Genomic DNA, 57,671 nt, shown 5'->3' on the forward strand with positions numbered 1-57,671 from the left:
TCTTTGGAACCAAGGATGTCTTCCAAAAGATGAGCGGGCAGTAAGCGTAAGATGGTTGCGAAGATCATTTCTTCTGTCAGGAGACTTGGGCGTACATTTTCCAGATTGGCGAAAATGTCATCCTCATCCTGATAAAAGGATGGCTTAGGTGCTTTGCCCCCACTAAGATCGATGGCGCGTTCCTTTTCCCAAAGATGAGCAGCATGTACGAGCTTGCGATCTGCGCGAAGGTCATCCTTGATGATTGAAGTGGGACGAGAAAGATCTTTCTTTCCGAGTTCGAAGTGCTGGGGAATCCAGAGCGGATTGGTTTTCTCTCGAAGGGAATCATTGATGGGATTGGGAACGAACAAGAGGGGACTGTTGTGTCGGGAGCTTTGTTCCAGATAGGTCATGAGCGAAGCATCTGTTTGAATCGTTCGGGTTCCCGTAATCTGTGATAGGAAAATAGCGAGCTCTGAAACTACGTCTCGATTACCAAGAGCATATTCCGTGATGAGTGTGCCTAGGGATTGAGAGGGACGAGTAGCATATAGTCGAGACCGATTGATGAACAGGTCATTTTGGTATGGTCGGAAGGCTGTTGGTGAAAAGGAATCGAGAGAGAGAAGACGCGTAAAATCTCGATAGCCCCAGTCGCGATTCTGTAAAAGGGAACCACCTTGGAGCATGGTTCGAAAACCTGTAGAAGCCCGATGGATCGCTAAATCTTGCGTAGCGAGCCTGCTGGCACGGTGAAGGAAGTGCAGCAAGGCGTCATACTGACGGGCTTTGAGGTAAGCCCAGTCCATGTCGCGAAGCACTTTCGTCGGCTTTGTTTTCATCCGGAGGAAGGCTTGCACGAAGTGTCGGGTCATCTGGAAGGAAGTATGTCGCTCGCCAATGGAACGAGACCAATCCGTAAACATGGTATGTCTGTTGTTGCGGTTGGAAAGAGGTAGGCTGTTCTCAATAGATAGGTGTTGAGTGATCGATCTGGTTGCGTATTCTCTTTCCATCTGCACAAACAGAGAAGCCCAAAACTTTCGCTCAGCCAAGCTTCTTTCGGTATTGACGAATAAATCGAACGTGGAGGTACGCTCTCCCGTGAACCACTCGTCTATCTTTTTTCCGGCGAAACGTTCGGTTCGTGTTGCTCCAGGTTGTTCTTTCCTGACGACAGCTTCTGACGATATGGAACGACTTGCCGATGCTGGCGGTAAATCAATATGCAGCTCATCTTTATGCACACGTACGGACATTTGGGCTGGATTGAGCTTTGCCATTCCTGCTGCTTTAATCCGATCTGAGAAATGAACACGACGAATGACTTGTAGCGGTTGCTTAATGATTCGGTCAGCATCCAAGGTCTCGTCTTGGAGCAAGCTCTCTTTCAGCGGCGAGCGATCGGATACTACGACCAGCTCCATGGGATTGGCCATGCTAGTATCATTCCGGATCATATCCTGCAAGGAGTCTTGAAGGTCAGCGGCAAACGATTTCCGATTCGCGAGCAAATAATCTAGCATGACCATACTGGCACTTTGTCCGTAGGGAATATAGACGAAGGAATACTTACGGGAGGGCGAAGTCGTGAAAGTTACTTTTCCGATATAGTTGCGAATAGAAGCGTAGTGATCTGCAAGTCTGAATTGATAGGCTGCTAGAGAAGAAATCCCGGTCAAATGGTTCACCTCCCAAAAAGAAGGGGGAACACCAGAGATGCGTTCTAGTTTTCCCCCTTTTGCTAGCTATACGGTTTTAGAGGGACTTCTTTTAGTAGCGAACTTCCTTCAGGAAAGCGACCCCCATTTTTACGTTAGCGGAGTAGTTCATGAAATTCTGTTCGGTATTATGGTCGAAATAGCGGTACACTTCCTGCTTGTGTTTCTTGGTCGTGTCGCTTGGATCGACATCAATGATCAATTCATCCAAGTGGAGAATGTTGTTTTTCGAAACAGCAATGCATGCATCCAAGCTGCCGCGGTATCCATCATATCCGTGTACGACATAAATCGGGCTCAAATGGTAACGACGTGTCCAAGCAGATGCGTTAAAGCCTTGAGGCTCTAGAAGAAGACCGGTATCGCCGAGCTTGCTATCGGAATATGCTTTGCCCGGCTGTGGAGCTTGGGTAATGAAGGCAGGGTAGTGTTTTTGGAAGCGAATGCCTGATTTTGTCGCCAGCATTTGCAAGGTGTTGTTGCCAAAAGAGGTGTATTGACCATAATCGTGTGGGGCGATTGGAGCAGTAGGCTCAGTAGCGACAGCTCCAGCCGTCAGCATGATGTTTCCAACCACATCATCCATGTTGTACTTGAACGGCTTAAGCGCGCCGACATAGAGGAAGCTCTTGCGATAATCTTCAAAGTGAACAGCCGGATCGCCAACGGCAACCAGAGAAAGGCGGTTGTTCATCACGTTCATGTACAGGTAGACAGGTTTATCAATCGTACGATCTGTCGGTTTGCCATTCACGACGAATTTCTCGTCAGCCCATTCGAAATTAACCGGATGTCCTTCTGTTGCGAAGGTTTTGGCTGTGGCATTGTAGTCTGTCAATACTTGAACCGTCAAAGAGCTGTGTTCCTTCGGGTTGGTGAAGCCTGGATTGACGAATTTAACATAAAACTCTTTGGTCTCAGTGTTAATTTTGGAGATGCCCTTTAGGACAAGCTCGGAGGTTTTGCCAGAACCGGAATCTTTTTTGGTGAGATCTGTCATAACTGTCCAGGTTGATTTTTCTTGTGTCTCTCCGGCAGCTGGGTTAAAGGTATAGTTCGTAAGCTGTTCGATTTCAGATTTAATCGTATCCAGGAGTTCTTTAGAAGTGGTGATTTTTTCAATGTATTTAAAATTGGCCATGTGAAAATCCTCCTTTAATATACTTCTTTTAAGATGGCGATGGTGCAATCGGTAGGGTTAGGGGAGTACTTGAAGAAATTAACAGGGGTATTAATTCGGAAGAACTTGTATACCTCTGTCCAAGTTCCGGCAGCAGGGTTCTTCGGATCTTTTGGTTCCTCTGTATCGACGACGAGCTCGTCCTTGTTGATCAGATTATGGTCCTCGATTGCTACGACACTATCGAGGTAGCCACGATAGCCTTCGAACTGGTGTACCAGATAGATCGGCGATGCATGATATTTCTTCGTCCATTTCGAGCTTTGGAAGCCGTTTGCTTCGAGTACCATTTTGGAGAGCTCAGGAGGGAGCGTGCCCACTCCATCGTATTTGGGGAGCTGGGTAATGAAGGCAGGGTAGTACGCCTGGAAGTAGACGGAGCTTCGGGTTTGCAGCATGGAGAAGGAGTACATACCATTGGAGGTATAGCGTCCCCAGCCCGAATAGTTAGGATTGGTGTCCTGCTTGATGTCGGCAGGAAGGAAGCTTGATTTTTCTTTTGTCAAATCACCCATGCCGACTGTGATGCCAAAATTGCCTTTGTGGTCATAGTCAGCAAAAGGAATCGTTTTTCCGATATAAGCAAAGCTGCTGTAGTAAGCATCCATATCAGGCGAAGGGTCGCCTTCAATTACGATTGCTACACGATCATTACTGACGGATAGGTTGTATTCCACCCAATAGTCTGGGCGACGCTTCTTGTTTGGTACCCAGGAGACGACAGAGTCGGCGCCGTAGAAAAAGTGGGAGGAAGGGCTTTTGATTTCCACTTTGTCATCGTAATCGAGTGCCCATGCTTCCTGAGGTGGAGTGTATTTGTCGGTATCATCAGGATTGTTCCATTTGTTGTATTGAAGTTCGGCTTGTTTTTGATCGAGGACGACCGGGACTTTGCCGGGGATGACGGTGCTATTATCGCAGGCTAGCAGGTAGGTATCGGCAGATTTGCCAACTGGGTTTTTGCCTTTGAAGCCTTTTCCGTAGGACACATCCAAGTAGTTGTATTGATTAATAGGATGTTTTAGCATAACAAAATAGTCGTTAGGGGCTTGGCCGGAAGGAATGTCAGGAACGGCTTTTAGGACGACAGTTCGGTCGTAGTGATGGACGGGGTTGGCAATGTATTTGACCATTCCGAATTTGTAGAAAGGGGGAATGATATTAGTCCAGGTACCGCCAGATGTATAGTAAGCAGTCCACTTTCCTTTTGCCAAAACATCATTCCAGTCAGATGGAACTTGTGTGATCACTTGATATTCGTCCCATTCATTTCCAGCTGTAAAGGTTTGACCATCTAATTCATACTTTCCCTGTTGAAGGGCGAGGCATTTCTTGCCAACTATATTGGTAGGATCAGGATCATCTACATTAATTACTAAGAGCCCAGGAATAGAGAGGGTATTATTTTTTCCTGTATCATCCTTGTAGGTAAACTGCATGACCTGAATTTTTTTACCTGATTTTGTATTGTTGTAATTAATCGTTTCATAGACATATCCGTCTGCATCGACGAGTCGAACACCATCATTAGCAGTCAACTCCCGCAAATCTGGTAACTTATAAACCGGATAAGTCTTCCCGTCCGTATGCTTGTACGTTCCTGGCGTATTCGCAACAGTCGTCTTCGTATACGTGACCCACTTATCTTCATTGACTTCGAACACCTTTTCCCAGCGGTTCTTCGTATCGGGGATTTTGGCATTGACGATTTCATCAGCCAGCTTGTTGATGAGCAAATCGGCTGTAACCTCGCCCTCGATCCAAGCTACTTGTTTACTAGGCATCCATACGCCTCCTTTACAGTTTCTTGCGTAAAAATTTCACATTGTACCAAACTTTCTTTTCCGTACCTGAAATGTTGTGGAAGTCAAAGCGGATCTGCGCATTTGGCTTTAGCGGATAGACGATCCCAAAGCTGTTACCCATCGAGACGGACTCCGGTAGCTCTTTGGTATAAATCGTTTCACAGACCTTCACGCCGTCCAGACTCAGCTCCCAGTAATCGCCGACGCAGTAATTATTGGTGGCAAACGCCACGGATAAAAATTCTGTCGGGTAGGGAAGGGCATAGGTATCGGAAAAGACTTGCTTGGACGCAGTGACATCAATCATGCGTCCGCGAATGAAGGGCTCAGTAAATTTGGAAAAGTGCGGGTAGGGGAGCTCTCGTACCTTGTCGATCACGCCCCCGCCCGAATAAACAACGGAGAAGCCCACTTGTACTCACCTCTCTTTCTCTATACGAAGGACATCGGTGCCAGTTAAGAGGCCCCTCGTATCATAGAGTAGACGGATCAGATAAGATCCTACCGTTTTTCCGTCAGGTGCGTAGCCCGCAGCGGTAACCGAGGTTAATCGCCATAGAGAATAGTACTCCCAGTCTGGATGGAGCTGATCGACCTCAAGCGGGAAGGTGGTCGTGTCTGTAGAGCCAAATGTGAGGGAAATATCCAGCATATAGCCAGACTCGTAGAATAGCTTTGCACCCGTGACCTTTTCCGGATCGAGGGGATGCTCCCGGATTAGACGTACGGAGGGTTCCTCGACGAACGGGTCTGCTGTTACTGTCTTGGTACGGTGGACTTCATCGCGGATCAGATCGAGGATTGGATAAATCAAATAATCATTCGCAATCCCGGCCATTACACAATCGCCCCCTCGTTGTTGCTCCAAAATAAATCGAGGATTTGCATATAGCCGTTCTGCGCATCGAACATCGAGCGGATTCCTTTGATGGTATACGCTTCGCGAGTGGTTGTATTGGAGTCGATAATGTAAATACGATCGAGGACATCCAAGGCAGGGTTACCGGGGATGGAAATTTGCAGCGTACGGCACAAGCGTTTTATATCAAAAAATGTTCGTCGCGCGGCCAGTCGCTTCAATTCGTCTGTCTTCGCAGAAGGAACGTGCCTCACGCCTGTGCGGACTTCGCCTTTTAGCTCCATCAAAATCTCGGTATCTACGAAATGACCAGCCTTATTTTCTTCGTCCAAAATGACTAGATGGCTCCTGCCACGGGAAAAGTCGATCGTCTTATGAATCGTGATCAAATTGTCGTGCTCCGTATAAGTAGCTACAATCGGTCGATTCATATCAATCTCTTCCAAGCGATACGTACCGTAACGGTCACAATAGGAACGGAATTCTGTATCTTTCATGATTTCCGCGATGGCTTCTCCCACTTTGTATTGATACGATTCGAATTTGCGTCCGGGCGGCTCAATAAAAGGATTTTTCCAACCTTTTGGGGTCAAAATGGATTCGGCATCGACTTCTACGAATTCGCCTTCTTTATCGGGTACAGCCTTGAAAACCTTGCCTGTCGCTTGCGTCGCGTGGGTATAGCTTGTCTCTTGTACAATGGCATAGGGGTAGTAAATGTCTTGCGGATTGCTGCGCCAACTATACATTCCTGCATGGGCGATCAAGTCTTGTACGATGGCAGATTTGAGATAGGCGGCTTTAGCGGTTGGTTCGGTTGGGACAGGTGCAGTACCCTCCCACTCGGGGATTTGATCAAACTCCGTGCTGGAACGGAATTTTTGATAGATTTGCCACACACTGTTATACCAATTCGTATCGCTTGCCCATTGGTAAGCCCCCTTATCTCCTCCTTGCCAAAAATATTTGACGTCGTCGACAGATTGGAAGCGCCAGCCTTTGCTCGCCATGGCTTCCCGATAGCGAACGGCTCCGCGATAGAGCTGTCGTTCGATTCCTTGGTATTGCGGATCGCATTTTTCACCGGTATAGCATCCATATCCGAGAATGAAGTCTCCTGGGGGCAGCCCTTTCCCGAGCGTCCCCATTTTTGTCTCATGCTCGGCGATGGCTAGCAGAAATTTATAATCGAGCTCTGGGCCCTGCTGCTTGGCCTGCTTTTTAGCCATCGAGATGATTTTGTCCCGACGAGTCATCGAGGAAAAAACATTGGTATCATGTGCAGCAGAATGTCCGACATCTGAGGGATATTGCTTGTCCTCGGTAATGACCTTGTTCAAAATTTTCTTGTACATATCGCGGCAGTAAATGGTCATGGTCGATTCCTCGCCATTCAAATCGAGCTTGTCGATCAGACCAGTAAACACCCGCATCAAATTCAGACCATAACCCATGTAGATCCGGACAGGAGTATTTTCGGAGAGAACACCAACATGGAATCCATTCACAAAATAAGACCAAGGGGTTTCCTTGTAGGTTTCGGGAAAGTAAAACGGATTATAGTCCGGGCTGTAGTAGCCGCCCGGGTTTGAAATCGTGATCCGTGCCTCACGTGAATCCATTTCAAACTGGTCGTCCATTTCGATGTGGTTAATATTGTCCAGAGTTAGGGTGTCCATATAGACGAACTTTCCGACCTGGAGCGATACTTTTCGCGGCTGATCAGGCATGAAGGTGCTCGTAATTTCCCGTTCCTCAAAAAACTCCTGCTGTATCGTCGGATCGACTTTGTCTTTGTTCCCGTACAGATCGGGGCGCCCTTGCAATTCCTTGATCTGAATGTACTGGAGGGAAAAGCGATTGACTTGTTTTCCATTCCAAAATAGCTCGAAACGGATTTCCATTTCGCCATTGGGAAAGGGGATATCACGAATCTCTACGTTTTCTGTCCCAGAGAATTTGTTGACCTTGATTTGCATTTTTCCATTGAAAAAAACGCGCAGCTCGCCGGCACCTTCACCGAAGTTGGTGGAGAACCCCATGCTGAAAATGCCGGGGTGAACGGAGGTCAGCTTGAGATTCATACCTGTCGTAACGGTAGGGGAGGGGAAGAGAGTCTTGTACATTTTGGGATCAAAAGTAAAGGTGAGGTTGCTATGCTCCGTCGAGCTTCTCTCGATCATGGATAGCTTTTTGGCCAGCTCGTCTACTTTGTAGACAGATTTTGTGTGCCACGTATTATTGGTAAAGCGTTCGTCAAAAAGAGTTGCTCCTGGCGTTCCAACATAGGTGGCATCGGTTGTGACTCCTGCGCCGTTATTGGAGGAGGCAGCGAACAGATGCTTCGAGCCATTCATATAAGGAAAAGGATCAATGACGGCTTGTCCGTTCCAGACTTCAAAGTGCAGATGAGCGCCTCTTCCTTTGGAGCGGGGGGAATTGGGATCGTCATAAGTGCCCATGGTCTTAACTCCAGCAGAGCGGACATCGCCTGTATTGCCACTTTTTCCGATTGTGGTGCCCTGTGTAACATAATCCCCTGCTTTGACGTGGATTTCGCTCATATGGGCGTAGCGGGTCCACATGCCATCTTCATGCTGAATTTCTACAAGAAAACCGTAGCTTCTATATTTATCAGACACACTCACTTTTTTTACCTTGCCAGCCCAGGCAGCTTTGATGGGCGTACCGACCGGACAAGCGATATCAATCCCTTTGTGGTTGCGGTTGTCGCCCATATAGGCTGTAATATCCCGGATGCTTTTGCCCTCGACAGGAAAGACAAAAGAAATCTTGGATAGAGCAGTTCCGCCCTCTTTTGAACTATCTTGAATGATGGTGCGGGTCAATGTTTTCTCTTCCCGCCGATCACTCATAATGAAATCGAGTTCTTCGGTACGGCCCGGCACGAAGATGAGTCGATCTATCTCGACGCGGCACGCGGGCTTCGATAATTCTCCCAGTTTAAGTCTTTCGGAGAGAATTCTGCGCAGCTCATTGGACATCGTTTGCATGAAAGCACCTCCTATTTAAACCGTTCCAGGGACCATTTTCGAAAGCGATTCAAAAAAGAGACGGCCTGTGCCCGGGTGAGCAGCGAGTAAGGCATAAACCATTTTTCTTTCTCTTCCGCGTTGGATGACGATACTTCGTACATATGGTTAACGACAGCGGCTCCATCGGCGAAATTGTTGATCGCAATCCCTTCGACCAGGTAATCACCGTTGCCAAATCGCTCGTCTTCCATAGAAAGGACGGATGGTGCCCACCATGAAGGCTTGCTGCCTGTCATCCCGCCGTTTAGCGCGATTTTTTCCCCGGTGTTGCTGTTGTACATATACTTTTCGCGCCCGACATCTTCAAAGCGGGTGCTCGTCTCTTTGACATAGAAGAAATGAACGTTTTTGCCCGCCTCAAGCGGCATGTTGAACAGTACCGTATGATCATCAAATTCTTGATAGTCGGAACTGTTCACCACTTTTTCATCCACTTTGACGGCAAGCAGCTTTTTACCCGCAGGATAGGTACCGTTCAGACGAAAAACACGTTGCCCCTCGTATGCCGTATGGGATTCATCCAACCGTTGAGTGGGAGGTTGTGAATCCGTAAAGCGTTGGTAAAAAGAACGTCGAAGCCGGTCAATGAGCAGAAAAGCCTCTGCCCGATTGATGTAGGCATTGGGAAAGAAGCGGTCATTTCTCCAAACGCCAGGGCTTTTCACTGAGAAATACCCGCCTCGCATAAACAGAGCGCCGTTTTCGTAGCTGTTGTAGATGAAGCGCACCTGTACGCCGTTTAGATTGTAGGGGAGATAAATCGTTGCACCCGGAGCAGGACTGACCATGTAGACGTCTTGCTTGAGTCCGATATATTTTTTGGCGAGGTCTTGGGCAGGTGTCGATTTCCATTCCTCTTCTGGCACATCCATTCGCTTCAAGGAGCGACCATATGCGTACAAATACTCGTTGAATTGGCGGCTAAACGGATTGTAGAAATACGTGTCTCCGTTATCGAGGCGTTTGTTCGGGTAAGCAAAGGAAGAGGAGTTGGGGGGAATCGGTTTGCCAAAACGGTCCAAGGCAGGCTTGCCGAAGCTGGTAAAAGCGACAACTGAGTTGGCAGATGGTGCGTAATACAGCTCGACGTCCGTTTTGTTCGGGTCTGTTTGATTCGGCCGAATTTCTTTGAAAAGGGTTTGCGTGCCGTCAATATAGACAAAGAGGGGGTTGTCTGCACCCGGTGTCAATTTGGCTGCGAGCGTAAAAACTTTTTGTCCGGTGGAGCCCTTGTACTCCTCATGCAAGTAAGGAGCATTGCTTTCAAAGGAGCCATAAGCAATTCCTTGAATGAACGGTTCTCCGTCAGCCATCAAATAATTGCTGGCCTCCATTACTTCATTAAAAAACCAGTCTTTTTCATTCACATCAGCCCAGCTGATCATTTTCATCACCTCCTATATAGAGTAGACAGAAACCCGGAATAGCCTCAGCTATTCCCGAATCATCCGTTCTACCAGCCGCCTTGTCCGATTCAAAAAAGCAATAAACTCGGCGCGCGTCACGAAATCATTGGGACGGAAGTAAATGACAGGCTTCCCGTCTCGGGTAATGACTGTGATGAGCCCGAGATCGGCCATTTCCTCAATGTTTTTTTGTGCCCAATGCCCTTCAATATCTTGAAACTGAAAGCGTGATTCACGCTCAATTGAGTCTTTTTTGATGAGGATCAGATCGACGGTTACGCTGTAGCGCCGTCCTGCCTCAAGGACTTGGGGGGTAATAGATTCTGCGCTTCCGAGAAAAATGCTTCCCTTTTCATCGTAAAACTTGTGGGTCCAGCCTGCGTAGCTCAAGTAATCGTTATACGATTCCTTGTCTGGAAAAAGCAAGGTCAATGAACATTGGTAGCTGCTAAAACCGGAGTGGTGGATGTGCGAGGGAGCGTTAATGATTTTGATTTCGCGCAAGGAAGGCTGGGGGCTTGGCGGAGAATACGGCTCGATGAGTCGGGCGTTTACTTCCATGAAATCAAAGCCAGTATCAAGGAACAGCTTTTTTTTGTAGCGCTGATTGGCAGTGCCAAAGGCGTATTGTTGGGTCATTTCTGTACCTCCTTACAATCTCGTGTAGCTCGTGGCGATTCCAGAGCGGACTTGTTGGCTTAATTCGGTGGAAAGGCTTGCTTGTGTATTACGAACGGCTTCGCTGACGGTCGAGCCGAGGCGTTGGAGGTCAGCCTCCGTTCCGCTCATATTGGAGATGGTAATGTTCACATTGCTGTCGCCGCCATAGGTAAAGTCGTAGGTGCTATGTGTTCCATTGGCCGTTTGCATGCCCCAGTAGGTCAGTGGCTGCAAGCCGTCGGGCATGTTGAAGGTTCCTTTGGTGGGCTGCTTGGACATGTGCAGAGATACGAGATTGTCGTATTTGGCTTTCTCGAGACCTTTTTTAAAGTCCTCGATGCTTTTCTTATATGTTTCGTTGTTTTGGTACTCAGCCAAAAGACGATCCATGTCAGAATTCCCTGCATCTAACGACTCAATCGTACTGCGTAAATATTTTTCCTCGAGATTCTTCATGAATTCAGAATTGGAACTGTGACCAGCTAAGACTGCTTCCTTTCGGTCAATGTAATACTGATGCTCTTTATTTTCCAGGTCAGAGCTCACTTTGCTCATCGCAGATTTAATTTTGGTGCCGGCGGTATGGTTGATTTTATCGAGGTTAATTTGTTCATAAGAAGCGTCTAAGCCCGTAAGTGTAAATTGTCCTACTTGTTTGGCGTCGCTATTGTCAGGAATATTCTTTATGAGGCCTTCCAGAAAAAACCGAGCTGTTCTGTTATTTGCTCTTTTACCATCTTGGTACCTTGCAAATAAGTCTTGCATTTCTTGGGAATCTTCTGTTTTGCCCTCAGACAAAAGTTTGCTCTTTTCTAATTCGTAATTGGCTGTAAGAATTTTGTCATTATAGTCGAGTTTTTCCAGGTGATAACCAACTACTTCCTTGCCAAGGTCAAGTGATTTGACTTCATCCCACGAAGGAACGGCGGTATCGTTCAGCTTGGAGCCGTCTCCATTAATATCAATAAACCGAGAGTACTTTTCTTTTTCATCGTCTTTTTTATATTCTGCTTTGAGTTTTTCGAGTGCGAGGTCAGCTTCCTTCTCCTTTAATTGGAAGGTATTATTTAACTCATTTGCGAGGTCTTTTCCATCATATTTGTAAGCAGCTTCGTAAGCGGTATAGTAATCGCTAAATGAAGGAGTAGTGCCACCCAGTAAGTTGATCAAACTATCTGAAATACCTGTCATGGCGGTATCTACAAAAAAAAGATGCTTTAAACCAGGAGGCATTTTGTCGATACTCGTGATTTTGTCCACGAGGCCTTTTTGATTTTCCAACACTCTGCTTTGCCGCTGGGTATCGGACATAAACATAGGTTGCACCCAATCTGTGTTTAAGCCATCCAAAAATTCTGCCGCTGTCATGGCAACGCGTGCGAGGGCAAAACCTTTTAACAATGTCCCGGCTTTTTTTAATCCTTTTTTCCATAGTGGTTCGTTTGGATTGGGTGGGGGAGGGGGAGGGGGTGGATTTCTGTCTGCGCTCCCTCTCGGTGGGGTATCCTGCGTGGAGCTTGACTCATCCGTATCGTCCTCCGTATCGTCCGATTCTTTCTTGTCCTCCTTCTTTTTGAGCTTTTCCTGTATCTTCGTCTTGAGATCACCTGAGAACTCCTCAAAAAGGAGAGCAGCAGCAACTGGGGGGAGTTTGCTTGCGGTAGAGGATGAACTGCTGGCGGCGGGAGCTGAGGGAGCAGCCTGAGGACCCGCTGCGGCACTCGGAGGTTTGGGTACAGCCGTGGACAGTGCTTCTGTCAATTCCCTCAAGGCTTCCCGTGTTTTCTGGAGCTGTTTTTCCTGCTGCTTTAAGTCACTGGTCATGTTCTTGATTTGCTCATCAGTAGCAACGGACGTATCAGAGAGAGCACGCAGTCTCTCGTCCAGCGAGGTGACGGCAGGAATCAAGGTGGTAATCGTGTTTTGCAAACCACCGAATGCCCGCTGGGTCAAATGAATTCGGCTGGCGAGCAAATGTGCCTGACGCTCTACATCGCGCATCTTCAGCCAGAGCAGATGCAACTGTTTCAGCAGCTTTTTCTCTTCTGCAATCAGTGCTTTTAACAATCTGTCATTGTGCGGATACAGCTCTTGGACCTTTTTCTGTTCGAGCCTGTTCCGAATCAATCGAGTGCGGGCTGCCTGATAGGAAGACAGATTTTGCAATTGCCAGGACTGGATCTCCAGCGCTTCTTGTGTAAAGGGAGAAGAGGATTGACCAAGCAGTGCGGTAACACGCTCTTTTCTTCGGTGCTCACTTCCTTCATGAAGATTGCGCCGGGCTTTGACGTAGGCGGCTTTTCCTCCGTATTGATCCGCAGTATTTTTCAACAGACGAACAGCGAGCGATAATTGGCTCTGACTTTCCCTCATGCGCTGAAGCAGGTGCAACAAAAGCGCGGGAAAGCTACGGGGCTGATTTTTAAAAATATCGAATGCTTCAAGGGAGGCTGCCTGCCAGATGGTTTGCATCCGGGTTTGGGGAGCAAGAGGGTCATTTGGTAACATGGCTGCCTTCTCCCGAATATTGGCTACCGTTACATGCGGATCATTTGATCGGCGAGAAGACGTATAGTAGGCTCTAGTTACTTCTTCAAGGTTGACGGCATGTGTTAGCGCGATATCCCGCAGGTCTTGTTTGACTCCTGATCGCAAGTATTCGCGCAAGCCATATGCTTCTTCTTCCACTTGTTTTTGATTCGTCGTGCGTCCTGAAACGCGTGCCTGAGCCAAATCCATCATGTTTGTATCCTTGAACAAAAAATTGCGCTCTGCTCTTTTTATCAGGCGGTTCAAAGATTTCGCTGACTCCCAATTTTCGCTATCCATCGAGGCGATAAGCGTATGAAGGCCGTTGCTCATCATGTTTTGCAACACATCTACGGCAGCCTCTTCCCATGCTTTTGGGTAAAGGGTGCTTCTTTTGCCGTAGGACTTTTCCGTTCTTTTAACGGGAGCATTAGGGACAGTAGCAAACCGGAACGGGGAAATGGCTCCTGTACTTACCGACAGCCGGGAAGCAGGAGCAGCCTGGGAAACTGGCTGAGACTCGTACTTACGGGAAAAGCTGAGTGGCTTCGACTCGATGTCGCGTATCATCTGGCGTAATTCATACAGTTGCTGATTCATTGCTTGAAAAAATGGGATAGCTTGCTCGGCTCGAAATGGGGATGCCGACTGCTCTACAGAACTCCGTGCAGCATTCGTTATAGAGCGGAGGGCATCGGTCAAACGTTGAGTTTCCATGAATATCACCTTCCTCAAAAGAAAAATCCCGTTCTGGTCTTAGAATAGACAGAAACGGGTTATAGACCACCTAACACTTTGCCAAGTACGGCAATATCGTCTTCGGAAATTTCCTGATAGTCTTGCGAACTAGATGCATGGGGAGAACTGGCAGCAGAATTCGTACCCTTTCTTCTCAAAAAAGGAAAACCCATGCGTGTCTCTACCTCAAATTGAATGTATTTGTTCACTCTTTTCATTAATTCTGCTACTTGGGGAAGGGTGTACTCCCAAATATCCCATTTCTTCAAACCACAGTCCTTGTGGAGATGAAAAAATAGATCGCCCCAATCAAGTGGCTCACCAGATTCCGTATCGCGAATGGCGGAACTGTCACCCTCGCCACTCTCTACTTTTTTAAGCCGTTTAGACCAATGAGAATGTTAATAAGCTTTTTGGCCGTCTCCAAATCACAATGTTCATCCAAGTACTCACGAGTAACCGTAGGGTAGTTGCGAAAGCCCAGAAGCAGGATATCGAACAAGTCTTCTTCCTTGTTTTCGTACGGGAGAAAATTAAGGATAATCGCGTCGATATGAACGGTTCCTAGCTTTTTCATCAGGATGCGGGCGTCTTTTAAGGTCACAGGCGGAATCCGGTAGGTTTTGCCGTCACGCAGCCTGATTTCACTATCATCTTCAAAGAAAATAGCCTCTACCAGATCAGCCTCCTGCTGTTTTTTGATCCGCTCTACAGCTTCCTGGTTCATCATCTCTGCGTGTTTTTTTTCCAAATCTTCTTGTTGGTTTAGCACGGAAGAATCCCTCCTAGAACAATGCTAGATTGTATTTGTTAAATATATCTACTTGCTAAAATGCGTTGTCGTTCGCTATGATTCGTTGTAAGTTATTCCCTTTGAAAAAATACAAGGCAAGAGCGAAGAGCACGGAGCTCTCCACTCAGCCTGATTACCCTCGAAAGAGTTACACTTTTTTGTTAGACACGAAGCGTTTCACACTGCCTAGCTTGCCATCTGCTCGCTCTGGATCAATAACGGACAAGGAAATAGCGGAAGTGCTGGCTGTGGAGCGTGCCGCATCGATCGAGAAGCTGCCTTTTGCCATGCAGGAGAACAGCTCTGTTTCAATGCCTGCATAGGTTCCATCCTTTTGCAGGAAGGAGCCGTGATGGACGACATGAACCGGGAATGGCACTTCATCCATCAAAATGTCGACCACGTCTACGGTTTCGATTCGCTGATAGTTGAAGACCACATCTTCATTGAGCAGGGCAGGAGAGAAGATGAGACGAGTTTTGGTATCGCTGCCGTCATTGAAAGTATCCACCATGAACTCATCAGCTTGTGGCGCAGCAGACGTGCTCAACTTCACTTGTTTCAAAAGGCGATTACTATTTTTTAGACGAACAGCAAATCCGCCACCGTTGAAGAGCTTTTCGCCAAACTCGACTTCACATACACCAGCGTCACCTGTGGATGCGGTGCGATTCAGGCTACCAGCAGTGACTGCTTTTTGCTCACCCAGTACATATACATAGTCGCTCTTTTGCTCTTGCAGCTTGGAGCCCATCATCAGCTCGAGAGCCGCCAAATCAAATTTGGCATCCGTTGCGGTAATCTCAATGCTTTTCGATTTGACGAGAGTGTCAATGGCGAAGAGTCCATCGCCGCCAAAGATATCCTCCATTTCAACATTCATGTCAATTTTCAGGTCCTGCATATTACCAAGCGTAATGACTTCGACGCCATTTCCATCCTTGGAAGCGCGTTTGGCAAGAAATTGACCGACACCTTTGATAATCATTTTTTTAGACAATGAAAGTCACTCCTTCTAGATAGGGGATTTGTGTGCTGTTGCTGAATCGTGTGAAAAGGGAATCGCGATCAGCTTGTCATAGGATAGACGGGGTTTTGAAATGTCTAACAAACTTGCAAAGTAAACTTCGTGACTAGTGTGAAGCAGTACGCAGAGGAATGACCCGTATCGGATTCCTGCTGCGAGACAACATACATGTCCAAACCTTCTATCCCATTCATCGATAAGCTTTTGCCGTCTAAGAGATGGAAAAGGTGGTTCGCGATTTGATGCGCTAGCTCGATATTGCCAGGCGTGATCACATCTAATCGGAAAAAGCTGGTGAGAAGGAGCGGATTACCGGTGTCGCGCTTTCCGGAGGTTGCGTAGAAGGAAAGGAGCGGCTTCGCAACATCAGATAGCGGAGCCAGCTTTCTGCGCTTGATAATCTGCTTGGATAGGGAGTCCTTGTCTTCTGGAGCAATTCCGAGTAATGCGAGTAACTGACTATCCGTAGAAAGTAGTTCATAGAGATGGTGGTAGAGGTCGACAACCATGAATGATTCACCCCCTTTTACTAGGGAATTTTGGAACAATATTTGCTCCTTCTACGTTCATAGGTTAGACAGAAGGGGAAGAAGTCTCCCTTGGAATACATAATTGGTCGTATAGAAGCCAGGAGGTCATAACATTGCGAAGTGATGGAATACAAATCATCATTAAACAAACGAAGGAAAAAGTTTCTGCGAAGGCGCTCGAAGATCATGAAGCCGTTGTTGGGATTATGGCGATGGCCAAGAACTTCATGCTGAATGAAGAAAGTGTGCGTCACATTATCCACGAGGTTTTTGATGGAGATAAGGAGCGAATGGCAAAGGCATTGACAGTAGCCAGCCATTTGATTGATGAAAGTTTGATTCAAAAAATCATTGCAGATGTAAAGTAAGCCCGTCCACAGCGGGCTTTTTCTTTTGAAAGGGAGATAACTCATTCCAAACTGTCTATTCTATTTCCAACGAATAAGAATGGAGGGGATAAGAATGAGAGATTCCAAAAAAGCCGTATTGTATGTCGTAATTGTTGCTGCATTAGCTGAATTTCTACTAGGAGAGGATATCGATCGCGAAGGCTGGGAGGAGCTCAGTGACGCTCTTGGCATGTTGGGAATGGATCTGAACGAGGTTTTCGCAGAAAATGATTCCTTGCTGTTTGGACTTCAAAAAGTTTGTCAGGAATTTGGGAAGATGAATATCACAGAGGAAATGATAGAGGAATTATATGTAGAGGACCAGCTGGAATAAACGGCTGGTTTTTTTGTTTTTAAATTCCGCTTAATTCATCCCAAAGCGCTTCGTATAGATTCAACAAGAAGCAAAAGGAGGGGAGAAACCATGTACTATCAGATTAGTTTTTCGGCAGATGGAGAGCAGGTCCAGGTCATGAAATATACGTCGACCCAAGACACCCCCATAGCCGTTTTGGAAGAGTTCTTTCGCGAGCATGTTCAAGTGAATCCTGCGTCCCTAAAAGGAATTGGGATCGTCAGGATCGGTGAGTAGCATGGCCTGTCAGGGATGTGATTATGAAAAAGCCTGCCAAAAGAAAATGACAGTCAACGACACCTTGATTTCAGCAAAGGAACAGGATGTCGTGCCCATGACTTGTCGTTGTGTGGTTCATGACATTTGCCGCGATTGCCAATGGTACATCAAGCGTCAGTGTGCTTCCTGGAAGATTTTGAATGGAAAAGTATTCACGGCTGGTACCTTGCAAACTTGTCCAAAAAAAATTTTGAAAGCTGGTTGCTAAAACCCTCCTCCCATTACCTAGTGTGATAGAGCAACTATGAATAGGAGCATGAGGAGGGGATGAAGTTCATGACAGATCAACTTCACCAAATGGACGAGTTATTTTTCGCAGGGAAAGTCGATGATTTTTTGCAGAAGGCCAAGGAAAACTGTGAAGCCAAGCTGACAGGGATGACGTTTGCTGGAATGACTCATGATGATGTCGTCCAGGAGGTTCTCTTAAAGGTGTATCGCACGATGAAGGATTACGATCAGGAAAAAGCCAGAGTGACTACCTTTGTCGATCATGTGATTACGAATAAAATTCGCGACTGCTTGCGAAAAGCCGGCACGCAAAAAAACCTGACAAACAGTAATGCAGTTCTAGTCTCTAGCGGAGATGAGAATGAAGAGGAAACGATGATCAGCCGTATTGCCGCTCCGAGTGAGGAGTTTCGATATGAGGAAGTAGAGATGATGCTCGACATCATGGAGTATATGAAGCTGTCCACGCGAGACAAGCTGATTCTCCAGATGAGAAGCGAAGGCTATTACCATGAGGAAATTGGCCAGAGATTCAATATCAGCAAGGAAAGAGTGTGTCAAATCATTAAGGCAATTTTGAAGCAGTACGGTGAGCTGTAGACATACACAAATAATCGATGAAAAGGAATGATCCAGTATGGCAGTTTTGTTGAAAAAGATGAATGAGGAATTAACTGAGGAGCTCTCCCATCAGGTCATTGGAAAATATGTACACGTTCCGACCAATATGCATACAACACCTACAGCCGAAGGTGGGGAAGAAGAGGTAAATATCTGGTTCGGCGGTTGCGTAGCGGGCATTGAAAAAGCAGTCATTGCTTTCGATTACGAAAAGCAGGAGTTTCGTGAGGAGCCGTTGACCTACACAAACTTTTTACTGACCGACGGTATGGGATACACGGTAAACCCACTCGACTCCGAGATTTTTGAGATTACAAAGGAAGAATTCGAGCAAATGCTAGCAGATCATCTGGCTACTCAGGCTGCTGAGCTTGAAGCAGAGAAGAAGCTTCGTGAAGCAGCAGAGGAAATCTCGACAAATGAGGAGACGGAGTAGTGCCATGAGACAGCCCACGATTGTCGCTTTCGAAGGAATTGATGCCAATGCGAAGGAAGCCCAAGCGGCGTTGCTGGAAGAAAATTTGAGATGCCTCGGATATAAAGTGAAAAGAGTATCATTTCCGCGTTTAGATACCCCGATCGGAGCGGTCATTGGCATGTGGCTTCGCTGCGAAATTGAGCTGGATGAGAAAGCGGTAGGAAAGCTTTTTGAAGCGGACTTTCTGGACTATCAGCGAGAAATGGCGAGGCTTTCGAAGGAGAACGTTGATTTTATCATCATTGATCATTATGAACTGTCCAATTACTACTACTTCTATATAAAAGATACTCCCCTTTCCTGGTATGCCACGATGAGTGATTTGACGGAGCGACCTGATGCAACCTTTTTTCTGCGAACCGAAGTAGATGCGAATCATGCCATGCTGCTAAAGGTGCAGGAAGCCTATCTTTCCCTTGCCCATGCTTCGCGCCGATCGGTACATACACTGGATACGGCAATCGGCGTGGAGAGAATGCAGAAAAACATTCTGCAAGCGGTCCATCAGCTACATCTGAAAAAGCGAGTTACGTGCTAACAAAGCTTATCGGCATTGTTGCCGCAGTGTTCATTCCCGCAAATGCTGTACTGCCAGCCGTAGAAAAGGGACTGTCGGAAGTTCATCCTGTGGTGAAGCTGGCCGGGGACATAGATAGGCAGTGGCATAGAAAAAAGGAGCTTTCCAACGTAATCACACAGGTTGCACCGAGACTTGATAAAGCTACAGTCGAGCTTTATACAGAAACGATTTTTAGATTATCCGAGCAATACGAAATAGATCCGCTTTTGATCATGGCGATGATCTGGCAGGAAAGCCGTTTTCAGCACGACGCGATCTCCGGCAAGGGGGCAAGAGGATTGTTACAAATCATGCCGCGTACAGGAAGCTGGCTGGGAGTTCACCCTGATGACCTATTTGATCCCGTGATCAATCTACAAACGGGTATCAAGTATGTAGATCTCTTGCAAAAGAAATATGGAAACCTTCGTTTAAGTATCATCGCCTATAACCAAGGCGAGGGAAATGTAGATCGAAATCGTTATCACGATGGCTACTATACAAAAGTCATGGCCCACTACAAAAAAATGAGCGGCTTATTAAGAGGATCATAAAGATAGGCTGGGAGGAGGTATTATGAGTGAGCATGCTGTGTTCGTAAATCAGAGATTGGGCAAGAAAAAAGAACAATACTCCTTGTATAACATGGAGAATATTCGTCGCTGCAAGGAAGACAGTGAGTATCTTGGTGAAGTTATACTCGCAAATGAAGAGCTCATTTGGCATTCTGTGCACAAATATATCGGAAAGCCGGAGACATTAGTGAAGCAATATTGTTTGGAAAAAGCGGATATTTTGCAATTGGGGAGAATGGGAATCATCAAGGCAATCAAAGCCTTTGATATAGCAAGAGGCGTGAAGTTTTCGTCCTTTGCAGTCATAACGATTGTGAGGGAGATCAACTGCTTTTTGCGAGATAGCGGAAATATTGTACGGCCGACTAGAACGGCAACAACGATTCTCCATCACATCAGTAAAATCGAAGCAGACCTAGGATATCTCCCTACCATAGAAGAATTGTCCCAATTACTGGGTGAAAATGTGGAACAGATCAAAAAAGCGCTTGATGTCGGGAGACCTGTGAAGTATTTACAAGAGCCGTTTTTGAAGGCATCCGCTTCTAGCCATGAAGCTGCCACCGCTATGGATGTCTTGAAGGACGAAGGACGAGACGTGGAAGAGTACGTGCTGGACAAGCTATATGTTACTGCTTTGCTTGCGCAACTGCAAAATCAAATTTCATTAAAAGAGTGGCAAGTCCTGCAACTAAGGATGGCAGGCTACAATCAGACACAAACAGCAGAATTTTTAAATGTATCCCAAATGTGTGTATCAAGAACTATGAAAAAAATACAGAATATTTCGAAAAATAAACTTTCCTAATCTTATTTTTCAATCCCCACCCAAATAGGAGATAATAGAGGAGCACTCCTATTATGAAAAGAGGTCGATCACAATATGAAATACTACCGACTCGGTGGCAGTGGATTGAAGGTATCGGCATTGGGATTAGGTACGAACTCATTCGGAGGGCGTGCGGATGAGCAAACGTCTGTAAACATCATTCATACCGCAATCGAAAACGGGATAACCTTTATTGATACGGCAAATATTTACACGCAAACAGAATCGGAGCGAATCATTGGGCTGGCTCTTGAAGGGAAGCGGCACGAGGTCGTTTTGGCGACGAAGGCTGGTTTGGTAAAAGGCGAAGGACCAAATCAGAGAGGCTCATCGCGATACCACCTGATGCTGGAGCTGGAGAACAGCTTGAAGCGTTTGCGCACCGACTATGTGGACTTATATCAAATTCATACGTTTGATCCAGAGACGCCTTTGGAGGAAACACTCCGCGCACTAGATGACATGGTTCGATCCGGGAAAGTGCGTTACATCGGGGCTTCCAACTATGCGGCCTGGGAATTGATGAAGGCAATTGGCATCAGTCAGCGGGAAGGGCTGAATCGATACATATCGACGCAGGTGAGCTACTCATTGGCAGATCGGACACCGGAGCGTGAACTCGTACCGCTTTGTCTTGATCAGGGGGTGGGAATCATTCCGTACTTCCCGCTTGCTGGCGGAATTTTGACAGGCAAATATACCTCCGCAGAACAGGCTCCGGCTGGTTCGCGGGCGGACAAGGAGCCGCGTTTCGTCCGGCTGTTAAGTGAAGACAAGCTGGAGTTTGGACGTAAAATTAGTCGGATAGCGGCGGAGCTAGGTGTATCCTCCAGTGTGCTGTCTCTGGCTTGGCTTATGCACAAGCCGGCTGTCTCTTCGGTGATCGTGGGTGCGACCAGTGTAGGGCAGCTTACGGATAATTTGCAAAGTACCGCGTTGGCGTTGGATGAAGCGACCTTGGCAGAGCTAGACCGATTGAGCGATACGTATCGAAATGGGGAACCATTTGCCGTATATCGTTTGCCATAACAATGATGACTAACATGTTCAGTCCCACAGCCTCCTTGAACAGGGGGCTTTTTTGCGTTCAGCATAGACCCCACAGCCATGAGGGATAGTAAACATATCCCGAACTGGAAAAAGAGTGATTCGAAATGATGGATACAAAAAAACAATCCGCGCCTTTTCATTGCTCGTTGGACGAAAATCTGGAAAAGGTGAAAAAAGAGCTGGGTAACAGCACGGATCTCGTGACGAGGCAAGTACGTCTGGAAGCAGTTGATCAGATTGTGGTAGGGATTTTGTACACCGAGGGTCTGGTCGATAAAAATATGATTAGCAGCCTCATGGAGTCTCTGATGCTCCATGCAAAAAAAGCGCACATCCCGGCGGAAGCCGAGTGCGAAGAAAGATCATTGATACTAATGAAGGATTTCCTGCTGACGATCGGTGGAGTGGAAGAGGTCTATGACTTTGACCATTTGTATGATGCGCTATTGACGGGGGATACCGTTATTTTGGTAGATGGATATTCCAACGGATTTATCGCAAATACGAAGCAGTGGGAAGATCGTGGTGTTCAGGAGACTTCCGTGCAAACGGTGGTTCGGGGTTCCAGAGAAGCGTTTTCGGAAAACCTCCGAACCAATACGGCTTTGGTGCGCAGGCGGATCAATAATCGCAATCTTTGGTTGGAGACCGTGCAGATCGGGGACATGACACAGACCAAAGTCGCCATGATGTATATAAAAGGAGTCGTGCAGGACAGCGTAGTGGCAGAAGTAAAAGAGCGGCTGGGAAAGATTGAGATCGACGGAATTTTGGAGAGCGGGAACATTGAAGAAATGATTCAGGACCATACCTTCACGCCGTTTCCGACCATCTACAATACAGAGCGTCCAGACTCGGTGGCAGCCGGGCTGCTGGAAGGGCGCGTCGCCATTCTGGTGGACGGTACACCGATTGTTTTGTTGGTACCAGCCGTCTTTGTCCAATTCTTCCAGTCTCCAGAGGACTATTACATGCGTGCAGATTTTGGGATCCTGCGTATTTTGCGGTTTATTTCTTTTTTTATCGCGTTGCTTGGTCCATCCATTTATGTTGCTATTACCACCTTTCATCAGGAAATGTTGCAAACGAACCTGCTCATGAGCATAGCAGCCCAGCGTGAAGGAGTGCCATTCCCTGCTGCTGTCGAGGCGCTGTTGATGGAGTTTACCTTTGAAATGCTGCGAGAGGCAGGAGTGCGCATGCCGAGGGCGGTTGGATCAGCAATATCCATCGTGGGAGCACTTGTGCTGGGGGAAGCGGCTGTGCAGGCAGGATTGGTTTCACCCGCTACAGTCATCGTCGTTTCCATTACGGCAATCACCAGCTTTGTCTTCCCTTCCTTTTCCATGTCCATTCCAATTCGACTGTTGCGGTTTGGCTTGATAGCACTTGCCGCCAGCTTTGGTTTTATCGGCATATTTGTGGGGATGATCGCCTTGTGCATTCACCTATGCACCTTGCGCTCATTTGGTGTCCCGTATATGGCTCCGCTGGCCCCTGTGAATCTGGCCGATCAAAAGGATACGCTGCTTCGGATTCCCATCTGGATGATGCATACGCGTCCCCATTTTTTGCGCCAGAAAAACAGCGTCAGAGAACGAAAAAGTAAAATATAGCGCAAGTATCGTGCCGAGGTGATGAAAAATGATGAACCGAGGTGGAGACGGCATGAAACGAAAAGGGGTGTTCCTACTGACCCTGGCTCTTCTTGTTTTGTTGACAGGCTGCTGGAACCGTAGAGAATTGAATGATTTGGCGATCGTCATGGGAACAGGTATCGACAAGATTGACGGAGAGTACGTGATATCCACCCAAATCGTCAATCCGGGAGGGGTAGCGTCAAAGGAGGGCGGGGGGATGAACCAATCATCTGTTGCGACTTACAGCATGCGGGCATCCAGCATTTTTGAGGGAATCCGGAAAATGACAACGGTAACCCCGAGAAGGCTTTACTTTTCCCATATCCAGGTGCTGGTTTTGGGGGAACAGATAGCAAAAGAAGGGGCAAAGGAAGTGCTGGATTTGTTATTTCGCGATCATGAGGTCCGGCCTGATTTTTATGTCATTCTAGCCAAGGACGCGACAGCACTACAAATTCTCAGCATGATCGATCCACTGGAAAAAATCCCGGCGACGAAGCTCTATAAAAGCTTGGAAACAGCAGAGAGTGCCTGGGGATCGATTGTCTCCATTCAATTGGATGAATTTATTGCGGATTTGCTACGGGACGGGATCGAGCCAGTGTTGGTAGGCGTTAATTCGAAAGGGAAGGTACATATGGGGACTTCTGGGGGCAATTCCCAAAAGGAAAGCCAGTCATCGCTGTTGAGGTACCACGAAATCGGTGTCTTCAAAGGAGACAAGCTACGTGGGTGGTTTAACGAAGAGGAAAGCATCGGATTCAGCTACATCACAGACAGGGTGGACAGTACAGTAGAAGAAATTCCTTGTGATAAAAACAATAAAATTGTCATTGAGATCATCCGAAGCAAAACAACTGTCAATGGCAAGGTGGAAAAAGGCAAACCACAAGTGGAAGTGAGCATTTTCGCAGAAGGCAATGTGGGCGAGGTAGCATGCAGCAACGATTTGTCCGATCCCAAAACGATCTACAAATTGGAAGCTGACGTAGAAAAGCAGATCCGAGGAAAAATCGTAAGCGCCATCCATAAAGCGCAAAAGCAATACCGATCGGATGTTTTTGGATTTGGCCAGTCGATCTACAAAAATGACCCCAAAGGGTGGGAAAAGGTGAAAGAGAATTGGGATTCTCAATTCCCCAACCTGAAAGTGAAAATCAAAACAGACGTGAAGATCAGGCGAACAGGAAAAGTGGGCAATTCGTTTATTCCTTTCATGAAAAAGGAGTAGAGCATAACTTTTTCCATCCATGGAAATGGTAAAGGTAATCCTGCAAAAAAAAGTAGGTGCACTGCACAGCATGTGGACCATCATATTAATTTTGCTGATCAGTCTACTCATTGCCCTCTTTGAGGTGCCTTATTTGAGAAGGAACGCGATGAAAAAGGAAATGCTGGTTTTCTTCATTTTGCTTGTAGTTGGGACGGGACTTGGGATAGCCGAATCGCTTAAGGTGAATATTCCCAACCCGTTGGACTGGATCACATTTGTCTATAAACCATTCAGCGACTTCATTTTGGGAACTGTGGAATGAAGCAGTAGCCAGCAGCGAGGCGGGGGAGCGAGAGGAATTGATAGACAACGGTCATATTAGCGCAAGGCAATTCATGATACTCGTGGCGCTCTTCGGGATTGGTGATGCGATTTTGTACGTACCATCCCTTACTGCTACCGCTGCCAAACAGGACGCCTGGATCTCCGCCTTCATGGGGTGGGGGGAAGGCTTTCTTTTAACTTACCTGTACGTTTCGCTGAGTATGCGGTATCCGAACAAGTCGATCTTTCAGTACAGCGAGGAAATATTAGGAAAGTGGATGGGGAAAGCGGTGGCTGTTTTGTTCATCACCTACTTCTTCATCGACGCTTCGCTCATGCTGATGGAGATTGGCGATTTTGTCACGACGCAGATTATGCAGGAGACCCCCATTGAAATTATTCTTGTCCTTTTTTTGGTGATCATCGTTATGGGGGTCCGCAGTGGACCAGAAGCCTTTTCTCGAGTGGGTGAGCTGTTGTTTCCGTATTTTCTGTTGCTTTTTTTTGTCTTGATCGCATTTATTTCCCCCCAGATCAAAATAGAAAATGTGAAGCCTGTGGTTGCGCATGGAATCGCTCCTGTTATCGGGGGGAACTTCCGATACGTGGGTTATTTGCTGGAAACGGTCATTCTGATCGTGATGTTTCCCTTGGTAAAAAGACCAGCGCGTGCTGCCAAAGCTTATATCTGGGGCATTCTTTTCGCGAATTTTTGCCTGACGATGATTACTTCTGTGGCAATCTTGGTTTTAGGCGCCGATATTACAGTATTACTCGCCTACCCAAGCTACACACTTGCCCAAAAAATCAGTATCGGCAATTTTTTGGAGCGAATAGAAGTGTTGATGGCCGTCATCTGGTTTATCACACTCTTTGTTAAAATTACCATTTGCTATTATGCGACGAGCTGTGGAATCGCGTATACAATGGGGTTGCGAGATTACCGCCAATTGACACTGCCACTGGGAATGATCATGATTGTGGTGGCATTGGCGACGATGCCTAACCGCTCTTATTTTGATACTTTCGTTTCAGAAATTTGGATGCCTTATTCCTTGACGTACGGTTTGTTCTTGCCCGTTCTCTTGCTGAGTGTGGGGGCCTTAAGAAAAAAACCAGTCTGCTAGCACTGTGAGCTGCAGACTGGTTTTTTGTGATTACGCGCCGATTGTCTTACTCAGCAGCCATGCTGCTTTCTTTCAAGATAACGTCATGTGCGCCGCCTTCTACCAAGCTGGTAGCAGAGATGACGGTGATTCGCGCTTTTTGCTGAAGCTCTGAGATGGAGAGCGACCCGCAATTGCACATGGTCGATTTGATTTTGCTCAAGGTACGGTCTATGTTCTCGCGCAGGCTTCCTGCGTATGGTACGTAGGAGTCTACGCCTTCTTCAAAGACGAGACTGCTTTTGCCGCCAGTGTCATAGCGTTGCCAGTTGCGAGCGCGGTTGGAGCCTTCTCCCCAGTATTCTTTCACGAAGTTGTTGCCGATCTTCACTTTTTTGGTCGGGCTTTCGTCGAAGCGAGCGAAGTAACGTCCCAGCATGACAAAGTCTGCACCCATAGCCAAAGCCAGTGTCACGTGGTAGTCGTGTACGATTCCGCCGTCGGAGCAGAGCGGAACGTAAATGCCAGTTTCCTTGAAGTACTCGTCGCGAGCTGCTGCCACTTCAATGAGGGAAGAGGCTTGACCGCGTCCGATTCCTTTTTGCTCACGGGTGATGCAGATGGAACCGCCGCCGATCCCTACTTTAATGAAATCTGCGCCCGATTCCACGAGATAGCGGAAGCCTTCCTTATCGACGACGTTACCTGCACCGATCGGAACGTTGAAGTTTTCTTTTACAAATTGAACCGTCTCGCGCTGCCATTCGCTGAAGCCATCGGAGGAGTCGATGACCAGGATATCAACGCCTGCTTCCACTAACGCAGGAACGCGCTCCTTGTAGTCCTTTGTATTGATACCGGCACCTACAATATAGCTCTTGTTCGCGTCCAAAAGGGACAGCGGATTGTTTTTGCGGGAATCGTAGTCCTTGCGGAAAACGAGGAAGTCGAGATTTTGATTTTCATCTACGATTGGCAAGCAGTTGAGCTTGTGCTCCCAGATCAGGTCGTTGGCTTCGGAGAGCGTGATGCCGGATTTGCCATAGATCAGCTTCGAGAATGGTGTCATGATGTCGCTGACGAGCTTGTCTTGAGAGTCACGGCTGATGCGATAATCGCGACCGGTTACGATTCCGAGCAACTTGCCTTTTGCCGTACCATCTTCCGTAATGGCAACGGTGGAGTGGCCTGTCGCCTCTTTCAATTCCAAAATGTCTTTCAGCGTATGGCTTGGCGTCAGATTGGAACGGCTCACGACGAAACCAGCCTTGTAGCCTTTTGCTTTGCGAACCATGGTTGCTTGGCTCTCGATGGACTGGGAGCCAAAAATAAACGAAATACCGCCACATCTAGCCAATGCGACCGCCATATGATGGTCGGAAACTGCTTGCATGACTGCGGATGAGAACGGTATGTTTAGTGAGATGGCAGGCTTTTCACCTTTTTTATACTTGGTAATCGGAGTGGATAAGTCCACATTGTTCGGTGTGCATTCTTTTGTGGTGAGATTTGGCAACAGCAAAAACTCATTAAACGTCCGAGATGGTTCTGTGTAATAAAAAGCCACGATTCTCTCCTCCTAGGTGAAATTGATTTTTGAACTGCTTCTTTAATAGAGAAATTTTTACCATGTTAACCGTGAAGTACGACAACGTCAATAGGGAATCGTTAGAAGGAGTGATTTCTTTCCTGAAATTGCGAACAGGTCATGAACACGTGTGTATGAGAAGCTCGGATTTGTCACGGTATCTTTCTCCTTTAGAATAGAAACAGAGAGGACAAGTGTCCCCTCTATCAACTTAATCGGCCTTTGAATTCAATGGGTACGATCATCGTAAAACAAGGTCCATCTGCATCGTTGCGGGCATCGATCGTCCCTTTATGTGCTTCCAAGACGGCGCGGGCAATCGCGAGTCCGAGCCCATGCTTGCCCGACTTTCCTTTGCGGAAACGCTGGAACAAATGCGGCAGCAGCGCTTCCTCAATGGGGGGACCATCATTGGAAATCGTGACGACGACGCTTTTGCCCGCTTGTCTCCCTGAGATCGTAAGTCGGCTGTTGGCGTAGCGCAGTTGATTCTCCATGATATTGACGAATGCAGTGCTCAATTGCTCGCCGTCTCCCTCCACGATCAGGTCGTCTGCCAGATTTAACTCCCACTCGATTTGCGGATTGAGCACGGAGAGCCGCTGTTTTAACAGGTGCATCATCTCTGATAGGTCGACACGGTCGACTTGCATCATTTGCGAGACAGACTCGATCTTCGTGATATACAAGAGCTGCCCGACAACCTTTTCGAGACGCTTGCTCTCCTCCATGATGATGGAAAGCCCTTTTTCAGCCTGAGGGCCCTGGAAGACGCCTTCTATGAGTCCTTGCGTGTATCCTTGAATCGCCATGATCGGTGTTTTGAGCTCATGGGAAATATTTTGGACAAAATGCTGCTGCGACTCGTCGTATTCCTTCAGTTGGTTTTTCATCATATCGAATGAGCGGGCGAGCTGTCCGATCTCATCCCCGCGATCCATCGCTAGCGGGATATCGAACTGACGACGAGCGATCTTTTTGCACAGCTCTTCAAGTGTGCGTAGCGGTCTGCTCAAATACCCGCTAAACCACACGGCCAAAAGCCAGCTTACCAGCAGCAGCAGACCAAAAACGAGCAAAAACTGACGAGTCAAAATCGAATTGATCTGGTTTAGCTCCTGTTCCTTGGAGAACAGCACCATGTAGTAAGGGAAGCCGTGGTAGTCCATTTTTTTGCTGACGAACAAATAGCTCTCGTCTCCACGGTCCAGCGAACCATGCTGCAGCTTTTGACTTGGGTATGTGGCTGCTTTTAGGAACAGCTCCTTGGAATCCTCATACGGTATGCGGCCGTTGCTATTGCTTCGGCTGCCCAGCTCTTGACCGTTCTCGGCATAGACAATCATATCAAAGGAGTACTCATAGCGTTGGAGCAAGAGCTGTAAAAAGTATGGGGCAGCAGCCGGTACAGGCAGGAGCTCATTATGCTCATTGAAGGAGATATGCTGAGATAATGTGTAAAACTCTTCTTCCAAGAGCGAGTAAGTGTTGGATACCAGATACTGTTTGACAGCCAGTGGATACCCGATGCCAAGGCCAACCCCGAGGACGCTTGTCAGGATCATGAACAAAATGAGGATTTGCCTGGAAATCGGCAGGTTTTTCAGCCGGAATTTGCTCATATACGCGTCATTCGGTAGCCGAAGCCATAGACCGTCTCCAATGGAAACTTAGGCATTTTTTTGCGGATGCGCTTCACCAAGTCATCGACAGCTCTATCTGAGCCGATGTAGTCTTCCCCCCAGATGGAGGTTAGAATCTGCTCACGATTCAAGGCCAGACCTTGATTGTGCAAAAGGTAGATAATGAGCTCGAATTCTTTGGTGGTTAAATCAATAAGCTCGTCGCCTTCTTTTACTTGTCTGCCTTTTTCTGAGATGATATAAGGATCGATCGTTACCCAATCTTGGAAAGTCTGGGTAGAGGAAGCAGCGGCACCAGGCTTCTCATAGGTGCGCTGGAGCAGCTTTTTCGCACGGATGACCAGTTCCCGAGGGAGAAATGGCTTCGCCAAGTAGTCGTCGCTGCCTAGTTCCAGTCCGATGATTTTATCGACATCCTGATCGCGAGCGGAGATGAAGATGATGGGGACATTCGACTTTTCGCGGATAAGACGCAAGAGCTCATAGCCGTCGATGTCGGGCATCATGATGTCCAAAATCCACAAATGTGGTTGTGTTTCTTCATCAAGTAACGGCAAGACGTCCTTGCCGCTAGAAAACGCTTTCACTTGCAATCCGGCATTTTGCAAATAGGATTGCAGCAAGTCCAACAGGTTCGTTTCATCGTCCACCAGATAGACGAGGTAGGGGGTATTCATAGATTTCGGCCTCGCTTTGCATCTGTTTTATATCCGTATTGTAGCATAGCCCAAAACCAGATGTGTGGTACGGACGTATGAGAATCGTGGAAAACGTGTGGAAGCAGGATTCCCCTGTATCCTTCTGGAAAAAGAAACAGGGAAAAAAAGACAACGAGAGATGGAAAGGAGCGATTCATATGAAACGAACAGTCAAATCGTCTCTCATGGTACTAGCCTTCATGCTCTTAACGACGGCTTGCGGTCAAAAGCCAGTGGACACCCAACCTAGTCCGCAGTTACCTGATCCGCTTGTGCAAACGCCACCGGAAACGAATCAGCCCATCGAATATGCGTATAAGGCGCCGATGACAGGAATTGGAAGTCAAGAAAACCTGGGGAGCAAACGCCCGATCATGGTGATGATCAACAACGCTCCGCCAGCACGGCCACAAACAGGCATCAACAAAGCGGACATGATTTATGAGGTATTGTCAGAAGGGGAAATGACCCGTTTTCTGGCGATATTCCAAAGCCAAAAGCCGGAAGTAATTGGACCTGTCCGCAGTATCCGCCCTTATTTTATCCAGATCGGGACTGGTTTCGATGCAGTCCTCGTCCACGCGGGAGGCAGTCCGGATGCGCTGGAAACCTTGGCGCGAAAAGACCTCAGTCATCTGGATGAAATCCCGAACGGTAAATACTTTTGGCGGGAAAAATTCCGCAAAATGCCACATAACCTGTACACCAAGCCAGAGCTTTTGGAAAAAGCGATGCAGGATAAAGGGATGCGTCAAACGGCAGAGGTGCCTCGCTTCACGTTCCTGCCGGAGGATACCGAGATCAAGGAAGGCGAGCCTGCTACACAGGTAGATTTGACGTTCCACTCATTGAATAAAGCGGCTTTTACATATGATGCCGAGCAAAAGAAATACATGCGCTTTACGGCAGGCAAGCCACATTTGGACTTGAGCGACAAGAAACAGTTGTCCACGACCAATCTATTGGTCATCTCTGCCAAACACCGCGTGCTGGATAAAGAAGGGCGTCTATCGGTCGATGTAATCGGTCCGGGGGACGGTTATTTGTTCCAGCAAGGAAAAGCTCGCAAGATCAAATGGAAGCGCAGCAATGGTGTCATCCGTGCCTATGAGGACGCGGCTTTGACGCAAGAAGCACCACTTTTACCTGGAAATACCTGGATTTCTATATTGCCGAACTCACCGGGTCTGTCGAAGTCCCTCAAGTTCCAGTAAGGATTAGGGGTTGCGGATGAAGGCGGTTTCTTCTAAGATAATTGGTGAAGCTTTAGTGCTTAAAAATTGTACAGTGAGAAATCGCTCGATAGACGGATATATAACAGAGGTGACAGACATGCAATTGGAAAAATTAAAAGGAAAAGGGCTCGAACAGTTGTTTGAAGCTGTTCTTTCCCTGGAAACGATGGAAGAGTGCTATCAATTTTTTGACGATCTGTGCACAGTGAACGAAATGCAGTCACTCGCACAGCGCCTGGAAGTGGCGAGAATGCTCCGCAAAGGCTTTACTTACAATCAGATTGAAGCAGAGACCGGGGCAAGTACGGCGACGATTTCCCGCGTCAAACGCTGTTTGAACTATGGAAATGACGGATACCAGATGGCACTTGAGCGGATCGGAAAATAGCTAGGAGGCAGGCAACGTTGATTGACTATCGTGGCTGGCGCCATACATTTAAACTAGACCCGGATAAAACAATCGATGACGAGGCCTTGGAGGCGATTTGCGAGTCCGGAACAGATGCGATCATTGTGGGCGGCACGTACGGTGTGACCTATGACAATACCCTCGAATTGATGTCGCGATTGCGTCGTTACGCAGTACCGGCTGTCCTGGAGATTTCCTCGCTGGATGCAGTTGTGCCGGGATTTGATTCGTATTTGATCCCGCTCGTCTTGAACGCTGGCGATCCAGACTGGATTTTTGCTCCCCATGTATCAGGGCTTCAAGCGTTTGGTGCTTATATTCATTGGGATGAGATCATTACAGAAGGATATATCATCGCCAATCCAGAAGCGGGCGTAGCACAGCTGACAAAAGCACGGCCGATTGCGGATGCCACGCAGGCCAAAGCGTACGCGCAGGTAGCGACGAACATTTGTCGTTTGCCGATTGTCTACATGGAGTACAGTGGTACATACGGCGATCCGACAATCGTAAAGGCTGCCAAGACAGGCGCGGGCGAAGCCCACCTCTTTTATGGCGGCGGGATTCGTAACCCGGAGCAAGCGGCAGAAATGGCTGCGATTGCTGATACGGTTGTTGTAGGGAATGTCATTTATGATGATCTCGATGCTGCGCTCGCTACTGTGAAGGCTGTAAAAGGAACCCAATACTAAAAAAAGACCACCACTCCCATGAGCTGTTACAGTCTCGTTGGGAGTGGTGGTTTTATTTTTGCGCTAGTTCTTCAGTGGAAGTGCTACGCTCCAATTCATATCTTTTGCTTTGTTCACTTGTTCCTCGATCGTAAGCGTCAGTTCTTTCGGGATAACGTCCATCTCATCTACGAGTGTACCTTTCATGATAAAATTTCCTTTTTCATCTTTTGTTGTGGAGCCCATGAAATTAAAATCGTATTCTTTTCCCTTGTCATCAGCACCCTGCCAGGAGTCTAAAAAGATCAAACCCGGTGCCAAAGTTGCCTCTAGCTGTAATGTATTACGCAGCCTTTTGATTTTTTCAGAAGTGATTGGGTTTGTTTTCGTTATCTCTTCTGAAGCAAAGTTTGAGAAGGTTAGTGTGCTTCCTTCATGCTTTATCGTTACAGGAGTGGTTTTTAGTGTCTCAATGGACAGCTTTTGCTTAAAATTCGAAGGAACCTGATCGTAATTATCACCGACTCTAAAGGTTAGATTTTTATCCGTTGGCAAGGAATGAAAGCTGATGAAGTGAATATTTTTGTCATCGGTTGCACGAACGAAATATTCTCTGCTTACATTTTTGAAAAATGGATTCGGCTCTTCCCCAAATTCACTCACTAGGTCCAGAGTGCTCCAAGCTGCGAGTACAGCCCCCTTGTCGTCCACTACTTCATAAGTTAAGGATGGGGAACTACCGCTTCCTTCCGTATTCTCGATAACGAATTCAGTTTGGCCAGGTGTCACCATCACTTGCTTTAGATTAATCACTTCGCCATTGGGAGCGGTAAAATGCTCGTTAATGGGAACAATTCTCGTTTCCTTTTTGGCTTTGGAAATATCAACAGGGATGGTTACGCTCCAATTTCCGTCAACTTTGTCCAGCTTCTTGATGCGAAGCTCGATGTTTAGTTTGTCAGGAATCTTGCTGACATCTGTAAAATATCGGCTAATCGGTCGGCTGACCATCAAGTACTCCTCTTTTTCGCCGATGCTTTCCTTCTTGTTATATTTAAGATGGTACTTATCAATTGTTTCAAGAACGTTTCCGTCCTCGTCTGTGATTTTTATTTCATAGGTTTCGTTCAGTTTATCTTCATCCCCCACTGGCAAATTCCGGAACAACTTTTCAAGCTGCTTGCCATTCTTATCCTTGAAGCCGAAAATAATCCGGACATCCCTCGTATCTGCCATAACTTCTTTTACTTCCAGCGTCATTCCGTTGTCGACGGCTTTCAAATCAAGCTTCTTGTTATATCCTCTTTCAAGTCCACGCTGGATGAGGGCGTCCTCGGGCGCTTCTGCTGCAAACAAGCTACTCTCTGTCTGCTGCGGATCTGATTTTATGGTAGAGGCATACAAGTTATTTACATAAGTCGCAAAGGATGGTGAAGTCAGTGTTCCAAAATAGACTACCGCTGCCATTCCTGCTACGGCGATGGTTGCTTTTTTCACGATATCCAGGCTCCTTTTTTTCCAATCGAATTTCTTCTGTATCTTTTGTCTTTCTGATCGTTTCAGGACGTGAATGGGGTAAGGGGGGAGATTCGCCATAATGTCATGGATGACAGCATCGGATGGCTCATCTGTCGCTAGTGATTCTTCCAGGTCTTCCAGCTCGTCCAGCTCCTGCTTCAACTTCATCTGGCAATGACGGCACTCTTCCAAATGGGCTGCTATGACCTCGGCTTCCTCTGGCTCAAGAAGGTCGTATAGATACAAAGCAATTTGTCCTTTATCTAAACATTTCATAGATGAAAGTCCCCCCCTTGCCCTGCATGTCCGATAGCTTCCCTTAGCTTGTCTTTTCCACGAGACAGGCGCGTCCGCACAGTACTCGATGGAATCGACAGTCGATGGCTGATTTCCTCACAACTCAATGATTCGAAGTAGCGCATTTCGAGGACGATCCGATACTTTTCTTCGACGGACATCATCCTTTGACGCAACAAGCGCTGCCCCTCCTTATTCAAAAAGGCAACCTCCGGCGTGTGGCTATCCACTGGCTCTATTTCTTCATTCGAGCTGAGCGTAAGCTTGCGTTTACGTTTACGCAGCTCGTCCAGACAATGGTTGGCAGCAATCCGGTACAACCATGCAGAAAAATCGTAGTTTGCCTTATATTCTGGTAAATGGTAGTACGTCTTAATGAAAATTTCCTGCACGATATCCTGTGCATCCGGTGTATGTCCCAACATCTTGCGAAGAATGGAACTTACTTTTCCGTGGTATCTGGCAATGATCTCGGAGTAGGCGTCTTTGTTCCCTTGCAAGACCCGCCCGATGATCACTCGATCTTCCTCCATTTGTGCTCCCCCTAGGCAAAAAAGGCTCGCTGCGCAGCTTTTCCTTTTTTGATCAAACAAAAGTGATCTTGGTGAAATTTTCTCGTTACATCCTAGTACTACGAATCCTAAAAGGAAAGCGTCCCAAAATAAGGGGTATTTTCCAAAGAGAATCAAAAGTTTTTTCCTAAAAGAAGGAGTTCTGAGATTTTTAATAGAAAATGGAAGGAAAATACTATTGCATACGAAATAAATAGTCGAATATTACCAAAATATATAAAACTTTGCTAATATTTGTAGATTTCTGTAAATTTATGAAATATAATCAACTTGTCTTTATTTTTGAATCAGAGAGAGGAGGAACTATCCATGAAAATCCAAGCGAAAAAAGTTGAAAGCGTTCGCACTACTGCAGTAGCAGCTTAATTCTCTTAAGGAGAGGGGGGAATAGCACAAGAGCTATTCCCTTTTTTCATCTAAATTGAGCCGGGTTAGCGAACCTACTATTGGGAGGTGTTTTTATGGAACGTCGTCCTCTATTTAAACCAGTGCATCCCGTCTATGAAGTGACAGAGCAGATGCTCCGCTTGGGAGAGGCTCCTGGCTATACATTCGAATTGGAAGACGAGAATGGGTCCATCCGCAAGATGATCAAACTGATGGATGGCACTCGTACTATCGGTGAAATACATACATTATTGGTTGTCGATTACCCCGAAATTACGTATGAAGAAATAGTGGAAGCAGTGGAATCACTGAGTGGTTTGGGTTTCCTAATGGATCAGGCGAAGGAAGAGGCTTCCGTTTTGACTTCGGAACAAAAGGAAAGATATAAAGCGAATATTCGCTACTTCTCCTTGTTTACCGATCTCAATCAAAGTCCAAGCGAGCTACAGGAACAGATGAGTAGAAAAAAAGTGACGATCTTAGGAATGGGTGCTTTTGGCTCTACGCTACTGGTCAATCTGGTAGGAGCGGGTATCCAGCATATCAAGCTCGTGGATTTTGATAGAGTAGAGCTTAGCAATTTGAACAGACAAATGGTCTTTAACGAGCATGATATTGGTCGCCTGAAGGTAGAAGCGGCACGTGATTTCATCGGAAGGCTTCATTCTGAGGTCTTGATTGAAACGGAGACAATGCAAATCAAGTCCAGCGAAGACGTGGAGCGGGTTATTGCGGGAAGTGGCCTCGTGATGCTCGCAGCCGATCAGCCCTTTTTCTTTTTGCAGAGATGGGTGAATCATGCCTGCACCAAACTGCAAATCCCGTTCATTGCCGGGGGATTCAACCTTATCGAAGGACAGTTCTTCATGGTAGAACCGGGCAAGACAGGCTGTATCGACTGCATGCATTTGCATCGTTCTACACAGATCGAGGACTATCCGCAGCTGATCCAAAGGCTGCTCGATACCAACTTTATTCTGCCTACTGCCACCATTGCACCCAACACCATGATGATTACAGGAATGATGGCTTCCGATGCAATCAGGTATTTGACTGGAATTGCTCCTGTACAATCGGCGGGCAAATTTATCATTTTCGATTTCAATACGTTGGAAAAGAGCGTGTTTTTTGAGTGGGAGCGAAATGAAGCCGAATGCCCGACTTGTGGAAGCGGCAGCGGAACGGAGCCGATTTTTCATATCAAGAGAAATGAAGTGCTCGCAAAGTAAGGAATCGTTCCTGTAAGAGAGGAAGGTGTTTGACAAGTGAATATCTCGGGAGATAGCATTCTCAAGATGCACCCGCTTGCGCGTCGGGCGGAAAACGAGGAAGAGATCCTCATTGGACGAACGGATATCAGCAATTTCATTGTGCTTCCGGCCATTGGTGTCGAGATCATCGATATGCTGGATGAAGGGAAGAGCATTCATGAAGTCGCGACGATCATGGAAGAACGGTTGGGCGAACCGGTAGATGTGCTTGACTTTGCGCAGGATTTAATTGCTTCCTATCAATTTGTCCACATGGTAGATGGAGAGGTTGTCAACGAGCCAGTGCCGGTTGTAGATCATTTCTCTTGGATCAAGCAGAGTACGGGGCAGTTTTTCTTTAATCGCGTTGCCTTTGGATTATACGGTATCTTCTTTTTCACGGGTCTTTTCATTTGTTTGTTTACGGGCAAGTATATCCCGGTCTATTCCGATATTTTTGTTTCTTCTTCCGTGACGGTTTCGGTAGTGGTTTCATTCGTGGCCACTTGGGTTTTTCTGTTTTTCCATGAGATGGCCCACTTGATGGCGGCCCGCTCATTGGGGATCGGCAGTCGTATCGGTCTGGGGCATCGACTTGTTTTTGCCGTAGCAGAGACGAATATGTCCAATATTGTTCTCGTTGAGCCACAGCGCAGATACAGGGCATTTTTGGCGGGAATGTCGTGGGATGCGATGTTTATGGGTATCGGTGTGATTTTGTTGTTTGCCAATGATCAAGGCTGGCTGACGCTTTTGCCCTTCATGGAAGCATTCATTCGCATGCTGAATGTCATTCTTCTCATGGCTTTGGCCTTTCAGTTCATGGTTTTCATGCAGACCGACTTGTACTACGTGTTAGCAACCAAGTTCCAATGCTCCAATCTGATGGTGAATACACGTATGTTTTTGAAAGGGAAATTCCGTTCCTTGACGCAGGAGGAGCAGGAGGAATGGGAGTACGTAGCTGACCATGAGAAGAGAGTCATCCGCTGGTATAGCTGGGTCTATTTGATTGGATCAGTGTGGGGAATTTGGTTCTTTGTCCAGTATCAGCTGCGCATGGCGGTTGATTTCATCTGGATCATTGCTGACGACATGAAAAACGCTCCGCTTCACTCGTGGGAGTTTTGGGACGGCATCCTATTGATCCTGTTGGTGCTAGTTCCGTTTCTCATCTTGGGCTGGTCGTGGATGAGAGCCTATCGACAACGGAGAAGCGAAAGAGAGCGGACAAAATCCTTGCAAGGCACATAACTAATTTGTGTATTCACCTTGCCAAGCTACCCTGTTACGCTAGGGGGAAGAGAGATACCCAGGCAAAGGAAGTGCTCACATGAACCCGATGATCCAAAAAATCATTCATCTGCGAAAAGAAGGGCATCTGGACGAAGCGATCCAGCTTGCCCTTCAGCTCGTCAGTCAATCTCCGACTGATCCTGTCGCCCATTATCAGTGTGCTTGGTGCCACGACGCAGCCGGATTGGAGAGGGAAGCTGTTCCCTTTTACGAAAAAGCAATTGAGCTCGGACTGTCTGTCGAAGAAGACCTGCAAGGGGCATTACTCGGTCTGGGCAGTACGTATCGCACGCTGGGACAATACGAGCAGGCAGCAGCTACGCTCGCGATGGGGATGCAACAGTTCCCCAGCGACCGTTCCTTTCCGATTTTTCTTTCCATGGCGTATTACAATCTCGGGAAGCATCACGAAGCCATGAATCTCCTCCTGAAAAACCTCGCAGAAGCCTCAAGCGATCCTACGATTTTGGCCTATCAAAAAGCGATTCTGTTCTATGCAGATGATCTGAATAAGACATGGTAGCGTCATACTAATTCCATTTGCAGGAAAACAATCGCCTCCCGTTGTACAAGTACAACAGCGGGAGGTGCCTATGTATAAGCTGATATTGGTAGATGACGAAGAAGATGTAAGAGAAGGGGTTAGTCAAGAAATTGACTGGCATAGACACGGGTACGAGGTGGTTGCCAAAGCAGAAAACGGCAGAGAGGCATTGGAGCTGGTTGAGAGGCTGCGACCGGACGTCGTCGTAACCGACATCAAGATGCCCTTTATGAACGGACTTCAGCTGGCGGAGTCCATCGGGCGCGATTACCCTGCCATCCGCATCATTATCTTGACTGGGTTTGATGAGTTCGAGTACGCGCAAAAGGCCGTGAAGCTGCAAATTGACGAATATGTGCTCAAGCCGTTTTCCGCGAGTGAGCTGATGGAAGCGCTGGACAAGGTCAAGCGACGGATGGACGAAGAGGCGGCCCATCGGGAAAACGTTCAGCTGCTGCGCGATAGCTATCGAAAAAGCTTGCCGGTGTTGCGGGAGGTTTTTTTATCATCTTTGCTGAGTCGTCAACTCGTACAGCACGATGTTTTTTCAAAAGCCTGCGAATACGGGATTGAGCTCAGGAGTCCCGAATATCTCGTGGCGGTCATCTGTGTAGACCAGCCCAAGCAGGAGGAGCAGCAGTTGTTTCTTTTTGCTGTGAAAAATATCGCAGAAGAGCAGCTAAACGCAGGCAAACAGGCGGGTATTGTTTTTCTCCATGAAGATCAGGTTGTGCTGCTCATGCGAACAAAAGCAGACGACACGCAGCGAATCGAAGTGCGAGCACAACATATTGCAGAAGAAATCAGGCGAACGATTGAAAAATATATGAGCATTACGGTAACGATCGGAATCGGCAACGCTGTGGCTGATATAACAGCACTCGCTTATTCGTATGAGGACGCCATGCAGGCACTCGATTACAAAAGCATCCTCGGCTGCAACAGGATGATTGTGATCAATGACGTGGAAAAGCAAGCGAGTGAACAGATACGCCTCGATGAGAGAAGGGAGCATGAATTGGTTCGGTGCATCAAAATGGGGACGAGTGCGGAGCTTCGGAACGTGATTGATGAATTGTTTGCTCAAGTGGCGGGTGTACCCGTATCCATTGAGGACTACCGAATTTATTTGTTGGAGATTATGACGACCGTTTTGAAGACTGCCCATCGTGCCGAAGTTGACATGGATCAACTATTTGGCGGGCAACGTTATCTGTTGCAGGTCATGACGACTTTTACTGGTATGGAGGATGCCCGAGAACAGATCACAGATATTTGTGAGCGCCTCATGGCGAGTATCGCAAGCGGACGGCAAACGACGTACAGGCGATTGATCACACAGGCATTGGACTACACCCACGCACATTATCATTCTCCCGACATATCCATCCACAAGGTGTGCGAGCAACTGCACATCAGCCTCGGTTATTTTAGCGGTATTTTCAAGAAAGAGACGAAAACCACCTTTGTGTCCTATCTCCTGTCATTGCGCATGGAAAAGGCCAAGGAGCTTTTGCGGACGACCGATTTGAAGTCCTTTGAAATCGCGGAGAAAGTAGGATATACCGATCCCAATTACTTTAGCTTCAGCTTTCGCAAGTATACAGGCATGTCCGCTAAAGAGTACCGAAGTCAGAGCGAGCAGGAAGGTTAACCGATGAAACGATTGCTTACGGTGATCAAGGTCAAAGGCATTCAATTTATCATTACCACTTCCTTTACACTCGTGACTGTACTCGTCATGCTGTTTGTCGGGGTGATGCTGTACGGAAAATTTGCGCAGACGGCAGAGCAAAACGCCTATCTGCACACACAGCAAATCCTGGAGCAGGTGAAATACAATCTGGACAGCTATTTGAATGGGATGACGCAAATTTTCGAGCTCGTCGATGACAAGATCAGAAGAAGCAAGGGACTCACGGCTGACAAGCTGAGCGAACAGCTGGAGACAATCGTAGAAACGAGAAAGGACATCGTCTCCATCGCGGTTTTTACACGAGACGGAACGTTATTGGCCACAACTCCTTCCAAAGTACTGAGGAAAAACACTCGTTTGACGGAACAGAGCTGGTTCCAAAAGGCGATTGAGGACCCGACGAATCTGAACTTTTCGCTCCCGCATATCCAGAACTTGTTTAAAGGAGAGTACACCTGGGTCGTCTCGATGAGTCGGGAAATTCTTCTCCACGGACCTGATGGAGAAATACCTGCCGTACTTTTAGTCGATGTGAATTTCAAAGAGATCGATGACCTATGCCAGAGAGTGGGCTTGGGGAAAAAGGGGTACGTCTACATCATCGATTTGGTCGGGAACATCGTCTACCATCCGCAGCAGCAGTTGATTTACGCCGGATTGAAAAATGAAAACCGTTCCTTGCCGCTGAAGCATTCCTACGGCAGCTATGTAGAAGAGACGCAGGACGAAACGCGTTTGATCACGATCAAGACCATCGATCAGCTAGGCTGGAAAATCATTGGGGTTTCCTACATGGACGAGATTGTGACGACCAAAAAAGAAATCAGTCGCTTCATTTTTTGGTTGCTCATCTTTGTGATTGTCATGGTGTTGTTCGTGCTGCACTATCTCTCTGCAAAAATATCTCGACCGATCAAGCTGCTGGAGCGGTCCATGGAAAAGGTGGAGCAGGGAGATTTTTCAGAGAGTGAACCGATCCGGGGAAGCCATGAGGTCGAACAGCTTTCCTTGCGTTTTCATCTGATGGTCGCGAAGGTCAGGGAATTGATGCACCAGATCATTCGGGAACAGGAAGCCAAACGAAAAAGCGAGCTGGAGGTGCTACAGGCACAGATCAATCCGCATTTTCTGTACAATACGCTGAACTCTGTGGTCAGAATGGTCGGCAACGGAAAAAACGAGGATGTCATCACCACGATTACTTCGTTGTCAAAGCTGTTTCGGATTAGCCTGAGTAGCGGCAAGAACATTATCACGGTGCGCGAAGAGCTGGAGCATGTGCGACATTATCTCATTATTCAAAAAATGAGGTACAAGCAAAAATTTGAGTACGAGATCGTGGTCGAAAATGAGGATGAGGTACTCAACTGTCTGACGCTGAAGTTACTGCTCCAACCGATTGTGGAAAACGCTATCTACCACGGGATTGAGCATTTGGCTGATCCGGGCCGGATTCGCATATTTGCAGCGCTCATCGACGGTAAGGTGTTACTTCAGGTAAGCGACAATGGCTTGGGCATGTCCCCAGATGTTCTTGCACAAGTAAAGGCTGGCTTTTACAAAAGCGAGGAAGGCTCGGGCGTTGGAATTCAAAACGTGCAAGAGCGCATCCGACTGACCTTTGGCGAACAGTACGGATTGGAAATCGCAAGCGAACAGGAAGAGGGGACCGTTGTGCGTGTATGGATTCCGCGGCAGATTGCAGAGGAGCGAGATCGTTTATGAAGACAGCAGCGGTGAAACGTTTTAGCGGATACGGACTGGTCTTTTTGGTAGCGGTGACGCTTTTTTACTCGTGCAGTGCTTCGCTAACGAATGTGGAAGTAGACAAGAAAAAGACAGTGGCGCTAATCGTCCGTATGAAGCACGGCGATTATTGGCGAACGGTCAAGCTCGGCGCGGAGATGGCTGCCAAGGAATATGAGCGAAACTTGAATTTTTACGCACCGGACTATGAGGAGGATGCTCAGAGGCAAATGGAGCTGGTGCAGCAAGCAATCGCAGATGGCTCCGAGACAATCGTGGTGGCACCTAGTGACGAACAAGTTTTGCGAGAAGCCATCAAGCTGACAAGGGAGCGGGCCATCCCGATCCTTGTACTCGACACAGTCGGAAATGATTCAGCCGTCAAGAGCTACATTGGGACGGATAACTACGATATGGGCAGGAAGGCCTTCGAAAAAATGGTGTACCTGATTGAAAAAAAGGGACAAATCGCATTGCTCGGTACAGATCGGATAAAGGCAAATGCCAAACGAAGAGAACAGGGCGTCCTCGATTTGCTCCCACGGGAAATGCAGGTTGAACTGGTTGCCAACGAAAATGTTCCCTCGGATAAAAAGCAGATCGGTGAGTGGACGCACGAACTGATCCGCAAGCATCCGCAGTTGAAAGGAGTGATTGCACTCGATTCCAGTACAGCGATCGGTGTGGCTGAGGAAATGGAAAACAGTGGATTGCGGGACAAAGTCAAAATCGTCGCTATCGACAGTCCGCCAGAAGTGCTGGAGTATTTGCAGGAAGGAATCATTTCCGCGACGATCATCCAAAAGCCGCTATCGATGGGATATCTAGGCGTCAAGTACGCGGTCGAAGCGAGCAATGGAGAAGCAGTGCCCAGTCTGGTCGACACCGGAACAAAAGTAATCGATCGGGAGAATATGTTCTGGTCGGAGAATCAAAAGCTCCTCTTCCCCTTTGTTAAATAGGCCTCCGAAAAACAGATGAGAATTTTGATAGAAATGCGCAGGATTTTCGATGGAACACATTCTGGAAAACGCTTACATTTGGTGTATATCAGATGTAAATATAGGGGATAAAGGGGGATTATCGAATGAGAAAGCTGATTGCCACTACACTGGTGGCCGCTGTTACGCTCTCGGTGGTTGGATGCTCACAGTCAGGTGGATCGCAGCCAGCAGCGTCGGGGGGTGGATCGGCTCCTGCGGGGAATCCCAAAATTGGGGTCGCCATTTACAAGTTCGATGATACGTTCATGACGGGAGTACGCAATGCGATTTCAAAAGCAGCGGAGGGCAAAGCGGAAGTGGACATTGTAGACAGCCAAAATGCCCAGCCTACGCAAAATGACAAAGTGGATTTGTTCATTAACAAAAAGGTGAATGCCCTCGCCATCAATCCGGTGGATCGCACAGCTGCTGGCGTCCTTATCGACAAGGCGAAGCAGGCCAATATCCCTGTCGTCTTCTTCAACCGTGAGCCGATGCCAGAGGATATGCAGAAGTGGGATAAGGTCTATTACGTGGGAGCAAAAGCGGAGGAATCCGGCACGATCTCGGGGCAGTTGATCGTCGATTACTGGAAGGCAAACCCGGAAGCAGATAAAAACAAGGATGGTGTCCTCCAATACGTCATGTTAAAAGGCGAGCCAGGGCATCAGGATGCTGAGCTGCGGACGAAGTTTTCGGTGAAGGCGATTGAAGACGCAGGGATTAAAGTAGAGAAGGTCGCGGAAGATACGGCCATGTGGGATCGCGTAAAAGGGCAGGAAAAAATGGCAGCCTTCCTCGCAGCTTCCGGTGACAAGATCGAAGCCGTTCTTGCCAACAATGACGATATGGCACTGGGGGCAATTGAAGCGCTGAAGGCATCTGGCTATTTCGCGAATGGTAAGTACATGCCCGTTGTTGGCGTGGATGCCACAGCGCCTGCATTGAAGGAGCTGGAAGCGGGAACCTTGCTCGGAACGGTTCTCAACGATGCGAATAACCAGGGAAAAGCAACGCTTAGCATCGCGGCGTCTTTGGCCAAAGGGGAAACGCCAACAAAAGATTCCACAGGCTTTGACATTACGGACGGCAAGTACGTGTGGGTGCCCTACAAAAAAATCACCAAGGAGAACATGAACGACGCGAAATAAGAAGCAGGAGAGTCGGTGAAGAGACGAATCCGACTCTCCTGTTTCGATGATGGGGATGATTTTGCACAGAGGAGGGCATTCCATGGCCCAGCAGGTGTTTTTGTTGGAAATGAACCACATTCATAAAGAATTTCCAGGGGTCAAGGCACTCGATGATGTCACGCTAAAAGTCCGTCCGGGAACAGTCCATGCACTGATGGGAGAGAATGGAGCAGGCAAATCGACCCTGATGAAGTGTCTCTTCGGAATTTATCGGCCAGATGCGGGAGAAATCGTCTTAAACAATGAGCAGGTGACGATGAGCAGCTCAAAGGACGCGCTGGCACACGGCATCTCCATGATTCATCAAGAGCTGCATCCGGTGCCCTTTCGCAATGTCATGGAAAACATATGGCTAGGACGTTTTCCGGTCAAAAGAATTGGTCCTTTTCCGTTTGTGGATGAGAAAAAAATGCTTTCGGATACGGAGAAGCTGTTTGCTGATCTGGGAATGGACCTGAATCCGCACGCTGTAGTCCGTGACTTGTCTGTATCCAAGGTACAGTCGCTTGAAATTGCGAAAGCGGTCTCCTACCGATCCAAAGTGATTATTATGGACGAACCGACGTCTTCACTGACGGGAAACGAGGTGGAGCAGCTATTTGCGATCATCCGTGAACTGAAGAGCAGAGGTGTCGCTATCATCTATATTTCACACAAGATGGAAGAAATTTTACGGATTGCGGATGACGTGACGATCATGCGCGACGGCAAGCTCATCGGTACATGGCGGGCAGCTGAACTGACGACAGACCTGATCATCTCCAAAATGGTCGGACGGGACCTGACGCAGCGTTTCCCGAGTCGATCCAATACACCCGGGGAACCAATTTTGAAGGTAGAGGGATTGACCTCCCCGTTTTCCCAGTCTTTTCAGCACGTGTCGTTTGAATTGCGCAAAGGTGAAATCTTAGGCGTAGGCGGCCTCGTGGGCGCACAACGAACAGAGCTGATTGAGGCATTGTTTGGACTGCGTGCAGTGTCGGCAGGAAAAGTGTCGATCAACGGTCAGGAGGTACGGATCAAATCACCGAAGGATGCGAAGAAGTACAAAATGGCGCTCTTGACGGAGGAGCGGCGAGTCACCGGCATCATTCCTGTCTTATCGATTCTGGAAAATACGGTCATCGCGAATTTGGCCAGTTACCAAACACCTTTTCTGCTCCTCAATGAGCGCAAGCGTAGGTCAGATGTCAGCCGAAGCATCGAGATGCTCCGCGTCAAGACTCCCTCTATGAAAGCAATGATCAAAAACCTGTCAGGAGGAAATCAGCAAAAGGTTCTGCTAGCGCGGTGGCTTTTGACTGATCCGGATATTTTATTGCTGGACGAACCTACTCGTGGAGTCGATGTCGGCGCCAAATACGAAATCTACACCATCATCGCGAAGCTGGCGAGTCAGGGAAAAGGCATCATCATGATTTCTTCGGAAATGCCGGAGTTGCTTGGCATGTCAGATCGAATCATGGTCATGTGCGAGGGGAAGCTCTCCGGTTTTTTGTCAGGGACAACGGCAACCGAAGAAGAGATCATGCGGCTAGCTACCAAGCATCTAGCATGAGAAAGGAGGGGAACAGGCATGTCTTCGTTGTCTGCTAAACAGGTGCAAGGCTTTGTGACGCAAAATGCCATCTATATCGTTCTGGTTTTGTTGATAGCTGGAATTGCGATTTACGATCCCAATTTTCTTTCCATTACAACGCTTCGGGATATTTTGATGCAATCCTCCACTCGCGCCATTATTGCCTTGGGTGCTGCGTTTGTTCTCATTACAGGCGGAACGGATCTTTCTGCGGGGCGAGTGGTCGGATTGACGGCTGTCATCTCCGCCTCGATGCTGCAAACTCAAGACTACCCGCGGAGGTTTTTCCCGGATTTACCCGATTTGCCGTTGCTTATCCCCATTCTCATTGCAATCGCTGCGGGCTTGCTGGTTGGTCTGATCAACGGCATCATAGTGTCTCGTTTTAGTGTGCCACCTTTTATCGCCACGCTGGGCATGATGGTCATTGTATACGGGTTCAACTCCATCTATTTTGACAGGGAGCCCAATCAATCTCAGCCAATAGCTGGACTGCGGAGTGACTTCAATCAGCTTGGGACAGGGTACATCGGCCCGAGTGGCCCGTATTCGATTCCGTATATCGTCATCATTGCGATCGTGGTTGCGTTCATCGTCTGGGTGATTTTCAACAAAACACGGCTTGGTAAAAACATGTACGCCATCGGAGGCAACATGCAGGCCGCCACTGTTTCCGGGATCAACGTCGCTTTCAACATCATGATGATCTATGCCATTGCGGGTGCCCTGTATGGACTCGGTGGTGTTTTGGAGGCAGCCCGGACAGGTGGGGCGACGAACAACTACGGTAACATGTACGAGCTGGACGCTATTGCCGCCTGTGTGGTAGGTGGAGTCTCGACGTCTGGCGGAATTGGTACCGTTCCAGGTGTGCTTGCGGGTGTCCTTATTTTTGGCGTCATCAACTACGGTCTTACGTTTATTGGAGTCAGCCCGTATTGGCAGCTCATTATCAAAGGACTCATCATTGTGGCAGCCGTTGCTTTTGACATTCGTAAATACTTGGCGAAAAAATAAGAAAACCTTTTTCGAGGCTTGCTCATGGATGAGCGACCGCGTATTGTCGGAATGTTTTCCGTAATATCGGGAGGAAACCCGAAGATGTTTACACTTTCCGATATTATAAAAACGAGACCCCGGATCAGCTGTCAACCAAGGCAGCTTTTTCTGGGGTCTCTGATTGTTTATTTTCGCAACGGTGTGATTTTCATATACGTAAATAATCGCCATACCCACTCAAGTGGCCCCATGCGGAAGACAGACAGCCAGAGTACGCTTACTACCATTTGCACCACGTAGATACCGAGGCAGATCAGGGTCGTTTGCAGATAGCCGAGATTGCCAAACCAATCGAACACATAGCCTCCCACAAGGATCAATACGGTTTGTCCGACGTAGTTTGTCAATGCCATGCGCCCATAGCTGGTCAGCGGAGAGAGGATGGTCTGGACGGTTTTATTTTGCAGCAGCCGAATCAGAGTCGTCGTGTAAAAGGCAGCCATGACAAGACCAGTGGAGGTCAAGGCAATCGTGTAGTTCATCAACTGCTGGAGGGTTTCTTCTGACACGGTATCGTCTACAACCAGATTCACGCCACTCATTGCCAGATCAGCTGGAGTGAGTCGGTATTGGATAAACAAGCCGATTAACGAAAGGACGAAGGTCACGCCCTGCACTTTTTTAATCACGGGTAAAAATTTAGGAATATCTTGAAAGACCCCGTATTGCCCGACAGCGAGTCCCAAAATAAATAAGGGAAGCACCAAAAGCGCTTTAAAGCCAATAGAGCAGACAAGGATAGACAGAATAAGGCCGATGATCAGATTGGTTCGCGCCTTCAATCGATAAAAGGGCAGTAAGATGAAGCCGAAAATAGCGTAGATGAAAAGTGCTTCACCAGGGTGAAACATTTTATGCACAAAGCCAAGAGCGAGTAGGGCAATCAGACGCCGAATGAACAAAACGGTGCTATTGGCCCCTTTTTCTTTTGCTCGACTGATGAAAATATAGAAGCCTACGCCAAACAAGAAGGAGAAGATCACGAAGAAGCGAGATTCCACAAAGAAATTGAAAAACTGGAACAGCCAGTGGTCTACACTTCCTAGCTCAGGTGTTTGCGCATACAGCAATGCCACGATGTTAACGAGGAGAATGCCCATTAAGGCGAAGCCCCGTACAGTATCTAATGTATCAATTCGTTGGTTCAACGTAGGTGCGTTTTCTTTCAATCCCATCACTTCCTTCTCTTGTTGTTCGTCGCCTGATCGCGCACTTCTCCTATCCTAGCTCAACCGGGGATGGAGGGACATGGCATTTGCTTACGTCTCGCTTACAAAAGTGTAAGAAGTGAGGGGGGCTCCCGTATTCGACCGCAACTTCATCTCAAATTCCTGCGTCTATTGTAATAATCAGGAAGTTGGGGTGCGCAATGAAACCAATCGCACGGGGAAAGTGGCGTCTGGCAGCGGGTATGGCCTATTTTCGTTGGAAAAGGTATGTACAATGGACATTTGGTCGAACGAGGTTCGCTCATGAGAAAAGAAGCGAATGGTTGCGCTATGTCCATTATTCTCATCAAACGATTTTGTTACGCCCATTGCAGAACGTGGAAATGTGGATGCAGCATAACAAAGTGATCAATTTGCGGCTGGCCATTGCACGACTGAACGGATTGATCATCCATCCGGGGGAAACCTTTTCGTATTGGAAGCAGATTGGTAAGCCGACCCGAAGCAAAGGCTATGTAGAGGGAATGCTGCTCTCGCAGGGACGCGTCACGGCCGGAGTTGGCGGAGGGCTTTGTCAGCTCTCGAATCTGCTGTACTGGATGACCCTGCATACACCGTTGACAGTGACGGAACGACATCGTCATAGCTTCGATGTTTTTCCTGATTCGCATCGGACACAGCCGTTCGGGAGTGGAGCGACTTGTTTCTATAACTATCTGGATTTGCAAATCGCCAACCAGACGCAACAGCCCTTTCAACTGCATGTCTACCTGACCGATACACATTTGGTAGGGGAATGGCGTTCCGACATGCCACCGACACGGACGTATGTCATTATTGAGAAAGAACATGAGATCCTTCCTTCGATTTGGGGAGGGTATGAACGGAAAAATGAATTGTATCGAGATGTCTACACGCTGGAAGGAGAACGGGTGGAGCAAGAATGGCTGACGGAGAATCGGGCTTATTTGATGTACGAGCCATTGCTACCGAGAGGATGATGTTTCCTGTTCGGGATACGAACTGGAACTCCACTGCGATCTGTGCGAAAATAGGAACATATGCTTTCGTCTAGGGAACGTGGAAAGGTGGATTTATACATATGTCTTTTGCAGATCGTATCACAGCTGGACTAAACCCCGAGCAGCGGGAAGCAGTCCTTACAACAGAAGGTCCCGTCTTGATTTTGGCCGGTGCGGGTAGCGGCAAGACTAAGGTACTGACACAGCGTATCGCATACCTGATTAGTGCCAAGCAGGTAGCGCCTTGGAGCATTTTGGCGATCACCTTCACCAACAAAGCAGCGCGGGAGATGCAAAACCGTGTGGCTGCCATTATTGGCGGAGCGGCAGCGCAGGATGCATGGCTGTCGACGTTTCACTCCTTGTGTGTGCGGATTTTGCGCAGAGATATCGACCGACTCGGCATCAATCGCAGCTTTTCCATTTTGGATGCGGGTGACCAGTTGTCTGTCGTCAAGCAATGTTTAAAAGAGTTGAACATCGATCCGAAGCAGTATGAGCCGCGTTCGATTTTGGCTGCGATCAGCGGAGCGAAAAACGAGCTGACCGATCCAGAAACCTATACGCGTCTTGCGGGCGATCCATTTGCACAAGTGGCAGCAAAGGTTTACACGGCCTATCAGAAAAAGCTGAGAAACAACCAATCGTTGGACTTCGACGATCTGATCATGACGACAGTTCGTCTGTTTAAAGAAGTGCCGGAAGTATTGGAGTTTTATCAAAAGAAATTCCGCTATATACACGTTGACGAGTATCAGGATACAAACCGGGCGCAATACCTTTTGATTTCCATGCTGGCAGACAAGCACCGAAATGTTTGCTGCGTGGGGGATGCTGACCAAAGTATTTATAAATGGCGCGGTGCCGATATCTCGATCATTTTAAACTTTGAAAAAGACTATCCCGAAGCCAAGCTCATCAAGCTCGAGCAAAACTATCGCTCCACCAAAACGATTTTGCAGGCAGCAAACCAGGTTATTGCCAACAACAAGCTGCGCAAAGAAAAGAAACTCTGGACCGAGAATCCGGGCGGCGACAAGATCATGTGCTTCCAGGGTGATTCCGAGCACGACGAGGCGTACTTTATCGTCGATACGATTCGCAAGCAGATGGCACAGTACAAGAGCTACGACAAATTCGCGATCCTGTATCGGACGAATGCCCAGTCTCGTGTGGTCGAGGAAGTTTTCATCAAATCGAACATGCCGTACACCATCGTCGGCGGAACCAAGTTCTACGATCGCAAAGAGATCAAGGACATCTTGGCTTATTTGCGTCTCATCTCCAATCCGGATGACGATATCAGCTTGCAGCGCATTATCAACGTACCGAAGCGAAATATCGGGGATACGACAGTAGACAAGCTGCAAGCGTATGCGAACGCAAATGGTCAGTCCCTTTTCCAAGCGATTCAGGAGACGGCTTACATGGGGCTGCCTTCGCGCACGACGAATGCGATCCTGTCCTTTAATGATCTTATCTCGAATTTGATGCAAATGACCGATTACTTGAGTGTGACAGAGCTGGTGGAAGAAGTGCTGAAGCGTTCTGGATACCGCGATTCTTTAAAAGAAGAGAAAACGCTGGAAGCACAGGCACGTCTGGAGAATATCGAGGAGTTCCTGTCTGTAACCCAGGAGTTCGAGCGCAAAAATGAAGACAAGAGCTTGCTTGCGTTCCTGACAGACCTCGCGCTGGTAGCAGACATCGATTCCTTGGGAGATGACGGTGCCCAGGAGGAAGTATCGGCAGAGGGACAGGTTGTATTAATGACCTTGCACAGCGCCAAGGGACTGGAGTTCCCTGTGGTGTTTCTGGTAGGTTGCGAGGAAGGTGTCTTCCCGCATAGCCGCTCTTTGTTTGACGATGCCGAGATGGAGGAAGAACGCCGTCTGGCTTACGTGGGAATTACACGGGCGGAGGAACGTCTTTACATGACATGTGCCCGTATGCGGACGTTGTTTGGACGGACGAATGTGAATGCACCATCTCGCTTCCTGCAAGAAATTCCGGCTGAGCTGTTGGAAGGAAATCCAGCGACAGCGGACCGAGGCTTCTCCGGCGGTGGACGCAGTAGTGCATTTGGACAGCGGGATGGCAGTGCATTCGGACGTGACACGGGAGCGAGACCGTTTGGAGCGTCCTCCTCACAAGCCGGCTCTGCTCCGAAATTTGGCACGGGTCAACGGACCGCAAGCAGCACACCTGCTACGTTTACTCGTCCGGCGGGTGAAAAACTGCCTGGACACGGTCAAGGAGCAAGTGTTGATTGGAAGGTTGGCGATAGAGTGGCACATGGCAAATGGGGCAACGGTACAGTCGTCAAAGTAAAAGGAACAGGCGACGACATGGAGCTCGACATTGCTTTCCCAAGCCCGACTGGCATTAAAAAGCTTTTAGCGAAGTTCGCCCCTATTCAAAAAGGATAATGTGCAAATACAGCCAATCGCAAAAAGGTAGTTCAAAAAGTCGTCTTTTGATCACGAAGCAATCCGGGAAGCTTATTCGCATCGATAATGGCGTTCACCTTCGAAGTCCGGTGCTCATGTAGGTACCTACACTCCGCTCCTCCTTCGTGCGGTTCTCGCCATTATCTCGGTGCTGAAAAGCCAACTTTTTGAACAGGTATGAGTATGAAAGGATGAACGAAATGGATCGATTGACGGCGGAAACAAAAATTAAAGAATTAGCGAAACGAATTGAGCGGCATAATCGTCTTTACCATGAAGAGGATCGACCTGAGATTTCTGACCAGGAATACGATCAATTGATGCGGGAGCTAAGGGAGCTTGAAACCAGCTTTCCTGATTTGCAGTCACCTGATTCTCCTTCCTTGCGTGTAGGGGGAGAGCCGCTGCCCTTTTTTGAAAAGGTCGTTCATAAGACACCGATGCTCAGTCTCGGCAACGCTTTTAATGAGGAGGACATCAGGGATTTTGACCGCCGGGTGCGTCAGGCCGTTGGCAGTCAGGCTGTCCGATATGTAGCTGAACTAAAAATCGATGGTCTGGCCGTGTCGCTTCATTATGAAAATGGGCTGTTCGTCCGCGGGGCTACTCGTGGAGACGGAACAACAGGCGAAGACATCACACAAAACCTGAAAACGATTCGTTCCATTCCTTTGCGGCTGACGAAGCCGTTAACCCTTGAGGTTCGCGGTGAAGCTTACATGTCCAAGGGCGCATTTGAAAAGCTGAACAAAGAGCGCGAGGAGCGTGGAGAAGCGCTATTTGCCAACCCGCGCAATTCCGCTGCAGGCTCGCTCCGTCAGCTTGATCCAAAAATTGCCGCATCCCGTCAACTCGATACGTTTATTTACGGCATTGGCGATTTGCAAGGGGAGACAGTGGAATCGCACAGTGAAGGGCTTGATTTGCTGGAGACGCTCGGCTTCATGGTGAATCAGGAGCGACGTGTATTTGACGACGTCGATGAACTGCTCGCTTTTATTGCGGGCTGGACAGAAAAGCGTCCTCATTTGCCTTATGAAATCGATGGCATGGTGATCAAGGTCGACAGTTACGCTCAGCAGGAGGAGCTTGGTTTTACTGCGAAAAGTCCGCGTTGGGCTATCGCATACAAGTTCCCTGCCGAAGAAGCGGTTACGATTCTAGAAGGGATTGAAGTATCTGTGGGGCGTACAGGGAATGTCACCCCGACTGCTTTATTGAAGCCAGTCAGCTTGGCAGGTACGACCGTGAAGCGCGCTTCCTTGCACAACGAAGACATTATTCGGGAAAAAGGCCTCCTTATCGGCGATCATGTTGTCGTCAAAAAAGCGGGGGACATTATCCCGGAAATTATCGCAGTCTTGCCAGAGCGTCGTACTGGAAATGAAGTGCCATTTGCCATGCCAACGCATTGTCCTGAATGCGGGAGTGAGCTGGTACGCTTGGAGGAAGAAGTGGCTCTGCGTTGCATTAATCCAATGTGTCCGGCCCTAATCCGTGAAGGCATGATTCATTTCGTGTCCCGTACGGCTATGAACATTGACGGCTTGGGAGAAAAGGTCGTGGCCCAGCTGTATCGCGACGGTATCATCCACAGTGTCGCTGACTTGTATTATTTGCACCAGCAGCGCGATGCTCTATTGGGCATGGAGCGCATGGGTGAAAAGTCCGTAGATAATTTGCTTGCGGCTATTGAAGCGAGCAAGGAGAACTCGCTGGAGCGCGTATTGTTCGGTCTTGGCATTCGTTTGGTCGGAGCCAAGGCGGCACGTGTTCTCGCGGAGCATTTTGGCAATATCGATACCATTATGCAGGCTTCTGAAGAAGAGATTACGCAAATCGATGAGATCGGGCCGAAAATGGCTGCGAGTCTTGTGAACTACTTCGCACAGCCGCAGGCTCAGGCAGTTATTGAGAGACTGCGAGCGGCCGGAGTAAACATGGAGTACAAAGGAATCCGCATTGAGAGTGGCGCAGACCTCCCATTCTCAGGCAAAACAATTGTTTTGACCGGTACCTTGACGCAAATGTCGCGGCAGGAGGCAGAGGAAGCGATTGCGCGCTTGGGTGGCAAGGTAACAGGCAGCGTCAGCAAAAAGACAGACCTGGTGATTGCAGGTGAAAAAGCCGGCTCCAAGCTGGAGAAGGCAGAAAAACTAGGCGTGGCTGTTATGGACGAAGCAGGCTTCCTGCAAGTATTGGAGAGCAACGCCTAAGAAAACGGTGGCGACAACGGATGAGTAAGGGAAGGGACGTGAAGAGCATGAATAGCTTCCTGAAATGGGGAATCGGTGTAGTAGCCATGCTGCAATTGGTTGGCTGTGGAAATAACAGCAGTACTGGCAGTAAAGAAATCAATGCGAATCCTCCGACAGTTACAGCTGCTGCTCTACAAGGGAACTTGACCTATCAGGACGTATTGGAACTGGGAGCAACCATTCACAATCTGATGATGACCGATGACGCTCGTCAAGTATGGGTTGGTACGAATGCAGGGTTGTATAGCTCAACTGGCGGTGGAACGTGGGGATCTCTCTCGACAGATTTAGAGCAGTATGCGATTGAAGGATGGTTTGTGGACCCGGATGATCCGAAGCGAATATTTGTCGGTGGAATTGATGGGGTTCTTCATTCAACAGATGGTGGTAAAAAGTGGACTTCAGTCAACAAGGGGTTACCAGAGCCAGCGAATATCACCAGCTTTGTGGGGAATCGCCGAGGAGACGAAGTACGTCTGTTTGCCTTTGTCTCGGGTGAAGGCATTTATCAATCGACAGACGGGGCCCAATCTTGGAGTCTGTGGCAGCCAATGGACCAGGAAGTATTTGCCATGGACTTTGATCCCGAACAAGACCGACTCTATGTAGCGGCCCAATTCAGCTTGCTCTATAATGAAGAGGGGCAGTGGAAGACAGAGGAGATTCCCGGAGCACAGCAGATCTATTCGCTCGCTATTAACAGACGAACCGGTACTCTCGCTGTCGCAACCGAAAAAGGTATCTATGAGAAAATCAAGGGCGAATGGCGTTTGCTGGATGCTCGTTCACCAGAAAAGCTGATTGTCATTGCTTCAGGTGGCGAGGATACAAAATGGGTGGGAATTGGCGAATCGGCATTGATCTACAAGCTCGAAGACAATCGATGGATCAAGTGGAACGAATGATTTGTACATCGCCCACCTTTGGATACGAAAAGGAGTAATCTATGAAAGTGAAGTTTTTGGCAGGATGCAGGTTCTTGACAGCTGTACTTCTTGTGATGGCATTGACTGGATGCTCGCTGATACCTGGGGGCAAGGACAAAGCTCCTGAGCCTACTACACCGTCCTTGTCGGAGGTAGTGGAAGTATCCGAGGATTACTACGGAAGCATTACCCCGTACAAGCAAAACCAGACACGAGGAATGCTTGCTGATACGAAATATCGCGTCGATTTCAGTCACCTTGAATTAGGCTTGATGGAGTTTGCCCGGGAGACATACCCGACGTCCGATTATTATTTCCAAGAAGGTCAAGTGATAAAAAAAGAGCAAGTTACCCAGTGGATTGCACAGGAAAAGACGGCTGGGGCCAACGGGAAAAAGAAAAACGGAATTCTCGTGCACGTATTGGAGCATGATTATCTGAGCAAGAAGGATAAGAGCCTTGCTGGCATGGTGTTGGGCTTGTCGCTTTCGCCGAATTATCAGGATGCAACCGGTCAGGACAAGGTGTACACGGCACAAGAACTACAAGCAAAAGGTCAGCAGGTTGCAGCTCGTATCGTGCAGTCTGTACGTGCAACAAATCCGGAAGTTCCGATCCTGATTTTGATGTATCAAGTACCGGAAGTGAATTCTACTCTGGTGCCGGGGCACTTCATCATGTCAGGAACAGTAGGGGCGAATGAAGCAACGATATCCAAGTGGCTGCCGATCGAAGAGGAATATTTCCTGTTCCCGAGTTCAGAGGTTGAACAGAAATACCCAGAGCAGTCGTTGCAGTACGACAAGCTCATGCGTCAATCCAAGGGCTATTTCCCTGAATATATCGGAATGACTGGTCTGGGACGTTTCATGGACGGCAAGCTCACTGAGATTACGATTACCGCCACTGCAGAGTATGACTCCAGAACAGAGGCATTGCAGTTTACGCAATTTGCTGCAGGAAGCATCAATCAGCTCTTCGACAAAAGCGTTCACGTCAACCTGTATGTACAGTCGATGAACAAACCATTGTCGATCTACATTCGACCGACAAGTGGAGAGCCGTATATGCATATTTACAGACAATAAGGAAAAGCATAAAACACCCGAATGATCAGGTCGGGTGTTTTTTTGTACACAAAAAATAACGAGTTGAACAAATGTGTGAAATGTTGAACGATGTGTGAACAAAAGTGTTCGAGATACTTCTTGAATCTTGTCGGTGATTTTTCTGCAAAAATGCAAACACTAATAGAGTCGAGCCTTAAATGGTTTTGTTGGTATGATCCTTGCATATGTTTTATGAGTGATCCGAACATGGAAGATATCGATAAGGAGGCGTCACAAGATGCAAGTGGAATTCAAAAACGAGGCGTTTACCAATTTTAGTCTGCCAGAAAATAAAAAGGCATTTGAAGAAGCTCTCGCTAAGGTAGAAAGTGAGCTTGGCCTTGAGTATCCGCTTATCATCGGCGGAGAACGCATCACAACTGAAAAGAAATCCAACTCCTTCAACCCTTCTAATAAAGAACAAGTAGTGGGCGTTGTTTCCCAGGCTGACCAAGCACTGGCTGAGAAAGCGATCCAAACAGCTGCTAGCACATTCGAAACATGGAAAAAGGTGCCTGCACAAGCACGTTCCCGCTATCTGTATAAAGCAGCAGCAATCATGCGTCGCCGTAAGCATGAGTTCTCTGCTTGGCTCGTAAAAGAAGCAGGAAAAAGCTGGGCAGAGGCTGACGCTGACACAGCAGAAGCAATCGACTTCATGGAATACTATGGCCGTCAAATGGATAAGCTGTCCCAGCGCCATGATCTGCCTCGTATCCCTGATGAAGACAACGAATTGTACTACGTTCCACTCGGTGTAGGTATCGTTATCCCGCCTTGGAACTTCCCTCTTGCGATCATGGTTGGTATGACGACAGCAGCTCTCGTAGCGGGTAACACTGTCGTATTGAAGCCTGCTTCTACCACTCCAGTAATCGCTGCGAAATTCATGGAGATTCTCGAAGACGCTGGCGTACCAGCTGGTGTTGTAAACTTCGTACCAGGTTCCGGTAGCCAAATCGGAGATTACCTCGTAGAGCACAACCTGACTCGTTTCATCAGCTTCACAGGTTCCCGTGACGTAGGTCTTCGTATCAATGAACTGGCTGCGAAACATCGTCCAGGTCAAAAATGGATGAAGCGTCTGGTTGCTGAAATGGGCGGTAAAGACTCCATCGTTGTTGATAACGACTGCGATATCGAGTTGGCTGCACAGTCCATCGTGGCTTCTGCATTCGGTTTCTCCGGTCAAAAATGTTCCGCGTGCTCCCGTGCTATCGTTCACCAAGACGTGTACGACCAAGTACTTGGCCGCGTAGTAGAGCTGACCAAACAACTGACTGTGGGTGACATCAGAACCAACGATTTCTACACAGGTCCTGTGGTTGACGAGAAAGCATACAACAAAATCCTCGAGTACATCGAGATTGGTAAAACAGAAGGCAAACTGGTTGCAGGTGGCGAAAAAGGTCCAGAATCCGGCTACTTCATCATGCCAACTGTCTTTGCAGATGTAGATCCACAAGCTCGTATCATGCAAGAAGAGATCTTTGGCCCAGTGGTAGCATTCTGCAAAGCCAACGATTTCGATCATGCAATGGAAATTGCGAACAACACTGAGTACGGCTTGACTGGCGCTGTCATCAGCCGCAACCGTGAGAACCTGGAGCGCGCTCGCGAAGAGTTCCACGTAGGTAACCTGTACTTCAACCGCAAGTGCACAGGCGCTTTGGTAGGTGTACATCCATTCGGAGGCTTCAACATGTCCGGTACAGACTCCAAAGCGGGTGGACCAGACTACCTCCTGCTCTTCACACAAGCAAAAATGGTTTCCGAAAAACTGTAAGCTACACAATAAAAAAGCTGCCTCTTTTACAGGGGTGGCTTTTTTGTTCCTATTTTGTCCACACTAAAGACAAAATGATGGGCAAAGCAGGTGAGGGTAGCTGTTTACTTATATCGTGTCAGGACTCTCCTCGTTTTTTGTTGTGTATTTGTTGATGCCGGCAGCAAATTGGCTGGCTTGGAAAACAAAGCTGCTGGATATGCCAAAGGGGAGAAAGGGACATAGCAGGCCGATCCCATTATCTGGTGGTTTGGCGATGTTTGTCGGTCTCTTGTTGGTGTCAACTTTTTTTGCAGGGGCGCAAAAAACCGTTGCAGTTTTGGCAGTTGGAGGGGCCGTGTTGGTGGCCATTGGATGGATAGACGACACGTACAAGTCGCAGAAAAAAGAATTTCCGGCACTGCCGAAACTAATGGTGCAGTTACTGGTAGCAATGATGACATTCCTCATGGATATTCGCTTTCGGGGAATCAATTTGATGTGGCTGGGGGGAGAGGAAGGGACGTACATTTCATTTCCAATCCTTGTTTCCCTGCTGATGACCGTGCTGTGGATCGTCGGCTTGATCAATATGGTGAATTTTTTGGATGGAGTCGACGGGCTTGCTGCTGGTGCTACCGCGATCTCAGCAGTGACCTTGTTCTTTTTGTCG

The 57,671-nt window shown here is 47.9% G+C and carries 51 protein-coding genes (2 of these 51 running past the window's edge); 32 read left to right on the forward strand and 19 right to left on the reverse strand.

The genetic code is table 11. From position 1 onward, the window contains the following. The 13 genes from HP570_RS19980 to HP570_RS20040 form a co-directional block, all read right to left on the reverse strand. Window positions 1-1,673: the 5' portion of a 3-keto-alpha-glucoside-1,2-lyase-like domain-containing protein gene (locus HP570_RS19980; protein WP_309139204.1), read on the reverse strand. The gene continues 1,585 nt to the left of window position 1, outside the view; only the first 1,673 of its 3,258 coding nucleotides appear in the window; the start codon lies at window positions 1,671-1,673; the stop codon falls past the left edge of the window. Between the two features lie 82 nt (window positions 1,674-1,755). Beyond that, on the reverse strand, window positions 1,756-2,844 hold the full coding sequence (locus HP570_RS19985) for a hypothetical protein (protein ID WP_173626874.1): 1,089 nt from the start codon (window positions 2,842-2,844) through the stop codon (window positions 1,756-1,758). 14 nt (window positions 2,845-2,858) lie between these two features. Beyond that, window positions 2,859-4,667 carry a hypothetical protein gene (locus HP570_RS19990; RefSeq protein WP_173626875.1) on the reverse strand — a complete coding sequence of 603 codons (1,809 nt, stop codon included), beginning with the start codon at window positions 4,665-4,667 and terminating at the stop codon, window positions 2,859-2,861. Between the two features lie 13 nt (window positions 4,668-4,680). Continuing rightward, window positions 4,681-5,100: a hypothetical protein gene (locus HP570_RS19995; RefSeq protein WP_012684382.1), complete on the reverse strand. Its 420-nt coding sequence runs from the start codon at window positions 5,098-5,100 to the stop codon at window positions 4,681-4,683. A gap of 6 nt (window positions 5,101-5,106) precedes the next feature. Beyond that, window positions 5,107-5,526, reverse strand: coding sequence for a hypothetical protein (locus tag HP570_RS20000; protein ID WP_064201880.1), 420 nt, complete (start codon window positions 5,524-5,526; stop codon window positions 5,107-5,109). Continuing rightward, window positions 5,526-8,561 carry a M23 family metallopeptidase gene (locus HP570_RS20005; protein ID WP_173626876.1) on the reverse strand — a complete coding sequence of 1,012 codons (3,036 nt, stop codon included), beginning with the start codon at window positions 8,559-8,561 and terminating at the stop codon, window positions 5,526-5,528. The genes HP570_RS20000 and HP570_RS20005 overlap by 1 nt, the downstream gene beginning before the upstream one ends. A gap of 11 nt (window positions 8,562-8,572) precedes the next feature. Continuing rightward, window positions 8,573-9,988, reverse strand: a complete 1,416-nt coding sequence (locus HP570_RS20010; RefSeq protein WP_173626877.1) for a hypothetical protein — start codon at window positions 9,986-9,988, stop codon at window positions 8,573-8,575. Between the two features lie 48 nt (window positions 9,989-10,036). Next, window positions 10,037-10,648, reverse strand: coding sequence for an S-layer homology domain-containing protein (locus HP570_RS20015; RefSeq protein WP_173626878.1), 612 nt, complete (start codon window positions 10,646-10,648; stop codon window positions 10,037-10,039). Between the two features lie 12 nt (window positions 10,649-10,660). Next, a complete protein-coding gene (locus HP570_RS20020) occupies window positions 10,661-13,915 on the reverse strand; it encodes a hypothetical protein (RefSeq protein WP_173626879.1) in 3,255 nt (1,084 codons plus the stop codon). Between the two features lie 59 nt (window positions 13,916-13,974). Continuing rightward, a complete protein-coding gene (locus HP570_RS20025; protein ID WP_233220658.1) occupies window positions 13,975-14,205 on the reverse strand; it encodes a hypothetical protein in 231 nt (76 codons plus the stop codon). Between the two features lie 98 nt (window positions 14,206-14,303). Further along, window positions 14,304-14,708: a hypothetical protein gene (locus HP570_RS20030; protein ID WP_173626880.1), complete on the reverse strand. Its 405-nt coding sequence runs from the start codon at window positions 14,706-14,708 to the stop codon at window positions 14,304-14,306. Between the two features lie 169 nt (window positions 14,709-14,877). Then, window positions 14,878-15,729, reverse strand: coding sequence for a hypothetical protein (locus HP570_RS20035; protein WP_173626881.1), 852 nt, complete (start codon window positions 15,727-15,729; stop codon window positions 14,878-14,880). A gap of 104 nt (window positions 15,730-15,833) precedes the next feature. After that, window positions 15,834-16,265, reverse strand: coding sequence for a hypothetical protein (locus tag HP570_RS20040; protein ID WP_173626882.1), 432 nt, complete (start codon window positions 16,263-16,265; stop codon window positions 15,834-15,836). A gap of 134 nt (window positions 16,266-16,399) precedes the next feature. On the opposite strand from HP570_RS20040, the gene HP570_RS20045 reads away from it, so the two are divergent. From HP570_RS20045 to HP570_RS20105, 13 genes are all read left to right on the forward strand, one after another. Further along, a complete protein-coding gene (locus HP570_RS20045; protein WP_173626883.1) occupies window positions 16,400-16,654 on the forward strand; it encodes a hypothetical protein in 255 nt (84 codons plus the stop codon). A gap of 94 nt (window positions 16,655-16,748) precedes the next feature. Then, window positions 16,749-17,009, forward strand: coding sequence for a hypothetical protein (locus tag HP570_RS20050; protein ID WP_173626884.1), 261 nt, complete (start codon window positions 16,749-16,751; stop codon window positions 17,007-17,009). Window positions 17,010-17,099: 90 nt separating this feature from the next. Continuing rightward, a complete protein-coding gene (locus tag HP570_RS20055) occupies window positions 17,100-17,267 on the forward strand; it encodes a hypothetical protein (protein ID WP_012684395.1) in 168 nt (55 codons plus the stop codon). Between the two features lie 318 nt (window positions 17,268-17,585). Continuing rightward, complete coding sequence (locus HP570_RS20060) at window positions 17,586-18,140, forward strand: sigma-70 family RNA polymerase sigma factor (RefSeq protein WP_012684397.1); 555 nt, start codon at window positions 17,586-17,588, stop codon at window positions 18,138-18,140. A 37-nt stretch (window positions 18,141-18,177) separates the two neighbouring features. Next, entirely contained in the window at window positions 18,178-18,597 is a 420-nt protein-coding gene (locus HP570_RS20065) for a hypothetical protein (protein WP_173626885.1), read from the forward strand. 4 nt (window positions 18,598-18,601) lie between these two features. Continuing rightward, window positions 18,602-19,177 carry a dTMP kinase gene (locus HP570_RS20070; RefSeq protein ID WP_173626886.1) on the forward strand — a complete coding sequence of 192 codons (576 nt, stop codon included), beginning with the start codon at window positions 18,602-18,604 and terminating at the stop codon, window positions 19,175-19,177. Continuing rightward, window positions 19,171-19,752: a lytic transglycosylase domain-containing protein gene (locus HP570_RS20075; RefSeq protein WP_173626887.1), complete on the forward strand. Its 582-nt coding sequence runs from the start codon at window positions 19,171-19,173 to the stop codon at window positions 19,750-19,752. Before HP570_RS20070 ends, HP570_RS20075 begins: the two co-directional genes overlap by 7 nt. A 22-nt stretch (window positions 19,753-19,774) precedes the next feature. Continuing rightward, window positions 19,775-20,581 carry a sigma-70 family RNA polymerase sigma factor gene (locus tag HP570_RS20080; RefSeq protein WP_173626888.1) on the forward strand — a complete coding sequence of 269 codons (807 nt, stop codon included), beginning with the start codon at window positions 19,775-19,777 and terminating at the stop codon, window positions 20,579-20,581. A gap of 75 nt (window positions 20,582-20,656) precedes the next feature. Then, on the forward strand, window positions 20,657-21,631 hold the full coding sequence (locus HP570_RS20085; RefSeq protein ID WP_173626889.1) for an aldo/keto reductase: 975 nt from the start codon (window positions 20,657-20,659) through the stop codon (window positions 21,629-21,631). 125 nt (window positions 21,632-21,756) lie between these two features. After that, window positions 21,757-23,268, forward strand: a complete 1,512-nt coding sequence (locus HP570_RS20090; RefSeq protein ID WP_012684403.1) for a spore germination protein — start codon at window positions 21,757-21,759, stop codon at window positions 23,266-23,268. 52 nt (window positions 23,269-23,320) lie between these two features. After that, entirely contained in the window at window positions 23,321-24,523 is a 1,203-nt protein-coding gene (locus tag HP570_RS20095; protein WP_173626890.1) for a Ger(x)C family spore germination protein, read from the forward strand. A 70-nt stretch (window positions 24,524-24,593) separates the two neighbouring features. After that, on the forward strand, window positions 24,594-24,827 hold the full coding sequence (locus HP570_RS20100; protein WP_016741232.1) for a hypothetical protein: 234 nt from the start codon (window positions 24,594-24,596) through the stop codon (window positions 24,825-24,827). Between the two features lie 37 nt (window positions 24,828-24,864). Next, entirely contained in the window at window positions 24,865-25,956 is a 1,092-nt protein-coding gene (locus tag HP570_RS20105; protein WP_173626891.1) for a GerAB/ArcD/ProY family transporter, read from the forward strand. 46 nt (window positions 25,957-26,002) lie between these two features. Here the strand turns inward: HP570_RS20105 and HP570_RS20110 are convergent, their stop codons facing one another. The 3 genes from HP570_RS20110 to HP570_RS20120 all read right to left on the reverse strand — a co-directional run bounded on the left by HP570_RS20110 (window position 26,003) and on the right by HP570_RS20120 (window position 29,843). After that, the gene (locus HP570_RS20110) at window positions 26,003-27,502 is read right to left on the reverse strand and encodes an IMP dehydrogenase (RefSeq protein ID WP_012684407.1); all 1,500 of its coding nucleotides are present in this window, start codon (window positions 27,500-27,502) and stop codon (window positions 26,003-26,005) included. 227 nt (window positions 27,503-27,729) lie between these two features. Then, window positions 27,730-29,145: a HAMP domain-containing sensor histidine kinase gene (locus HP570_RS20115; RefSeq protein WP_012684408.1), complete on the reverse strand. Its 1,416-nt coding sequence runs from the start codon at window positions 29,143-29,145 to the stop codon at window positions 27,730-27,732. Then, window positions 29,142-29,843, reverse strand: a complete 702-nt coding sequence (locus HP570_RS20120; RefSeq protein WP_172141818.1) for a response regulator transcription factor — start codon at window positions 29,841-29,843, stop codon at window positions 29,142-29,144. Before HP570_RS20120 ends, HP570_RS20115 begins: the two co-directional genes overlap by 4 nt. Window positions 29,844-30,022: 179 nt before the next feature. Between HP570_RS20120 and HP570_RS20125 the strand changes: the two genes are divergently transcribed. The 3 genes from HP570_RS20125 to pcrB all read left to right on the forward strand — a co-directional run bounded on the left by HP570_RS20125 (window position 30,023) and on the right by pcrB (window position 32,200). Beyond that, window positions 30,023-31,078, forward strand: a complete 1,056-nt coding sequence (locus HP570_RS20125; RefSeq protein ID WP_173626892.1) for a DUF3048 domain-containing protein — start codon at window positions 30,023-30,025, stop codon at window positions 31,076-31,078. Window positions 31,079-31,196: 118 nt separating this feature from the next. Beyond that, a complete protein-coding gene (locus HP570_RS20130; protein WP_007717484.1) occupies window positions 31,197-31,487 on the forward strand; it encodes a YerC/YecD family TrpR-related protein in 291 nt (96 codons plus the stop codon). Between the two features lie 17 nt (window positions 31,488-31,504). Next, entirely contained in the window at window positions 31,505-32,200 is a 696-nt protein-coding gene (pcrB, locus tag HP570_RS20135) for a heptaprenylglyceryl phosphate synthase (protein WP_012684411.1), read from the forward strand. A 63-nt stretch (window positions 32,201-32,263) separates the two neighbouring features. Here pcrB and HP570_RS20140 read toward each other — a convergent pair whose 3' ends face one another. Both HP570_RS20140 and HP570_RS20145 read right to left on the reverse strand, forming a co-directional pair. Continuing rightward, the gene (locus HP570_RS20140; RefSeq protein WP_173626893.1) at window positions 32,264-33,973 is read right to left on the reverse strand and encodes a DUF4179 domain-containing protein; all 1,710 of its coding nucleotides are present in this window, start codon (window positions 33,971-33,973) and stop codon (window positions 32,264-32,266) included. Beyond that, on the reverse strand, window positions 33,970-34,527 hold the full coding sequence (locus tag HP570_RS20145; protein WP_012684413.1) for an RNA polymerase sigma factor: 558 nt from the start codon (window positions 34,525-34,527) through the stop codon (window positions 33,970-33,972). Before HP570_RS20145 ends, HP570_RS20140 begins: the two co-directional genes overlap by 4 nt. Window positions 34,528-35,027: 500 nt before the next feature. On the opposite strand from HP570_RS20145, the gene HP570_RS20150 reads away from it, so the two are divergent. From HP570_RS20150 to mglC, 9 genes are all read left to right on the forward strand, one after another. Then, window positions 35,028-36,182 (forward strand): HesA/MoeB/ThiF family protein, encoded by a 1,155-nt coding sequence (locus HP570_RS20150; protein ID WP_173626894.1) that lies wholly within the window; start codon window positions 35,028-35,030, stop codon window positions 36,180-36,182. A gap of 36 nt (window positions 36,183-36,218) precedes the next feature. Next, the gene (locus HP570_RS20155) at window positions 36,219-37,457 is read left to right on the forward strand and encodes a PqqD family protein (protein ID WP_173626895.1); all 1,239 of its coding nucleotides are present in this window, start codon (window positions 36,219-36,221) and stop codon (window positions 37,455-37,457) included. Window positions 37,458-37,536: 79 nt separating this feature from the next. Further along, on the forward strand, window positions 37,537-38,022 hold the full coding sequence (locus HP570_RS20160; protein WP_173626896.1) for a tetratricopeptide repeat protein: 486 nt from the start codon (window positions 37,537-37,539) through the stop codon (window positions 38,020-38,022). 70 nt (window positions 38,023-38,092) lie between these two features. Continuing rightward, window positions 38,093-39,697, forward strand: a complete 1,605-nt coding sequence (locus tag HP570_RS20165) for a response regulator (RefSeq protein WP_173626897.1) — start codon at window positions 38,093-38,095, stop codon at window positions 39,695-39,697. Window positions 39,698-39,700: 3 nt separating this feature from the next. Further along, a complete protein-coding gene (locus HP570_RS20170) occupies window positions 39,701-41,464 on the forward strand; it encodes a cache domain-containing sensor histidine kinase (protein WP_173626898.1) in 1,764 nt (587 codons plus the stop codon). Beyond that, the gene (locus HP570_RS20175; protein WP_173626899.1) at window positions 41,461-42,447 is read left to right on the forward strand and encodes a substrate-binding domain-containing protein; all 987 of its coding nucleotides are present in this window, start codon (window positions 41,461-41,463) and stop codon (window positions 42,445-42,447) included. Before HP570_RS20170 ends, HP570_RS20175 begins: the two co-directional genes overlap by 4 nt. Before the next feature lie 125 nt (window positions 42,448-42,572). Next, window positions 42,573-43,619 (forward strand): galactose ABC transporter substrate-binding protein, encoded by a 1,047-nt coding sequence (locus HP570_RS20180; RefSeq protein WP_012684421.1) that lies wholly within the window; start codon window positions 42,573-42,575, stop codon window positions 43,617-43,619. Between the two features lie 82 nt (window positions 43,620-43,701). Beyond that, entirely contained in the window at window positions 43,702-45,219 is a 1,518-nt protein-coding gene (locus HP570_RS20185; RefSeq protein ID WP_173626900.1) for a sugar ABC transporter ATP-binding protein, read from the forward strand. A gap of 18 nt (window positions 45,220-45,237) precedes the next feature. Next, complete coding sequence (mglC, locus tag HP570_RS20190; RefSeq protein ID WP_173626901.1) at window positions 45,238-46,257, forward strand: galactose/methyl galactoside ABC transporter permease MglC; 1,020 nt, start codon at window positions 45,238-45,240, stop codon at window positions 46,255-46,257. 167 nt (window positions 46,258-46,424) lie between these two features. Here mglC and HP570_RS20195 read toward each other — a convergent pair whose 3' ends face one another. Next, complete coding sequence (locus HP570_RS20195) at window positions 46,425-47,474, reverse strand: DUF418 domain-containing protein (RefSeq protein ID WP_173626902.1); 1,050 nt, start codon at window positions 47,472-47,474, stop codon at window positions 46,425-46,427. A 194-nt stretch (window positions 47,475-47,668) separates the two neighbouring features. Between HP570_RS20195 and HP570_RS20200 the strand changes: the two genes are divergently transcribed. The 7 genes from HP570_RS20200 to HP570_RS20230 all read left to right on the forward strand — a co-directional run. Then, on the forward strand, window positions 47,669-48,469 hold the full coding sequence (locus HP570_RS20200) for a VanW family protein (protein ID WP_173626903.1): 801 nt from the start codon (window positions 47,669-47,671) through the stop codon (window positions 48,467-48,469). Between the two features lie 101 nt (window positions 48,470-48,570). Beyond that, window positions 48,571-50,919 (forward strand): DNA helicase PcrA, encoded by a 2,349-nt coding sequence (pcrA, locus tag HP570_RS20205; protein ID WP_173626904.1) that lies wholly within the window; start codon window positions 48,571-48,573, stop codon window positions 50,917-50,919. 221 nt (window positions 50,920-51,140) lie between these two features. Beyond that, window positions 51,141-53,156, forward strand: coding sequence for an NAD-dependent DNA ligase LigA (ligA, locus tag HP570_RS20210; protein WP_172141804.1), 2,016 nt, complete (start codon window positions 51,141-51,143; stop codon window positions 53,154-53,156). Window positions 53,157-53,176: 20 nt separating this feature from the next. Further along, on the forward strand, window positions 53,177-54,103 hold the full coding sequence (locus HP570_RS20215) for a WD40/YVTN/BNR-like repeat-containing protein (RefSeq protein WP_173626905.1): 927 nt from the start codon (window positions 53,177-53,179) through the stop codon (window positions 54,101-54,103). 41 nt (window positions 54,104-54,144) lie between these two features. After that, window positions 54,145-55,212, forward strand: coding sequence for a CamS family sex pheromone protein (locus HP570_RS20220; RefSeq protein ID WP_012684429.1), 1,068 nt, complete (start codon window positions 54,145-54,147; stop codon window positions 55,210-55,212). A gap of 259 nt (window positions 55,213-55,471) precedes the next feature. Beyond that, window positions 55,472-57,019, forward strand: a complete 1,548-nt coding sequence (gene pruA / locus HP570_RS20225) for an L-glutamate gamma-semialdehyde dehydrogenase (protein WP_012684430.1) — start codon at window positions 55,472-55,474, stop codon at window positions 57,017-57,019. A gap of 154 nt (window positions 57,020-57,173) precedes the next feature. Next, a protein-coding gene (locus HP570_RS20230) for an MraY family glycosyltransferase (RefSeq protein WP_253721218.1) crosses the window boundary here: on the forward strand, window positions 57,174-57,671 show its 5' portion. The gene runs 408 nt beyond the window's last position; 498 of the gene's 906 nt are visible here — the first part of the coding sequence; the start codon lies at window positions 57,174-57,176; its stop codon lies off the right edge, out of view.

It is taken from the genome of Brevibacillus sp. RS1.1, assembly GCF_013284365.1.
GTDB lineage: Bacteria > Bacillota > Bacilli > Brevibacillales > Brevibacillaceae > Brevibacillus > Brevibacillus brevis_D.

Bases quoted from the DNA above. Each gene is read 5' to 3' on its own strand.
- HP570_RS20150 (WP_173626894.1), top strand. From the start codon at position 35,028: ATGGAACGTCGTCCTCTATTTAAACCAGTGCATCCCGTCTATGAAGTG.
- HP570_RS20090 (WP_012684403.1), top strand. From the start codon at position 21,757: ATGATGGATACAAAAAAACAATCCGCGCCTTTTCATTGCTCGTTGGAC.
- HP570_RS20095 (WP_173626890.1), top strand. From the start codon at position 23,321: ATGAAACGAAAAGGGGTGTTCCTACTGACCCTGGCTCTTCTTGTTTTG.
- HP570_RS20100 (WP_016741232.1), top strand. From the start codon at position 24,594: ATGTGGACCATCATATTAATTTTGCTGATCAGTCTACTCATTGCCCTC.
- HP570_RS20165 (WP_173626897.1), top strand. From the start codon at position 38,093: ATGTATAAGCTGATATTGGTAGATGACGAAGAAGATGTAAGAGAAGGG.
- pruA (WP_012684430.1), top strand. From the start codon at position 55,472: ATGCAAGTGGAATTCAAAAACGAGGCGTTTACCAATTTTAGTCTGCCA.
- HP570_RS20005 (WP_173626876.1), bottom strand. From the start codon at position 8,561: ATGCAAACGATGTCCAATGAGCTGCGCAGAATTCTCTCCGAAAGACTT.
- mglC (WP_173626901.1), top strand. From the start codon at position 45,238: ATGTCTTCGTTGTCTGCTAAACAGGTGCAAGGCTTTGTGACGCAAAAT.
- HP570_RS20065 (WP_173626885.1), top strand. From the start codon at position 18,178: ATGGCAGTTTTGTTGAAAAAGATGAATGAGGAATTAACTGAGGAGCTC.
- HP570_RS20020 (WP_173626879.1), bottom strand. From the start codon at position 13,915: ATGGAAACTCAACGTTTGACCGATGCCCTCCGCTCTATAACGAATGCT.
- HP570_RS20115 (WP_012684408.1), bottom strand. From the start codon at position 29,145: ATGAGCAAATTCCGGCTGAAAAACCTGCCGATTTCCAGGCAAATCCTC.
- HP570_RS20185 (WP_173626900.1), top strand. From the start codon at position 43,702: ATGGCCCAGCAGGTGTTTTTGTTGGAAATGAACCACATTCATAAAGAA.
- HP570_RS20040 (WP_173626882.1), bottom strand. From the start codon at position 16,265: ATGGTTGTCGACCTCTACCACCATCTCTATGAACTACTTTCTACGGAT.
- HP570_RS20160 (WP_173626896.1), top strand. From the start codon at position 37,537: ATGAACCCGATGATCCAAAAAATCATTCATCTGCGAAAAGAAGGGCAT.
- HP570_RS20055 (WP_012684395.1), top strand. From the start codon at position 17,100: ATGTACTATCAGATTAGTTTTTCGGCAGATGGAGAGCAGGTCCAGGTC.
- HP570_RS20070 (WP_173626886.1), top strand. From the start codon at position 18,602: ATGAGACAGCCCACGATTGTCGCTTTCGAAGGAATTGATGCCAATGCG.
- HP570_RS20000 (WP_064201880.1), bottom strand. From the start codon at position 5,526: ATGGCCGGGATTGCGAATGATTATTTGATTTATCCAATCCTCGATCTG.
- HP570_RS20125 (WP_173626892.1), top strand. From the start codon at position 30,023: ATGAAACGAACAGTCAAATCGTCTCTCATGGTACTAGCCTTCATGCTC.
- HP570_RS19990 (WP_173626875.1), bottom strand. From the start codon at position 4,667: ATGCCTAGTAAACAAGTAGCTTGGATCGAGGGCGAGGTTACAGCCGAT.
- HP570_RS20200 (WP_173626903.1), top strand. From the start codon at position 47,669: ATGAAACCAATCGCACGGGGAAAGTGGCGTCTGGCAGCGGGTATGGCC.
- HP570_RS20130 (WP_007717484.1), top strand. From the start codon at position 31,197: ATGCAATTGGAAAAATTAAAAGGAAAAGGGCTCGAACAGTTGTTTGAA.
- HP570_RS20215 (WP_173626905.1), top strand. From the start codon at position 53,177: ATGAGTAAGGGAAGGGACGTGAAGAGCATGAATAGCTTCCTGAAATGG.
- HP570_RS20085 (WP_173626889.1), top strand. From the start codon at position 20,657: ATGAAATACTACCGACTCGGTGGCAGTGGATTGAAGGTATCGGCATTG.
- ligA (WP_172141804.1), top strand. From the start codon at position 51,141: ATGGATCGATTGACGGCGGAAACAAAAATTAAAGAATTAGCGAAACGA.
- HP570_RS20195 (WP_173626902.1), bottom strand. From the start codon at position 47,474: ATGGGATTGAAAGAAAACGCACCTACGTTGAACCAACGAATTGATACA.
- HP570_RS19985 (WP_173626874.1), bottom strand. From the start codon at position 2,844: ATGGCCAATTTTAAATACATTGAAAAAATCACCACTTCTAAAGAACTC.
- HP570_RS20140 (WP_173626893.1), bottom strand. From the start codon at position 33,973: ATGAAATGTTTAGATAAAGGACAAATTGCTTTGTATCTATACGACCTT.
- HP570_RS20180 (WP_012684421.1), top strand. From the start codon at position 42,573: ATGAGAAAGCTGATTGCCACTACACTGGTGGCCGCTGTTACGCTCTCG.
- pcrA (WP_173626904.1), top strand. From the start codon at position 48,571: ATGTCTTTTGCAGATCGTATCACAGCTGGACTAAACCCCGAGCAGCGG.
- HP570_RS20120 (WP_172141818.1), bottom strand. From the start codon at position 29,843: ATGAATACCCCCTACCTCGTCTATCTGGTGGACGATGAAACGAACCTG.
- HP570_RS20050 (WP_173626884.1), top strand. From the start codon at position 16,749: ATGAGAGATTCCAAAAAAGCCGTATTGTATGTCGTAATTGTTGCTGCA.
- HP570_RS20010 (WP_173626877.1), bottom strand. From the start codon at position 9,988: ATGATCAGCTGGGCTGATGTGAATGAAAAAGACTGGTTTTTTAATGAA.
- HP570_RS20060 (WP_012684397.1), top strand. From the start codon at position 17,586: ATGACAGATCAACTTCACCAAATGGACGAGTTATTTTTCGCAGGGAAA.
- HP570_RS20145 (WP_012684413.1), bottom strand. From the start codon at position 34,527: ATGGAGGAAGATCGAGTGATCATCGGGCGGGTCTTGCAAGGGAACAAA.
- HP570_RS20170 (WP_173626898.1), top strand. From the start codon at position 39,701: ATGAAACGATTGCTTACGGTGATCAAGGTCAAAGGCATTCAATTTATC.
- HP570_RS20175 (WP_173626899.1), top strand. From the start codon at position 41,461: ATGAAGACAGCAGCGGTGAAACGTTTTAGCGGATACGGACTGGTCTTT.
- HP570_RS20220 (WP_012684429.1), top strand. From the start codon at position 54,145: ATGAAAGTGAAGTTTTTGGCAGGATGCAGGTTCTTGACAGCTGTACTT.
- HP570_RS20080 (WP_173626888.1), top strand. From the start codon at position 19,775: ATGAGTGAGCATGCTGTGTTCGTAAATCAGAGATTGGGCAAGAAAAAA.
- HP570_RS20015 (WP_173626878.1), bottom strand. From the start codon at position 10,648: ATGACCCAACAATACGCCTTTGGCACTGCCAATCAGCGCTACAAAAAA.